The 55541-nt window shown below is 62.1% G+C and carries 56 protein-coding genes, 1 tRNA gene and 1 pseudogene (2 of these 58 only partly in view); 29 read left to right on the forward strand and 29 right to left on the reverse strand.

What is annotated here, in order from left to right; genetic code table 11:
- Both thrC and AC6JBC_RS02625 read left to right on the forward strand, forming a co-directional pair.
- Window positions 1–18 carry the 3' portion of a threonine synthase gene (gene thrC / locus AC6JBC_RS02620; protein WP_464787508.1) on the forward strand. Its footprint begins 1383 nt before the window's first position, so 18 of the gene's 1401 nt are visible here — the last part of the coding sequence; its start codon lies beyond the left edge, outside the window; the stop codon is at window positions 16–18.
- Window positions 15–884, forward strand: a complete 870-nt coding sequence (locus tag AC6JBC_RS02625) for a class I SAM-dependent methyltransferase (protein WP_498025252.1) — start codon at window positions 15–17, stop codon at window positions 882–884. The genes thrC and AC6JBC_RS02625 overlap by 4 nt, the downstream gene beginning before the upstream one ends.
- A gap of 108 nt (window positions 885–992) precedes the next feature.
- Here the strand turns inward: AC6JBC_RS02625 and AC6JBC_RS02630 are convergent, their stop codons facing one another.
- The 10 genes from AC6JBC_RS02630 to AC6JBC_RS02675 all read right to left on the reverse strand — a co-directional run bounded on the left by AC6JBC_RS02630 (window position 993) and on the right by AC6JBC_RS02675 (window position 10231).
- Window positions 993–2228, reverse strand: a complete 1236-nt coding sequence (locus AC6JBC_RS02630) for a murein hydrolase activator EnvC family protein (protein WP_498025253.1) — start codon at window positions 2226–2228, stop codon at window positions 993–995.
- Between the two features lie 82 nt (window positions 2229–2310).
- Window positions 2311–2733: a 23S rRNA (pseudouridine(1915)-N(3))-methyltransferase RlmH gene (locus tag AC6JBC_RS02635; protein ID WP_498025254.1), complete on the reverse strand. Its 423-nt coding sequence runs from the start codon at window positions 2731–2733 to the stop codon at window positions 2311–2313.
- An 81-nt stretch (window positions 2734–2814) separates the two neighbouring features.
- Entirely contained in the window at window positions 2815–3201 is a 387-nt protein-coding gene (gene rsfS, locus AC6JBC_RS02640; RefSeq protein WP_449474303.1) for a ribosome silencing factor, read from the reverse strand.
- Window positions 3202–3213: 12 nt separating this feature from the next.
- Window positions 3214–3843, reverse strand: a complete 630-nt coding sequence (locus AC6JBC_RS02645; RefSeq protein ID WP_498025256.1) for a nicotinate-nucleotide adenylyltransferase — start codon at window positions 3841–3843, stop codon at window positions 3214–3216.
- A gap of 48 nt (window positions 3844–3891) precedes the next feature.
- A complete protein-coding gene (locus AC6JBC_RS02650) occupies window positions 3892–4392 on the reverse strand; it encodes a sterol desaturase family protein (RefSeq protein WP_498025258.1) in 501 nt (166 codons plus the stop codon).
- Between the two features lie 110 nt (window positions 4393–4502).
- Window positions 4503–5249: a TorF family putative porin gene (locus tag AC6JBC_RS02655; protein WP_498025259.1), complete on the reverse strand. Its 747-nt coding sequence runs from the start codon at window positions 5247–5249 to the stop codon at window positions 4503–4505.
- A gap of 170 nt (window positions 5250–5419) precedes the next feature.
- Window positions 5420–6685: a mechanosensitive ion channel family protein gene (locus tag AC6JBC_RS02660; RefSeq protein WP_498025260.1), complete on the reverse strand. Its 1266-nt coding sequence runs from the start codon at window positions 6683–6685 to the stop codon at window positions 5420–5422.
- Window positions 6682–7890: a cystathionine beta-lyase gene (metC, locus tag AC6JBC_RS02665; protein ID WP_498025261.1), complete on the reverse strand. Its 1209-nt coding sequence runs from the start codon at window positions 7888–7890 to the stop codon at window positions 6682–6684. Before metC ends, AC6JBC_RS02660 begins: the two co-directional genes overlap by 4 nt.
- Window positions 7887–8735 (reverse strand): 3-mercaptopyruvate sulfurtransferase, encoded by an 849-nt coding sequence (gene sseA, locus AC6JBC_RS02670; protein WP_498025262.1) that lies wholly within the window; start codon window positions 8733–8735, stop codon window positions 7887–7889. The genes metC and sseA overlap by 4 nt, the downstream gene beginning before the upstream one ends.
- Window positions 8736–8980: 245 nt before the next feature.
- Entirely contained in the window at window positions 8981–10231 is a 1251-nt protein-coding gene (locus tag AC6JBC_RS02675) for a hypothetical protein (protein ID WP_498025264.1), read from the reverse strand.
- 74 nt (window positions 10232–10305) lie between these two features.
- Between AC6JBC_RS02675 and queF the strand changes: the two genes are divergently transcribed.
- The 3 genes from queF to AC6JBC_RS02690 all read left to right on the forward strand — a co-directional run bounded on the left by queF (window position 10306) and on the right by AC6JBC_RS02690 (window position 14122).
- Window positions 10306–10752 (forward strand): preQ(1) synthase, encoded by a 447-nt coding sequence (gene queF, locus AC6JBC_RS02680; protein WP_498025983.1) that lies wholly within the window; start codon window positions 10306–10308, stop codon window positions 10750–10752.
- 280 nt (window positions 10753–11032) lie between these two features.
- Window positions 11033–11401: an endonuclease domain-containing protein gene (locus tag AC6JBC_RS02685; protein ID WP_498025265.1), complete on the forward strand. Its 369-nt coding sequence runs from the start codon at window positions 11033–11035 to the stop codon at window positions 11399–11401.
- A 90-nt stretch (window positions 11402–11491) separates the two neighbouring features.
- A complete protein-coding gene (locus AC6JBC_RS02690) occupies window positions 11492–14122 on the forward strand; it encodes a M1 family metallopeptidase (RefSeq protein ID WP_498025266.1) in 2631 nt (876 codons plus the stop codon).
- A gap of 246 nt (window positions 14123–14368) precedes the next feature.
- Here the strand turns inward: AC6JBC_RS02690 and AC6JBC_RS02695 are convergent, their stop codons facing one another.
- The 3 genes from AC6JBC_RS02695 to hspQ all read right to left on the reverse strand — a co-directional run bounded on the left by AC6JBC_RS02695 (window position 14369) and on the right by hspQ (window position 17549).
- Window positions 14369–16306, reverse strand: coding sequence for an OPT family oligopeptide transporter (locus tag AC6JBC_RS02695; protein ID WP_498025984.1), 1938 nt, complete (start codon window positions 16304–16306; stop codon window positions 14369–14371).
- Window positions 16307–16411: 105 nt separating this feature from the next.
- The gene (locus AC6JBC_RS02700) at window positions 16412–17221 is read right to left on the reverse strand and encodes a GDSL-type esterase/lipase family protein (protein WP_498025267.1); all 810 of its coding nucleotides are present in this window, start codon (window positions 17219–17221) and stop codon (window positions 16412–16414) included.
- On the reverse strand, window positions 17178–17549 hold the full coding sequence (gene hspQ, locus AC6JBC_RS02705) for a heat shock protein HspQ (protein WP_196224676.1): 372 nt from the start codon (window positions 17547–17549) through the stop codon (window positions 17178–17180). The genes AC6JBC_RS02700 and hspQ overlap by 44 nt, the downstream gene beginning before the upstream one ends.
- Before the next feature lie 124 nt (window positions 17550–17673).
- Here hspQ and AC6JBC_RS02710 point away from each other — a divergent pair.
- The 3 genes from AC6JBC_RS02710 (at window position 17674) to AC6JBC_RS02720 (ending at window position 20098) form a co-directional block, all read left to right on the forward strand.
- Window positions 17674–17763 (forward strand) — tRNA-Ser (locus AC6JBC_RS02710).
- A 144-nt stretch (window positions 17764–17907) separates the two neighbouring features.
- Window positions 17908–19050 carry a tyrosine-type recombinase/integrase gene (locus AC6JBC_RS02715; protein ID WP_196224675.1) on the forward strand — a complete coding sequence of 381 codons (1143 nt, stop codon included), beginning with the start codon at window positions 17908–17910 and terminating at the stop codon, window positions 19048–19050.
- A gap of 178 nt (window positions 19051–19228) precedes the next feature.
- Window positions 19229–20098 carry an EAL domain-containing protein gene (locus AC6JBC_RS02720; protein WP_196224674.1) on the forward strand — a complete coding sequence of 290 codons (870 nt, stop codon included), beginning with the start codon at window positions 19229–19231 and terminating at the stop codon, window positions 20096–20098.
- A 358-nt stretch (window positions 20099–20456) separates the two neighbouring features.
- On the opposite strand, the gene AC6JBC_RS02725 is transcribed toward AC6JBC_RS02720, so the two are convergent.
- On the reverse strand, window positions 20457–20660 hold the full coding sequence (locus AC6JBC_RS02725; RefSeq protein WP_196224673.1) for a hypothetical protein: 204 nt from the start codon (window positions 20658–20660) through the stop codon (window positions 20457–20459).
- A gap of 786 nt (window positions 20661–21446) precedes the next feature.
- Between AC6JBC_RS02725 and rlxS the strand changes: the two genes are divergently transcribed.
- The 11 genes and pseudogenes from rlxS to AC6JBC_RS02780 all read left to right on the forward strand — a co-directional run bounded on the left by rlxS (window position 21447) and on the right by AC6JBC_RS02780 (window position 33070).
- Window positions 21447–23384, forward strand: a complete 1938-nt coding sequence (gene rlxS / locus AC6JBC_RS02730; RefSeq protein WP_196224672.1) for a relaxase/mobilization nuclease RlxS — start codon at window positions 21447–21449, stop codon at window positions 23382–23384.
- Between the two features lie 33 nt (window positions 23385–23417).
- A complete protein-coding gene (locus tag AC6JBC_RS02735) occupies window positions 23418–23879 on the forward strand; it encodes a CopG family transcriptional regulator (protein WP_230463185.1) in 462 nt (153 codons plus the stop codon).
- Window positions 23876–24070, forward strand: a complete 195-nt coding sequence (locus tag AC6JBC_RS02740; protein ID WP_196224671.1) for a helix-turn-helix domain-containing protein — start codon at window positions 23876–23878, stop codon at window positions 24068–24070. Before AC6JBC_RS02735 ends, AC6JBC_RS02740 begins: the two co-directional genes overlap by 4 nt.
- A gap of 53 nt (window positions 24071–24123) precedes the next feature.
- Entirely contained in the window at window positions 24124–24429 is a 306-nt protein-coding gene (locus AC6JBC_RS02745) for a hypothetical protein (protein ID WP_196224670.1), read from the forward strand.
- A 151-nt stretch (window positions 24430–24580) separates the two neighbouring features.
- Window positions 24581–27040, forward strand: a complete 2460-nt coding sequence (locus AC6JBC_RS02750) for a TonB-dependent receptor (protein WP_498025269.1) — start codon at window positions 24581–24583, stop codon at window positions 27038–27040.
- 331 nt (window positions 27041–27371) lie between these two features.
- Window positions 27372–27633, forward strand: a pseudogene (locus tag AC6JBC_RS02755) (hypothetical protein); the annotation flags it as partial.
- Between the two features lie 273 nt (window positions 27634–27906).
- Window positions 27907–28638, forward strand: coding sequence for a TetR/AcrR family transcriptional regulator (locus AC6JBC_RS02760; RefSeq protein ID WP_230463184.1), 732 nt, complete (start codon window positions 27907–27909; stop codon window positions 28636–28638).
- Window positions 28639–28972: 334 nt separating this feature from the next.
- A complete protein-coding gene (locus tag AC6JBC_RS02765) occupies window positions 28973–29773 on the forward strand; it encodes a phytanoyl-CoA dioxygenase family protein (RefSeq protein ID WP_196224668.1) in 801 nt (266 codons plus the stop codon).
- A gap of 95 nt (window positions 29774–29868) precedes the next feature.
- The gene (locus AC6JBC_RS02770) at window positions 29869–30798 is read left to right on the forward strand and encodes a phytanoyl-CoA dioxygenase family protein (protein ID WP_196224667.1); all 930 of its coding nucleotides are present in this window, start codon (window positions 29869–29871) and stop codon (window positions 30796–30798) included.
- A gap of 155 nt (window positions 30799–30953) precedes the next feature.
- Window positions 30954–31712 carry a hypothetical protein gene (locus AC6JBC_RS02775; protein WP_196224666.1) on the forward strand — a complete coding sequence of 253 codons (759 nt, stop codon included), beginning with the start codon at window positions 30954–30956 and terminating at the stop codon, window positions 31710–31712.
- Between the two features lie 53 nt (window positions 31713–31765).
- The gene (locus AC6JBC_RS02780) at window positions 31766–33070 is read left to right on the forward strand and encodes an NtaA/DmoA family FMN-dependent monooxygenase (protein WP_196224665.1); all 1305 of its coding nucleotides are present in this window, start codon (window positions 31766–31768) and stop codon (window positions 33068–33070) included.
- A gap of 679 nt (window positions 33071–33749) precedes the next feature.
- Here the strand turns inward: AC6JBC_RS02780 and AC6JBC_RS02785 are convergent.
- From AC6JBC_RS02785 to AC6JBC_RS02795, 3 genes are read right to left on the reverse strand one after another with little or no spacing between them, the layout of a single operon-like run.
- Window positions 33750–34472: an anti-sigma factor family protein gene (locus AC6JBC_RS02785; RefSeq protein ID WP_498025271.1), complete on the reverse strand. Its 723-nt coding sequence runs from the start codon at window positions 34470–34472 to the stop codon at window positions 33750–33752.
- A complete protein-coding gene (locus tag AC6JBC_RS02790) occupies window positions 34465–34998 on the reverse strand; it encodes a sigma-70 family RNA polymerase sigma factor (RefSeq protein WP_498025273.1) in 534 nt (177 codons plus the stop codon). The genes AC6JBC_RS02785 and AC6JBC_RS02790 overlap by 8 nt, the downstream gene beginning before the upstream one ends.
- Window positions 34986–36227 (reverse strand): glycosyltransferase family 4 protein, encoded by a 1242-nt coding sequence (locus AC6JBC_RS02795; RefSeq protein ID WP_498025275.1) that lies wholly within the window; start codon window positions 36225–36227, stop codon window positions 34986–34988. The genes AC6JBC_RS02790 and AC6JBC_RS02795 overlap by 13 nt, the downstream gene beginning before the upstream one ends.
- A 231-nt stretch (window positions 36228–36458) precedes the next feature.
- Between AC6JBC_RS02795 and AC6JBC_RS02800 the strand changes: the two genes are divergently transcribed.
- From AC6JBC_RS02800 to AC6JBC_RS02815, 4 genes are all read left to right on the forward strand, one after another.
- On the forward strand, window positions 36459–37091 hold the full coding sequence (locus tag AC6JBC_RS02800) for a peptidylprolyl isomerase (RefSeq protein ID WP_498025985.1): 633 nt from the start codon (window positions 36459–36461) through the stop codon (window positions 37089–37091).
- A gap of 59 nt (window positions 37092–37150) precedes the next feature.
- The gene (locus AC6JBC_RS02805) at window positions 37151–37894 is read left to right on the forward strand and encodes a DUF72 domain-containing protein (RefSeq protein WP_498025276.1); all 744 of its coding nucleotides are present in this window, start codon (window positions 37151–37153) and stop codon (window positions 37892–37894) included.
- 306 nt (window positions 37895–38200) lie between these two features.
- Window positions 38201–38587: a gamma-glutamylcyclotransferase family protein gene (locus AC6JBC_RS02810; RefSeq protein ID WP_498025277.1), complete on the forward strand. Its 387-nt coding sequence runs from the start codon at window positions 38201–38203 to the stop codon at window positions 38585–38587.
- 88 nt (window positions 38588–38675) lie between these two features.
- Window positions 38676–39596, forward strand: a complete 921-nt coding sequence (locus tag AC6JBC_RS02815) for a dienelactone hydrolase family protein (RefSeq protein WP_498025278.1) — start codon at window positions 38676–38678, stop codon at window positions 39594–39596.
- Between the two features lie 103 nt (window positions 39597–39699).
- On the opposite strand, the gene AC6JBC_RS02820 is transcribed toward AC6JBC_RS02815, so the two are convergent.
- Window positions 39700–40233, reverse strand: a complete 534-nt coding sequence (locus AC6JBC_RS02820; RefSeq protein WP_498025986.1) for a peroxiredoxin — start codon at window positions 40231–40233, stop codon at window positions 39700–39702.
- Window positions 40234–40340: 107 nt separating this feature from the next.
- Between AC6JBC_RS02820 and AC6JBC_RS02825 the strand changes: the two genes are divergently transcribed.
- From AC6JBC_RS02825 to AC6JBC_RS02840, 4 genes are all read left to right on the forward strand, one after another.
- Window positions 40341–40865, forward strand: coding sequence for a hypothetical protein (locus AC6JBC_RS02825; protein ID WP_498025280.1), 525 nt, complete (start codon window positions 40341–40343; stop codon window positions 40863–40865).
- A 40-nt stretch (window positions 40866–40905) separates the two neighbouring features.
- The gene (recF, locus tag AC6JBC_RS02830; RefSeq protein WP_498025281.1) at window positions 40906–41976 is read left to right on the forward strand and encodes a DNA replication/repair protein RecF; all 1071 of its coding nucleotides are present in this window, start codon (window positions 40906–40908) and stop codon (window positions 41974–41976) included.
- A 108-nt stretch (window positions 41977–42084) separates the two neighbouring features.
- Entirely contained in the window at window positions 42085–42618 is a 534-nt protein-coding gene (locus tag AC6JBC_RS02835) for a CHAP domain-containing protein (protein WP_498025282.1), read from the forward strand.
- Between the two features lie 79 nt (window positions 42619–42697).
- Window positions 42698–43423: a CHAP domain-containing protein gene (locus AC6JBC_RS02840; protein WP_498025284.1), complete on the forward strand. Its 726-nt coding sequence runs from the start codon at window positions 42698–42700 to the stop codon at window positions 43421–43423.
- Window positions 43424–43658: 235 nt separating this feature from the next.
- Here the strand turns inward: AC6JBC_RS02840 and AC6JBC_RS02845 are convergent, their stop codons facing one another.
- From AC6JBC_RS02845 to AC6JBC_RS02875, 7 genes are all read right to left on the reverse strand, one after another.
- A complete protein-coding gene (locus tag AC6JBC_RS02845; RefSeq protein ID WP_464787475.1) occupies window positions 43659–43934 on the reverse strand; it encodes a DUF3297 family protein in 276 nt (91 codons plus the stop codon).
- Window positions 43935–43964: 30 nt separating this feature from the next.
- Window positions 43965–44819: a S1 family peptidase gene (locus tag AC6JBC_RS02850; protein WP_498025285.1), complete on the reverse strand. Its 855-nt coding sequence runs from the start codon at window positions 44817–44819 to the stop codon at window positions 43965–43967.
- Window positions 44820–44822: 3 nt separating this feature from the next.
- The gene (locus tag AC6JBC_RS02855) at window positions 44823–45245 is read right to left on the reverse strand and encodes a DUF350 domain-containing protein (RefSeq protein ID WP_498025286.1); all 423 of its coding nucleotides are present in this window, start codon (window positions 45243–45245) and stop codon (window positions 44823–44825) included.
- A gap of 88 nt (window positions 45246–45333) precedes the next feature.
- The gene (locus AC6JBC_RS02860; protein ID WP_464787473.1) at window positions 45334–45633 is read right to left on the reverse strand and encodes a hypothetical protein; all 300 of its coding nucleotides are present in this window, start codon (window positions 45631–45633) and stop codon (window positions 45334–45336) included.
- A gap of 119 nt (window positions 45634–45752) precedes the next feature.
- Window positions 45753–46994 (reverse strand): class I SAM-dependent methyltransferase, encoded by a 1242-nt coding sequence (locus AC6JBC_RS02865; RefSeq protein WP_498025287.1) that lies wholly within the window; start codon window positions 46992–46994, stop codon window positions 45753–45755.
- A 32-nt stretch (window positions 46995–47026) separates the two neighbouring features.
- Window positions 47027–47779: a molybdopterin-binding protein gene (locus tag AC6JBC_RS02870; protein WP_498025288.1), complete on the reverse strand. Its 753-nt coding sequence runs from the start codon at window positions 47777–47779 to the stop codon at window positions 47027–47029.
- Window positions 47776–48504, reverse strand: coding sequence for a cytochrome b/b6 domain-containing protein (locus AC6JBC_RS02875; protein ID WP_498025289.1), 729 nt, complete (start codon window positions 48502–48504; stop codon window positions 47776–47778). Before AC6JBC_RS02875 ends, AC6JBC_RS02870 begins: the two co-directional genes overlap by 4 nt.
- A gap of 412 nt (window positions 48505–48916) precedes the next feature.
- Here AC6JBC_RS02875 and AC6JBC_RS02880 point away from each other — a divergent pair, with 412 nt between their 5' ends.
- Window positions 48917–49426: an outer membrane protein gene (locus tag AC6JBC_RS02880; protein ID WP_464787470.1), complete on the forward strand. Its 510-nt coding sequence runs from the start codon at window positions 48917–48919 to the stop codon at window positions 49424–49426.
- Between the two features lie 204 nt (window positions 49427–49630).
- On the opposite strand, the gene AC6JBC_RS02885 is transcribed toward AC6JBC_RS02880, so the two are convergent.
- The 4 genes from AC6JBC_RS02885 to AC6JBC_RS02900 form a co-directional block, all read right to left on the reverse strand.
- Entirely contained in the window at window positions 49631–50548 is a 918-nt protein-coding gene (locus AC6JBC_RS02885) for an EamA family transporter (protein ID WP_498025291.1), read from the reverse strand.
- Entirely contained in the window at window positions 50545–50952 is a 408-nt protein-coding gene (locus AC6JBC_RS02890) for an endonuclease domain-containing protein (protein WP_498025293.1), read from the reverse strand. Before AC6JBC_RS02890 ends, AC6JBC_RS02885 begins: the two co-directional genes overlap by 4 nt.
- Window positions 50953–51035: 83 nt before the next feature.
- Window positions 51036–52556 (reverse strand): fumarate hydratase, encoded by a 1521-nt coding sequence (locus AC6JBC_RS02895; RefSeq protein ID WP_498025295.1) that lies wholly within the window; start codon window positions 52554–52556, stop codon window positions 51036–51038.
- A gap of 94 nt (window positions 52557–52650) precedes the next feature.
- Window positions 52651–53295 carry a glutathione S-transferase family protein gene (locus tag AC6JBC_RS02900; protein ID WP_498025296.1) on the reverse strand — a complete coding sequence of 215 codons (645 nt, stop codon included), beginning with the start codon at window positions 53293–53295 and terminating at the stop codon, window positions 52651–52653.
- 547 nt (window positions 53296–53842) lie between these two features.
- Here AC6JBC_RS02900 and AC6JBC_RS02905 point away from each other — a divergent pair.
- Window positions 53843–55541, forward strand: the 5' portion of a protein-coding gene (locus tag AC6JBC_RS02905) for a ribonucleoside-diphosphate reductase subunit alpha (protein WP_498025298.1). It continues 233 nt past the right edge of the window; the window shows 1699 of its 1932 coding nt (coding positions 1–1699); the start codon lies at window positions 53843–53845; its stop codon lies beyond the right edge, outside the window.

Consider the following 55541-nt stretch of genomic DNA (forward strand, 5'->3'; position numbering starts at 1 on the left):
GCTACGCCGCGAGCATGAAGCTCGATACGCTCATCGGGGAGCCGTGGGCCGACTATGGCCTGCTCGATTCGGGTCATGGCCGCAAGCTGGAACGCTATGGCCGTTATCGTTTCATCCGGCCCGAGCCACAGGCGATGTGGGCGCCTGCGAGTGCCGATTGGCAGGCCGATGGCGAATTCGTACCGGGATCGGACGAAGAGGGCGGCGGGCGCTGGTTCTATGATCGCCCGGTGCCTGCTGAAGGTTGGCCGCTTAGTTGGAACGATGTGACGTTTCACGCGAGTTGCACGCCTTTCCGGCATCTCGGCTTCTTTCCCGACATGGCGCCGGTGTGGAACTGGATGCGCGAGCAGACGGCCGGGCTGGAGCAGCCGCAGATCATGAACCTGTTCGGCTATACCGGCGTCGGCACATTGGCGATGTCGGCGGCTGGCGCGCAGATGGTGCATGTCGATGCGTCGAAGAAGTCGGTGGCGCAGGCGCGGGCCAATGCCGCCGCATCGGGGATGGAAGACCGCCCCGTGCGCTGGATCGTTGACGATGCCGCGAAATTCGTCGCTCGCGAGGTTCGGCGAGAGCGGCGCTATGACGGCATATTGCTTGACCCGCCTAAATATGGCCGTGGGCCGGACGGTGAAATCTGGAGACTGGAAGAGGATCTGCCTCGGCTGATCGCGGATTGCCGCCGTCTGCTGGATGCCGACAGCCGGTTCTTGTTCTTGACCGTATACGCTGTGCGCATGTCCGCGCTGGCGATTGGGGAATTGCTGAAGCAGGCCTTCGCCGACCTTCCGGGCACGGTCGAAGCGGGTGAATTGGCCGTGCGCGAGGAAGCAAGAGGGCTGGAGTTGCCGACGGCCATCTGGGCGCGTTGGCGGCGCTAGAGCGCGCTGCGTTAAATCGGACGCAGGTCGCGCGCTCTAGTTTTTTGTTATCGCATCCTTTTAAGCGCAAAACCGGTTCCCACTTTTGCGCACGATGCTCTAGCGCTTTCAGCCTAGCCCGACCAACGGCACGATATCGACCGGACGGCCATTGCGACGTAGTTCGATCGTGATGGTCGGACGCCCGCTTCCGGCGTTGCCCAGCGGATCACCCTGTCGCACATCATCGCCCACGGCGGCGGAAAGCCGATGCAATCCGGTGATCAACGTGGTCCAGCCGCCGCCATGATCCAGGATCATGATCTGGCCGTAGCCGCGATAAGGCCCCGCGAAGACGACGCGCCCCGCCGTAGGTGCGACGGCGAGCGCGCCCGACTGGGTGACGATGGTGAGGCCCCGCGATCGGACGCCGCTTTCCGACAATTCACCCATGCCGGTGACCAGCTGGCCCATCACCGGCAAGCGATAGGGTGGAGGTCCGCCCGTACTGCGCTGCCTTGCCTGTGCAGGCGCCATGGCGAGGTCGGGGCGTGCTGGCCTGAGCAGCGGGCCGGGGAGCGCTGCGAGTTCCTTTTGCAGATCACCTGCCGCCTGGAGGCGGTCCATCAGGTCGACGATGTCGCGGGCTCTTTCGCCCAGGGCGAGAGCCCGGTCACTTTCCAGATTGGCGTTGGAGCGATAATCCCTCGCCGCCAGCCGCTTTTGCGTTTCCAACGTGCGTAAAGCGGCTTGGCTATTGCGGAGGTCGGCCTGGCTTTGTGCGAGTGAAGCGGCGGCCTGCTCGGCGGTTTCACGCAAGGCGCGGCTGCGCTCCAGTTCAGCGCGCAAGCCGGCTGTGCGCTCTTGAATGACGGGCAATATCTGTCCCAGCACGGCGCGCATGTGGACGGCATCGCTCAGCGACCCCGGCTGCACCAGCGCCAGAGCCAGAGGCCGCCGCACCATCATCTGAAGGGCGGCGGTCAAACGGACAACCGGCTCCTGCTTGGCCGCCAGCCGTGCCGCCTGCGAACGCTGCATGCGGGCTATGATCGCGATCCGTGCTTGGGCCGCTTGAATGTCGGCCTCGGCCTGCTGGATACGGGCAGCCATGGCGGCGGCGCGGCGGCGCGCCTGTTCGGCTTCGTCGCGCGCGGCCGTTGCCTGCTGTTCCAACCGCTGGGAGCGCTCGCGTGCTTGTTCGGACTGGATGCGGGCCGCCTTCAGCGCGGCCTGTTCCTGACGCAGGCTGGTCTCGCCCGTGCCGCCCAGGATGATGCCCGCTTGAGGCGCCGCCGTCAGGCGCGCGGCGGCGAGCACAGCTGCGCTGCCGATTATTGCCGCGAAGGTCTTTGACCTTTTCACCCCTTGCCCCCTGCAGGTCCTGTTTGCGACCGGCGATATCTGACTAGGCGCAAACGCCCATCCATGTCGAGCGGCGGCGGCATCAGCCTTCGCGATGATAGGGGTGGCCCGAAAGGATGGAACAGGCGCGCCACAATTGTTCGGCCAGCATGGCGCGGGCTATCATGTGGGGCCAGGTCATCGCGCCAAAAGCGATCAGCAGGTCAGCCCCCGCGCGGGCTTCGTCGTCGAAGCCATCGGCCGCGCCGATCAGGAAACGGCATTCGCGCGCGCCCTGGTCTCGCCAGCCTTCGAGCCTTTTGGCGAAGTCCATGGAGCTGAGCTGGCGGCCTTTCTCGTCGAGCATCACGGTGATCGTGCCAGTCGGAGCGGGCGGCAGCTTGCCGCCACGGTCGGGCAGTTCGGTGATCCTGTGCGGCATGGTCAGCCGCTTCACATAACGTTCGACCAGTTCCGCTTCGGCCGAACGTCCGATCTTGCCGCGCGCGATGATGTGAAGGAGCATGGATCACGCTCCTAACGAGTCAGTGCGCGCTTGTCGAAGGTCTGCATGCATCGGCTAGCGAGGCCGATGCGGTAAGAGCCTTCAGGCTGTGCCCGCCACCGGCGCATCGACAAAGCCCCACATCCGTTCCAGATTGTAGAAGCTGCGCACTTCGGGCCGGAACAGGTGGACGATCACATCGCCTGCATCGATCAGCACCCAGTCAGCGACCGGCAGTCCCTCCACGCGCGCGGAGCGGCCGGTGGCCTGCTTGATACGCTCGGCAAGCTTCTGCGCCATCGACGCGACCTGACGCGATGACCGCCCGCTGGCGATCACCATATGGTCGGCAATGCTGCTCTTGCCTTCAAGCGGGATGGAGATGGTTTCCTGCGCCTGGTCATCGTCGAGCGATTTCAGGACAAGGTCGTGCAGGGCGGCAACGCTGTCGGCATCAGCCGGGTCGTTGGCAGGATGTGGTCTGGTCAAAAATGCTCCATTCTAGACAATCAACCGGCGCGTGAGCGAATCGCGCACGCGTGCATGTTCATATTCGCGATGCCAGAGGGGTTTCGCCTGCCGCAGCAGGGTCGCCGATCTTGGATCAGGGCGAAAGCGCAAAAGCACAAGCGCCGGCGGTCTCCAATCCGTCCAGTCTGCACTCTGGCGCGCGGGCCGGACGAAACGCCGCAGCCAGGCCATGGCCCCAGAGCCACGGGCAACTCCATCATAGCCGGGCCGGGCGATTACGGCAATGGGCATCTGTCGCGCGATGCCGCGCCAATCTTTCCACTGGCCGAACTGGGCGAGATTGTCCGCGCCCATCAGCCAGATGAACTGATTGCGGGGGAAGCGGTGCCTAATCACCTTCAGCGAATCGGTGGTGTATCGGGTGCCTAGCGCTTGCTCGATCGCGGTGGGCCGAATCGCCGCGCGTCGAGCGATATGGCGGGCGTGGGCTAGCCGCGCGGGGAGGGACGCCATGCCAGCACGTGGCTTGAGCGGATTGCCCGGCGAGACCAGCCACCAGACTTCGTCCAGCCGCAGCGTCTTCGCAGCGAACAGCGAGATTGCGCGATGGCCGCCATGCGCTGGATTGAAGGAGCCGCCCAGAAGGCCGATGCGTGCCATTTCAGCTTGCCGCCGTCGCTGCCAGTGGGCCGTAAATGAACCGATTGCTCAAAGCCCGCGTGCCTTCCGCACGCCCTTCCGCCGATTCCCCTGCGCCAGTTGCCTTTTGAGCTCCTCCGGCCGCGGAGCGACCAGGAAGCCGAAGCTGACGCAGCCCTCGCGCGTCTCGACCGCATGATGCAGCCGGTGCGCCTGAACGATCCGCTTCATATAGGGAGAGCGGGAAACATGGCGGTGGGTGATCCGCTGATGGACGAGGATGTCGTGAAAGCCGAGATAGATGAGGCCATAAGCCGCGATCCCCGTGCCGCAGGCCGTCGCCCAGTCGCCCCAGCCCAGTTGCACGCCGCCCAGCAGCAGCAGGATCGAGGGCAGCGCGAAGATGACGAAATAGAGGTCGTTCGCTTCCCACATTCCGTTGCGGGGACGATGATGGCTGGCATGCAGGAACCAGCCCGGCCCATGCATCACCCAGCGGTGCATGACATAGGCAAAGCCCTCCATCGCGGTGACAGTGGCGAAGATCAGGAACAATAGGAACGCGGACATGTCGCCCTATATAAGCGCGCGGATGAAGGTGCGCGAGCCTGTAAAACTCAGGACATGGAAAAGGCCGCGATCGCCAGGATCGCGGCCTTCCCATTCAATAACCGAAGAAATCAGAAGGAGGCGGTGATCGAACCCACTACGCCAGCCTTGCTGATGTTACGGCCGCTGGGGCTGTAGAGCGACTTGTCGGTGTCCACATAGCTGACGCCGAAGGTCAGGTGGCTCCAGGTGTAGGTCGCACCGATGTTCCAGTCGGTATATTCCTTGCCGATGGTCAGGTAGCTGGGGCCGAAGCTGTGGCCCAGATGCGCCGAAACGCCCAGCGGCGTGTTGGGAATGCTGGCCGACAGGTCGCCCGCGACATAGAGATTGTCTTCGCGGGTCAGGCCGCCATCGACGGAAAGGGCGCGCGACTTGGGCGCGTAGGCAGCGCTGAGCTTAGCTGTTGCCGGGCCGAAGGTGCCCTTGACCGAAGCATAGGGCTCAACGAAGTCGGTGTTTGCACCGCCCGAACCGGGATAGTAATAATAGAGTACGCCGACATCGACGGTCGCGGCGCCAATGGTCTTGGAATAGCCTGCGATCAGGTCGAGTTCCTGGTCGCTGCCAGCGGCCACATAATCGTCGATCGACGAACCCCAGGTCGAAACATAGAAGCCCGATTCATGGGTGACGGTGATGCCGCCCTGCAGCGCGAAACGCTTGTCGGTCTGCGAAATGCCACGGAAGCGATAGTCGCTGACTACAGCAGCGTTGCCGGTGACCGTGATTGCGGAAGTGGGTTCGTCCTGGGCGAGCGCCGGGACGGACAGAGCAGCGAGAGCAACGGCCGAGAGGCCGAGAATGGACTTACGCATTGGATTCCCCTTGATGGTTTTCTGCGATGGTCCCGCCTGCGTCAGGATCCCGAATTCTCTGTTCCCACGAAGGGCCGGATCGGATGACCTGAACAGGCACGGCATGCCGACGCATGCCGCGCTGCACAAGAAATTATTGCTATTGGTTGTCTTTTACGTCCATAATGTTGCTACTCTGCAACAAAAGGCCGAGTGCTCGGCGCAGCCTGATGCACCACCCGCTGTGGATAGGGGATCGTGATCCCATGCTCGCGAAACAACAGCCAGAGGCGGTTCAGCACGTCCGATTTGACATTTCCCACACCGCCTTCCGGGTCGCTGATCCACACCAATATGTCATGTTCGACGCGATTTTCGCCAAAGCCCGTCAACCAGACATTGGGCTTGGGATTGCGCAGGACGCGTGGGCTTTCCTGCGCGGCACGTAGCATCAGCTCCTGAGCGAGCTTAAGGTCGCTGTCGTAACCAATGCCCACTGGAATGCGGACGCGGACATTGCGGTCGGAATAGGACCAGTTCTCGACCTCCTGCGTCATCAGATTTTCGTTCGGGATCAGATGCTCCTTGCCGTCGCGGGTCAGGACGGAGACGGCGCGAACACCGATCTTGTTCACCCAGCCAAAGCTGTCGCCGACAACGATGACGTCGCCCGGCTTGATCGAGCGGTCCATGAGCAGGATGATCCCGGCGAACAGATTGCCGAAGGTTTTTTGCAGGCCGAAGCCGACTGCCAGGCCCAGCGCGCCGGAAAAGACGGCAAAAGCAGTGAGGTCGATGCCGAGCAGATCGACGCCGATGAAAAAGGCGGCGACTACTGCGGCGATGGCGGCAAGCTTTTGGGCTAGCAGCTTTTGCGTGGGATCGAGCCCTTTGGCACGGTCGATGCTGCGGGCGAACAGGCGATTGGCGAGCCGCACCAGCGCAAAAAGCAGGACGCAGATCGCGGCGGTGCTGACAAGGCCAAGCAGCGTGATCCGCCGTTTGCCAAGGTCTATGCCAATGCCATCAAGCATGTCCGCAACGGGCGCGAAGCCGCCGCTGCTGCCGGAAAGGATCATGACGAACAGCAACAGGGCGAGCGGAACGACAGCCCAGCGCGGAATGGCGAGGCTGCGCAGGATATGGACCGCGAGTAAGGCGACGGAGAGCGCGAAGGCTCCGCCAAGGATGAGGTGGGCGAGCGCGCCGACCGGCCATAGCATGACAGCCAGGCCGAAAAGACCGCTTCCAAGGCTGTGGCGTAGGATGGGGCGGAAATGTCCGGCCAACGCTTCCCCTAATGGTCGTGCCCGGCGGCGCAGGCGCGGGGCAGCGATATGGGCGATCCCATCGGCGATCAGGAACAGAAGCGCCGCTATTGTGAGCGCAACAAGGGGGTGAATGATCGCCGGATTTCCGGGCAGCAAGGCCAGCAGGTTGGGGAGGCCCCGGCTCATCCCCGAACCTTGCGGAAACGGGCGAGGCCAGCGGCGAGCTCGGTAATGAGGTCGGCAGGATCTTCAAGCCCGATCTGTAGCCGGACGAGCGGTCCTTCCGCCTGCCATATGGTGGCGGTGCGGTAGCGTGCTGGATCGACGGGCAAGGCCAGGCTTTCGAAACCGCCCCAGCTATAGCCTATGCCGAAATGTTCTAGGCCGTCGATGAGGGCTGCGCGGGCTTCTTCGCCGCGGCCCTTGAGGACAAAGCTGAACAGGCCGCTGGAACCGGAAAAGTCGCGCGCCCACTTTTCATGGCCGGGGCAGCTTGGCAGCGCGGGGTGGAGGACGCGGGCGACGTCGGGCTGTTCGGCGAGCCAGCGGGCGATCTGGAGCGCACTGTCCTGATGCTGGTTCAGGCGGACGCCGAGGGTGCGCAGGCCGCGGCTGGCGAGCCAGGCGTCATCGGGGCTGACCATCTGACCGAGGAGATAAGCGGTTTGACGAAGCTTCTGGAAATGCTCCGGTGTCGCAGTCACGGAGCCGAGCATGACGTCGCTGTGGCCGACTATATATTTGGTGCAGGCGAGGATGGTGATGTCGATGCCGTGGGCGAGGGCGGGGAAGAAGAAGGGCGTGGCCCAGGTATTGTCGAGGAGGGTGACGATGCCCTTTTCCCTTGCGAGGGCGGTGATGGCGGGGATGTCCTGTACTTCGAAAGTCAGGCTGCCGGGGCTTTCGAGGAAAATGGCGCGGGTGTTTTCATTAAGGAGTTGGCGAATTGAAACGGAATCGGCGAGGGGATCATAGTATACCGTTTCGATACCGTAACTTTTTAGCATCTGTTCGCAGAAGTTGCGGGTGGGGTCGTAGGCGCTATCGACCATGAGCAGCTGGTCGCCGGGTTTCAGGACCGACAGCAACGCGCAGGCGATCGCGGCGACGCCGGAGGGGAAGAGCATCGTCCCTTCCGCGCCGGGTTCCATTTCCGTCAGCGCGTCGGCGAGGCTCCAGGCTGTGGGCGTGCCCTTGCGGCCGTAGAAGAGCCGTTCATGCGTGCTGCTGCGCGCGGCGCTGCGCAGATGGGCGACATCGTCATAGAGGATGGTCGAGGCGCGCCAGACCGGCGGGTTGACGATGGCGCCGGGCTGGCCGGGCATGCCGGTCCATTCAGGCTTGCGCCCTGCCTGCGCCAATTGGGTGAGCGGCTTGCGGTCCTTGCTCATGCGGCTGGCCCCGTGGCCTTTGGCGTCGAGGGATCGAGCCCCCATTCCGACCAGCTGCCGTCATAGAGGGTGACGTCCCTCTTGCCGAGCAGTTCAAGCCCCGCGAGCAGGATCGCCGCCGTCACGCCGCTGCCGCAGCTTGTGATGATGGGGCGGGCGAAGTCCGTGCCCGCGTCGAGGAACAGCTGCCGCAGTTCCTCGCCCTTCTTCATGCTGTTGTCGGCGTTGAAGAGGGAGGCGGAAGGGATGTTGCGGGAGTCGGGGATATGGCCCGATGCCATGCCGGGGCGGGGTTCCTTTTCCTCGCCGGTGAAGCGGGCCGCGCCGCGCGCGTCGATGACCTGCGCGGCATGGCTGTTGAGATTGGCGAGCAGGTCGTCCTTGGTGCGGACTCGGCCCTGCGCGCGTCGGGCGGTGGCGTCTCCGCGCGGGATGACGGGCCAGCCGCTTTCCGTCGGGCGGCCTTCGGCGATCCACTTTGGCAGGCCGCCGTCCAGGATCGCGGCGGATTTGCCCACGCCATAGAGGCGCATCATCCACCATGCACGGGCAGCGCTGTGCGTGGGGCTGTTGTCGTAGAGGATGACGCGGCTGTCGGCGTTGATGCCAAGCGCGCGGCAGCGTTCGGTCATGAAGGCGTCGCTCGGCAACATGCCGGGGCGCGGGTCGTCTGCATCGGAAAGGCTGGGGAGGTCGAGATAGGCGGCGCCGGGGATGTGGGCGGCTTCGAACTCGGCGCGGGGGTCGCGCGGCGTGCCGGGCAGGAAGAGGCTGGCGTCGAGTATCTTGAGGTCGTCCTGGCCCAGTTCTGCTGCGAGCCAATCTGTGGAGATGAGGATGTCCATGCCGCCTCTTTTGTTGGTGCGTGGCGACCTTTTTAGGCGGGTGATGAGGGTGTGGGAAGGGTGTTGGGGTTTTAGCCTCGCCTATTGTTCGGGCGTCATTCCAGCGGAAGCTGGAATCTCGGGAGAGGTGGCGTGACGGGGCCGGAGATCCCAGCGTTCGCTGGGATGACGAGCTATGTGGGGTGGGGGTGGCGTGGCCGGGCCTGAGATTCCAGCCCGCGCTGGGATGACCACTTGGGCGGAACTTAGCTCGCCAGTTCGAGGGCGGTGGCGCGGCTGCCGGGGGTGCGGAACTGGCGTGGTCCCTGATCGACGCGGAAGGGGGCGAGGCGGTCGGCGGGCGGGGTTTTTTCCTGGCCGATGATGAAGGCGCGGCCGGTGCGGCCTGATCCAACGGGCGCAGCGTCCGGTTCGTCGGACCAGCGATATTGGGCGTCGAAAGCGACGAGCGGGATGAGCAGCGCGCGATCGCCCATCTGCACGGGCGCGATCTGGTCGGGCAGGAGGCGTAGCTCGCCCGTCAGGCTGTGGCTTTGCCCAGGTGCGAGCGAGACGGCGGAATGAGCCGGTAGTCCGCTGGCTCCGGCGAAGAACTGCTGTAGCTGCGCCTGCTGGTTGGCGTCCGCATTGGCCATGAAGGTGCGGATCAGAATGTCGTCCGCGCTGCGTTCGCCGCGATTATGGAGCGTCAGAGTGTAGCCGATGGTGGCGCCCATCAGCGACAGGCGGGCGCTGCGGACTTCAAGAGTGAGGTCTATCCATGGCCGCTCGGCCGTTGCGGCGGCGGGTGCGGCAGGTGGCGCCTTGGGCTGGGGCGTGGGGGGCAGGGGTGTCGGAGCGGACTTCTGCTCTTCGATGAAGTGTTGCTGTTCTTCTTCGGGACGGCGGCGCAGGAAAAGCCAGGCGGCGGCCACGATCGCCCCGAGCAAGGCGATGCTTCCTGCGATCCAGCCCCAGGAAGGGGCATCGGCAGGCGCGCTGAGCGGCGGCTCGCTGGCGGGAGCGGCGGGCGTCGGGGCGGGTGCGGCTTGCGGTGCGGCGGGTTCCGCTGGCGCGGGCTGCGGTGCCAGAGATTGGGGTGCCGGGGATTGCGGCGTCGAAGGCTGGGGCGCGGGGCTGTTGCTTTCGGGCTCGCGGGCGGGAGCTGTGGGTTCAGCGGGGGCCGGGCGTGGCGTTGTGGTGACAGGGCGCTGCGGCGGGGCTGGAGCTGCTGGCTGCGGTTGCGCGACGACTGGCGGAGGCGGGGTGATGACAGGCGTGCTGGCTGGCGGCGTCACCGGCGCGCCGCGGAATACATCCAGCTCTGGGCCTTGTCTGCTGGGATCAGCAGGCGGCTGAGACGTGCGCGGCAGGTTGAAGACGGGATCATTGCCGCCCTGCTCCTGCGCGAGCGAAGGCGTGGCCAGCAGCAGCGGCAAGGCGATCAAGATGGCAGGACGTATCCCCATGGCAAGCAGCCAAGGCAATGATGACGCTGAACGGGAGGTGAATGGCATGGCGGGATCAGGTTGCGGTGACATTAGGCGTGCAATGGCGTAGATGGCCGGTCATGACTGATATACCCCAAAGCATGGCACCGATCCATCTGGGCCAGAGCAGTGCGCTGCCTGCGGGCCCGGAGGAGGCGGTTCTCGATTATGTGCCCAATCCCCGGCCGGGGAAGCCCTATCTGGTGCGCTTTACGGCGCCGGAGTTTACGTCGCTGTGCCCGGTGACGGGGCAGCCGGACTTTGCCCATCTGGTGATCGATTATGCGCCCGCCGCGACGATCGTCGAATCGAAGTCGTTGAAGCTGTTCCTGGGGGCGTTTCGTAATCACGCGGCTTTCCATGAGGATTGCACGGTGGGGATTGGCGAGCGGCTGTTTGCCGAGATGCAGCCGCTTTGGCTGCGGATTGGGGGATATTGGTATCCGCGCGGGGGGATTCCGATCGATGTGTTCTGGCAGTCGGGCGAGCCGCCTGCCGGCCTGTGGCTGCCTGCGCAGGATGTGCCGGGGTATCGCGGGCGGGGTTGAGGCCACCCTCATCCAACTTCGCCTAGGGTGTGTGGGGATTCAGCCCATGGCGGCCTGCAAATGGCGACTTTCTGCGCTTCCGGTGCTCACGTACTGAAGTACGCTGCGCGCCGGTTCTCGAAATTCACCATTTTCGCCTCGCCCTGAACTGAATCCCCACACACCCTAGCCCGCCTTGCGGGCAAGGCTGCGTATCCTTCTCCCGCCAGCGGGAGAAGGAAAGAGGTCTGAAAGCCCTCTCCCGCTGGCGGGAGAGGGTTGGGTGAGGGTGGGGCGAGCTATGGTGGTACGGCGCACCAATCCTAACGCGGCGAAGTTGCGGCAGAACGCGACGGAGTGTGAGAAGCAACTTTGGGCCGCGTTGCGCAATCGGCAGCTGGATGGATTCAAGTTTCGGCGGCAAGCAACGATAGGTCCGTACGTCGTTGATCTGCTTTGCGCTGAACATCGCCTGATCGTGGAAGTCGATGGAGGCCAGCACAGCGATGAGGCTGACCTTTCGCGTACGCGCTTTCTGGAGGGGCAGGGTTATTCAGTGATCCGCTTCTGGAACCATGAGGTCATTGAGAATCTCGATGGGGTGCTAGTCAGCATTCGCCAAGCCCTCCCTGTTAAACAAGCGAACAACAAAATTCCGACAACCGCTTGACCGCAGGCGAGAAAGGTTCGATCCCGCAACTATCATGGCACATGGCCGCCCGGGCCGTGCCGTTCTCAACGTGTCGGAGTTGCGAACCTGATGTCTCTATCCAGAATTTCGTCCCTGTTGCTGGCCGCCGCGCCGCTGGCTCTTGTTCAGCCTGCTATCGCTCAAACGCCCGCCGGGCCTGCGCCGGGGATCACGACGCAGTTGCCGCGTGGGGCGGCGCCCAGTCATTATGCCATCGAGGTGGTGCCGGATGCGGCGAACCTCAAATTCACGGGCAAGGTGACGGTGGACCTGAATGTCGTCCAGGCGATTCCGGTGCTGGTGTTGAATGCGGCTGATCTGAGTATTGGCAGTGTCGCGCTGACCCCTGCTAAGGGCCAGGCGGTGACGGGCTCGGCGAAGGTTGATGCCAATGCGCAGACGGTGACGCTGGATTTTGGCAAGCCTGTGCAGCCGGGCGCCTACAAGCTCGACATCGCCTATGGCGGCGTCATCAACACGCAGGCGAACGGGATGTTCGCGCTGGATTATAAGGACAATGCGGGCGCGCAGAAGCGTGCGCTGTTCACCCAGTTCGAGGCGCCCGATGCGCGGCGGTTCGTGCCGAGCTTTGACGAACCGAGCTACAAGGCGACGTTCGATCTTTCCGCGATCGTGCCGACCGGGCAGCTGGCGGTCAGCAACATGCCGGTCAAGGCGTCGCAGGATCTGGGCGGCGGCAGGACGCGGGTGACGTTTGGGACTTCGCCCAAGATGTCATCCTATCTGCTGTTCTTCGGGCTGGGCGATCTGGAGCGCGCCACCAAAATGGCGGGCGCGACCGAGGTGGGTGTGATCACCGGCAAGGGCAATACGGGCAAGGCGCAGCTGGCGCTGGATGCTTCGGCGGCGATCCTGCCCTGGTATAATGATTATTTCGGCGTGCCTTTTCCGCTGCCCAAGCTGGATAATGTCGCGGGGCCGGGGCAGAGCCAGTTCTTTTCCGCCATGGAGAATTGGGGGGCGATCTTCACCTTTGAGCGGGCTTTGCTGGTCGATCCGAAATTCACGTCGGAAGGGACCAAGCGGACCATTTACTCGATCGTGGCGCATGAAATGGCGCATCAGTGGTTCGGCGATCTGGTCACCATGGCCTGGTGGGACGATCTGTGGCTGAATGAGGGCTTTGCCAGCTGGATGGCGACCAAGGTCACGGACAAGTTGCAGCCCGATTGGGAAATGCTGCTGACCCGCGTGGGCGGGCGGGAGCGGGCGATGGCGCTTGATGCGCTGGTGACCACTCATCCGGTGGTGCAGAAAATCCATACCGTCGATGAGGTGAACCAGGCCTTTGACGACATCACCTATGAAAAGGGTGAGGCGGTCATCACCATGCTGGAAGGCTATGCGGGCGAGGATGTGTGGCGCGAGGGCATTCGCGGCTACATGAAGGCGCATGCCTATGGGAATACGGTGACGGATGACCTGTGGAAGGCGGTTGAAGGTGCGGGGGCCAAGGGGCTGGTGGCAATCGCGCATGACTTTACCAGCCAGCCGGGCATTCCACTGGTGAAGGTGGACAGCGCGCAGTGCCGGGGTGGGTCGACTCTGCTGTCGCTGTCGCAGGGCGAGTTCAGCCGGGATCGGAAGGACAAGGCGCCGCTCCGCTGGAATGTGCCGGTGATGGCGCAGGTGATGGGCGGGGCGCCGCAACGGCTGATCCTGAATGGGACGGCTTCGGTGACGCTGCCCGGTTGCGGGGCCTATGTGATCAATGCGGGGCAGACGGGCTATTATCGGTCGCTCTATCCGGAGGCGAATGTGAAGGCGCTGGCGGCGGGTTTCACCCGGCTGTCGTCGATGGACCAGATCGGGCTGATGGCGGATAATTTCCAGCTGGGGCTGGGGGGATATCAGCCGATCGGGCTGGCGCTGGACATGGTGGACGCGGTGCCCGCGAGCGCAAGCCCGGCCGTGCTGGCCGAGGTGCCGGACTATTTGGACAGCGCTTACACGATGCTGGAGGGCGACAAGGTGGCGCAGGCGCGAGTGGCTGCCTATGCCTCACGCAAGTTGGGGCCGGTGCTGAAGGGCGTCGGCTATGATGCGAAGCCGGGCGAAGGCGCGCAGGTGCCGGTGCTGCGGTCGGCGCTGATCGCGACGCTGGGAAGCATGGGTGACAAGGGCGTGGTGACCGAGGCGCGGCGGCGCTTTGCCGAGCCTGCGTTGATGGAAGGGCCGCTGCGCAATGTGTGGCTGCGCATCATCGCCCACAATGCCGGTGCCGCGACATGGGACAAGCTGCGCGCGATGGCCAATGGCGCGAAGAGCGACCTCGACAAGAGCACGCTCTTTGCGCTGCTCGGTTCGGCGAAGGATGAGGGCCTGGCGCGCAAGGCGCTCGACCTTGCCATGACGGATGAGCCGGGCAAGACGACCAGCGCGGCGATCATCTCGTCGGTGGGTGGGGAGCATCCGATGCTGGCGGTGGATTATGTGCTGGCGCACCGGCAGCAATATGAAGCGCTGATCGATGTGTCGGCGCGGTCCCAGGCGATCGCGCGGCTGGGCGGCGGGTCGGCTGATCCGGCGATGGCGGCGAAGCTGGACGCCTATGCGAGCCGGTATCTGACGCCGGAATCGCGCAAGGTGGTGGATCGGTCGATCTCCGCCATCAAGACGCGGATCGAAACGCGGGCGCGGTTGAAGCCTGCGCTGACAGCGTGGTTTGCCAAGAGGTGATTGGAGGGGCGGTGAAGTGATTTGCCGCCCTTTTCATTGGTTGGGGCCTGGAGGGATGGGGTTTTGGGTGGTGAGCGGACGTTCCCCCTCCCGCAGGCGGGAGGGGGCTAGGGGGTGGGTTGGCGCGACATTAGCGGCGGTTCCAACGGCTAAGCTGAAGGCTCGCTCTGCTCGCGCCCACCCCTAACCCCTCCCGCCAGCGGGAGGGGAATGTCTCACTTTGGTCGAAATTGGTCGCTGTCACCTTCAACCAAGCGGTGCGCTCGCCCAGCGCCGCAGTCGTGCATAGAGTGCCGCGATCACCGCCGCGAAGATGAGCAGCGCCGCGGGCACGGCCCACTCATTTTCCGCCACCAGCGCGAGCGGGGCGTCGCTGTTCGTCGCCGCCACGATGCCGGCGAAGGCGACGCCGAACAGGCTTTCGCCCACGATGAAGCCGGTCGCCATCAGCACGCCCATGCGCTCGGCGAAGTCGGGGTTGGATTGGCGGCGCGCCCAGCGATTGTAGAGATGGCCGATGACCGCGCCGACCGGGATGAGCAGGGTTAGCGCCATCGGCAGATAAATGCCCATGCCGACCGCGAGCGGGGGCAGGCGGAGCTTGCCTGCCTTGCCGAGCAGTTCGTCGATGGCGACGACCACGGCGCCGATCAGCGCGCCGGTGCCGATCAGGCCCCAATCGAGATCGCCCCCCAGCACGCCCTTTGCCAGCGCGGAGATGAGCGCGGCCTGGGGTGCGGGCAGGGCGGTTGCCTTGGCTCCCGGCGCGCCTGCGAAGCCGAAGGCGCTGTTGAGGAGATCGAGCACGGGCGGAATGACGAGGGCGCCGAAGATGACGCCCAGCACCAGTGCCACCTGCTGCTTCCAGGGGGTCGCGCCGACCAGCTGGCCGGTCTTCAGGTCCTGAAGATTGTCGTTGGAGATGGTGGCGATGCCGAACACGATGGCGGTGACGAACAGGGCATAGGCGATGAGGGCTTGGGCTTGTTTCGGATCGCCGCCCGAACCGTAGATGGCGGCGAGGATCAGGGAGGCGCCCAGTACGGCGAGGATGCCGACGCCGGAGATCGGGCTGTTCGACGCGCCGATCAGGCCCGCCATATAGCCGCAGACCGACGCGATCACGATGCCCGCGACCAATATGTAGGCCAGCGTCAGGATGAGGATCGGCACCGGATTGGCCGCGATCGGCCCACCTTGCGCAAAATACCAGAGCAGCACCGCGATCGGCGCGAGCGAGGCCAGGATGGTGCCGCCGACGATGCCGATGGGCAGGTCACGCTCGGTGAGTTCGAGCAGGGCGCCGTCGCCAGCTTTGCGCCGCTGCGCTGCCGCGATGGCGGAGCGGATGCCGCTGATGATCGGCCCCAATATCTTGAGCAGGGTCCAGATCGCCGCGACGCCGATCGTGCCCGCGCCAATGAAGCGCGCCTTCATGCGGAAGGTAGTGCCGACGACTTCGGCGATGTCGGCTCCGGCTGGCAGGGGCGCGGTGAGCCAGGGGACAAGGCCCACCCAGCTGATCAGCAGGCCGACGAACATCGCGACGCCTACGGAGAGGCCGACCAGATGGCCGACGCCGATCAGCGCCATGGAAAAGCTGGTCGAGACAGACGTCGCGCCTGCGCCGAATTTGAAGAAGGTGGCGGCTTCTTCGGCGATTAGCTTCGTCTTTGCGGTGATGGAGAAGGCGGCGGCGGCGAGGGCGCTTATGAGGATGGCAGAGAGGCCGCGCTTATTTTCTTCGAGGCCCTCGCGCGAGCCTGCGCCGACTTTCAACACTTCGGCCGCGGCGACCCCTTCGGGATAGGGGAGGTCTGACCCGGTGACGAGCGCACGGCGGAGCGGCACGGAATACATGACGCCCAATATGCCGCCGAGCGCGATGGTGAAGGCGGACAGCCAATAGGGAAAGCCGTGCCACCAGCCGATGATGACGAGGCCGGGCAGGACGAAGATGATCGCCGACAGCGTGCCTGCCGCCGACGCGATCGTCTGAACGATGTTGTTTTCCAGGATGGTGCCGGTCGCGAACAGGCGCAGCACCGCCATGGAGATGACGGCGGCGGGGATGGAGGTTGCGAAGGTCAGGCCGATCTTCAGCCCCAGATAGACGTTGGCCGCCGTGAAAAGCAGCGTGATGAGCGCACCCAAAATGACGCCGCGAAACGTCAGTTCCGCCATGGGAGCGGGCATGGGCAGGGCCTTGGCCGAATCAGTGGTCACCAGCATCGTCCCCCTTTGGGTGTGTTTTACAGCTGTATGGTAATAATGTTGCTTGGCCGTGGATCAATTGGAAAGTGATGCCGAACGCGATGCGGGTGCTGCCGCCATCTCCGTCCGGTCGAGCCAGCTATCGACCAAACTGTTCCAGCGGCTGTATCCGCGGGGGTTCATGTGCAGCCCGTCCGGGCCGAACAGCGATGCGTCGGGCAGGCCGTCATGGGCAAGCAGGCTGCTGCCGACGTCGAGATATTCAAAGCCGCTGACCCGGCTACGCGCCGCCACGGTCATGTTGACCGCTGCCATTTTCGGCCAGAGCGTCCATCGGATGGGCGAGGGTTTCAGCGACAGATAAGCGATGCGCGCCTTGGGATAATCGGCGCGCAACTTCTTCAGCAGCGTGAGTATGTTGTGCGCGACGGTGTCCGGGCTGGCGCCGGCTGCGAGGTCGTTCTCGCCGATATAGACGAGTACCGATCGGGGCGCGGCTTTGGGGAAGAGCCGGGTATAGTGGCGCAGGACGTCGGGCGTCGTCGCTCCGCCGAAACCGCGATTGACGGTGCTTCTGTCGGGAAAGCCCGAGCTCGTGTCCCACAGCCTGATGCTGGAGCTGCCGAGGAAGAGGATGGCGCCGGGCGCGCCGCTATCCCTCTCATTCGCCTTGGCAAAGGCGGCGACTTCATTGGCGAAGGGGAAGGTCGGATCGGCATTGATCCGAGGTTCCTGCGCGGGGCGCTCGGTCGGTGCTTGCGCAGCCGCGATTCCGGCGAGGCCGGGCAGCAACGCGAGGGCGGCGGCGACCCGCCACCACGCCCGTGCGCGGGACGGCGCCTTAATGGCGATGGAGCGGGCGCAGCTGATATTTGCCGTTGGCATAGGTCCCGAACATCCCCGCGATCGCCGGATGATCCACCGGCTCCCCGCTGTCGTCGGCCATCAGATTCTGCTGGCTTACATAAGCGACATAGCTGGTTTCGCCATTTTCGGCGAGCAGATGGTAGAAGGGCTGGTGCTTGTCCGGCCGGGATTGTTCGGGAATCGCCTGATACCATTCCTCGCTGTTGGCGAAGACGGGATCGATGTCGAACACCACGCCCCGGAAGGCGAAAAGGCGGTGCTTTACGACATCGCCGATGCTGAAATGCGCGTGGACAACAGGTGGCGCGCTGACATCGGCGCCGAAGATTGCAGTGGTGTCGGTCATGAAAAGCAATTTAGGGTGCTTGCTGAGTGTTACAAGAAAAATACGGTCCGGGCCGCTTGGCAAGCCGGTCATCATTCGCTAATGGCCGCCGCTCGACCGGGACGGCACATGCTGGACCTTCTGCGGAGAGGTGGCAGAGTGGTCGAATGCACCGCACTCGAAATGCGGCGTGCCGGAAACGGTACCGAGGGTTCGAATCCCTCCCTCTCCGCCACCATCCTGTCCTTTCACATCCGTTCCGAATCACTAAAGCCCAGCTTTTCTGCGGCTTTCAGCGGGATTCGCATCCACGTCCATCCCTGCCAGTCCACCGGTGACCGATTGGAAATGTGGGAAAGAATGTGGGAGATTTGGTGGCATGGGAAGGCTCTCCGCTACCGCTGTGAAGGCAGCAACACGTCCCGGGCGGCTCGGGGATGGCGACGGCCTGTTTCTTGTGATTCAGCCCGGCGGTGCCAAGAGCTGGGTGTGCCGGGTGCAGAAGAATGGCAACCGGCGCGACTTCGGCTTGGGCAGCGCATCCAAAGTCTCGCTGGCGACAGCCCGAGAGCGGGCGCGAGAAATCCGCACCTGGGTCGAACTCGGGCTGGATCCGAAATTCGAGCGGCGCAAGGCGCAGGGCATTCCCACATTCCGGCAGGCGGCAGCCAGAGTGATTGCCGCCCACAGCAAGACATGGCGGAATGAGAAGCACGAGAAGCAATGGCTCCAGACGCTGGAGGCCTATGTGTTTCCCCAGATCGGTCATGTGCAGGTTCATGAGATTACAGGACCCATGATCCGGAACGTGCTGTCGGATATCTGGCTCGCCAAGCCAGAGACAGCGCGACGAGTCCGGCAGCGGATCGGCACCGTTCTCGATTGGGCTTACGCTTCGGGCTATCGCGAGACGGAGGCGCCGATGCGCGCAATTACCAAGGGGCTTCCACGACAGCCCAAGAAGGACGGGCACTTCGCGGCCATGGCCTATGCAAAGGTGCCCGCTTTCATGGTGAGGCTCGCGGAGCGGGAATCCTTCAGTAGGTTAGCGCTGCGCTTTGCTATCCTGACTGCCGTCCGATCAGGCGAGGTTCGAGGTGCGGCATGGGAAGAATTCGATCTGGACGAGAAGCTGTGGACCATACCGGCCGCGCGCATGAAGGCGTCGCGCGAGCATGTCATTCCCCTGTCGATACCGGCGCTGGCGATTCTGGAACGGTGCCGGGAATTGCGGATCGGATCGCGCTCGCTTGTATTTCCTGGGGCCAGAGGTGACGCGTCGATGAGTGACATGACGCTCACGAAATTGCTCCGCGAGATGAAGGAGGACGCGACCGCCCACGGATTTCGCTCGGCTTTCCGGGACTGGGTCAGCGAGGAGACCAATCATCCCGGTGAAATCGCAGAAGCCGCTCTGGCTCACCGGGTCAAGGACAAGACGGAAGCTGCATACCGGCGCGGGAACCTCCTCGAGAAGAGGCGAAAGCTGATGGACGAATGGGGAGCATATTGTTTGAAGTAGTGACTGGACACCTTCTTCAATGCCTACGGAGCATCTTGCCGTCTGATAGCGGCCGTCTCACGACTTCAGCCGGAATGGCCTTCATGTTCGCTTCGTTCGTCTCTGTTGGTCGAACGCTGGAGGAAATTAACTTTGCAGCGGAACGGCGACAGCTGACCAGGAGGCTCTGCAAGCCCGCATGTCGGAACTGTCGCTGGCCCGCCAGGCGCTCGACCTTGATCAGATCCTCCCCTTCTATCAACCCAAAGTCGATTTGGAATCGGGTGCCATCGCAGGATTTGAGGCACTATTGCATTGGCGCGACGGAATGCCTGGCGCATATCACGGACCCGGAACAATCTCCGCCGCTTTCGAGGATGCCGAACTCGCCATCGCTCTTGACCAGCGCATATTCAAGCTGATCGCGGCCGACATCCTTCGGTGGAGAAGGCGGGGACTCCCGATCGGTCGTATCGCCTTTAACGTGTCAGCCGCATCCTTTCGACAGGAGCATTATGTCGCGGGCTTGATGGAACGCATCGATCGCGCAGGCATCTCCGCATCTTGTCTGGAACTGGAAGTCACTGAAACGGTGCTGCTTGAGGGGGCTTCTCACAACGTAACGAAGACATTTGAACAGCTTCGGCGCGCCGGGATGACAATCGCACTTGACGACTTCGGCACAGGCTATGCCTCTCTCATCCACCTAAAGCAGTTTCCGGTTGATGTACTCAAGATTGATTGTTCTTTTGTTCAATCCCTCGACGATCCGATCAACGCGGCGATCGTCCGCGCGATCGTCAACCTCGGAAGGGATCTGGGAGTCACGACGGTCGCCGAAGGGATCGAAACAGGAGGCCAGGCAGATCGCCTGCACAGGAGCGGGTGCGATCAGGCGCAGGGTTATCTCTTCAGTCCAGCCGTAGCAGCAGATCAGATCCCTGCGCTTCTTGCCGATCAAACTGCAAGACGGAGCCGACGCGAGAGGCGTAGTGCCAGAGAACGGCGCATGCATCGGCCCTCGAGCAGCATCTCAAAAAGAGCGATTGAATGCGATCGCACGCCTTGAAAGAGCGGTATTTGAATCCACCGCCTGATGGCGGAATGCGATCAAGAGCTTTATAGGCTTCCAGTATGGCCGCTACTTTCTGAGTACCGGCCTTCACTCCCGGAGACGGTCCCGCGAGGGCAATGCCGTCGCCGGGAGACTAAAGATCGCCGACAACAACCGCTAGGCCGCATCACATTCCAGCAGTATTTGGGAAGTGTGGCCTCCCACGGTTCGTGCCATCCGTCGCGAAGATCCTACTTCCGGTCGAAGGCGACCGCCAATCTGCCGAACAAGGGCCGCGAGGATCCCGTCTACCGACTCCATCTTGACCGAAGGCTGGATCGATATGAGGTCGAAACATTCGTCAGGCTTGCAATTATTGAGGGGCAAGAATGTCGGCCCAGAAGGTGATTTCCTCATAAAGCTGCATGCCTTCCGGGTCCTCCCAGTCTCGCCGGTTGGGATCCCATCGGCCCACGACGGGCTGATCCTCCTCCCACAGCAGCATCCGTCGACCATCTTTTCGGTCAGATGGCAGATCAGAAATAGGGTTCCAGCCTGAACTGCTCGGCAACGTCATACGCGTCCCTCGGGTGAGCGACGCCCTGAGCCTTGGCCTTCATCGTCGCGCCTATGTCCACTCGGGGCGACGGCCAAAGCCGGATGTTCGAAACCTGACCAAAGGAACAGGCGCATGCGCCTTTACCGTTGCCGGCTGGACATGCGCGCATGCCACCCGGCCCCAGTAAACTGTGACCGAGCATCCTTTGGTTCGGGGTTTCGACGCCCCGCTCCCACGTATCTTGGGAGCCGGGCCAGATTGCTGGGTTTGGCGAAGTTATCAAGCCAAATTTCGCGCTTAATGACGTGGAGGAGATGCAGCCTGCATCAGAAATTCACATGCTTCCTCAAGTCGGCATCAGGACCGCCGCCGACCGCAGGACGCCTGAAATCAGGTGCTCGATGACTTCGTTTTGAAGTGAAAACCAGCGAGGATAGCTACAACCAAGGCCACGTCCGCAACCATCATTCAGGCAATGAGGATGGTGAAAAGCCGCCGAGCAGGAGGGCGGTTTGCCCATCCTCGCCGCGGGATCAAAGGCCGGAATTTGTGAGCGTCGTTGTTGAAATCTGAGACGCTGAAAAGGCAGATGTGAGGGGATTTAAGGTACGGCAAGATTAAAGCCCTGCCTCCTGATGCGGCCGGGAATGGCGCCTGCACAGGGTTTTTGATGGAGGCATGCCGACGGCCATGCCTCCACAGGGCCGGAGAATGCAGCACCTTCGGTCTTGGCGATGGAGGCCCTTGCACGGCGGGCCGACCGCTTCCCATCCTTTCCCGCATTCCTAGGGAAAGGACCACGACATGGCCGACGGCGACGATTTCGATCTCTGGCTCGGACGCATCGGCCGCGACACGCCGACCGTCGGCAAGAGCCTCGCCCGGGCTCGCCGTGTCGGCGGTGGCGGCAGTGCTGGCCGCCGCTTCACCGGCGCCCGTCTGGGGCGCGGCAATGGCGTCGGGCGGGTGCTCGGCCGGGGCTCACCCCGATCCGTCGCCAGCGCCCGTCGCGTGGTGGTGAAGAGCCGCATCGTGAAGCTGGGCAAGGGCATGGCAGCCGCTGCCCATCTCCGCTATCTCCAGCGCGACGGCACGACCCGAGAAGGGGAACGCGGATCGCTCTATGGCCGCGACACCGATCGGTTCGACGACAAGCCCTTCCTCGAACGCTCGGCTGGTGACCGCCACCAGTTCCGCTTCATCGTCGCGCCGGAGGATGGCGCACAATATGATGACCTTAAGTCCGTGATCCGTCAGCTGATGGAGCAGGCCGAGAAGGATTTGGGCACGAAGCTCGACTGGGTGGCGGTCGATCATTTCAACACCGGCCATCCCCACAGCCATGTCATCGTGCGGGGTAAGGACGAGACCGGCAAGGATCTCGTCATCGCCCGGGATTATATGACCCAGGGCCTTCGCGCCCGCGCTGCCGGGATCGTGTCCCTGGACCTTGGTCCCCGCACGCAACAGGAGATCGCTGCCAGCATGGCAAGAGAGATCGAGCAGGAGCGCTTCACCGGCATCGACCGAACCTTGATGCGGCAAGCCGATGAAGAGGGTGTCATCACCGTCACCAAGACCCATCCGGGCCAACATGCTTCGCTCATTGGGCGGCTACGCACGCTGTCCCGTCTCGGCCTTGCCGAGGAAGGCAGGAACGGACGCTGGACGCTCGATCGTGAACTGGAACCGACGCTGCGCCGCATGGGCGAGCGTGGCGACATCATCCGGACGTTGAACCGCGAACTGCGGGAAGCAGGGATCCATCGCCCGCCCCACAACCATAGCCTGTACGATCCCGCCCACGGAGAGGCGATCATAGGCAGGGTCGTCGCCACGGGCCTGTCCGACGAGCATCGCGACCGGCGCTACCTCATCATCGATGCCCTCAATGGCCACAGCCATTATGCCGACATCGGCGAGGACCAGCAGGCCTTCCCGACTGCAAGTATCGTCCGCCTCTCGCCCGCACCGATCGAGGTACGCGATGTCGATCGCACGGTGGCTAACATCGCTGCCCAACATCAGGGGCGCTACAGTGTCGATCTCCATCTCGCGCAAGACAGGACGATAACGGAGAGCACAGCGGAGATGCATGTCCGCCGACTCGAGGCCATGCGGCGGCTGATCGGCGTGCCTGAACGGCAATCTGACGGCAGCTGGGTCATCGGTGAGGATCATCTGATTGACACCGAACGCTATGAACGGGAGAAAAGTCGGCGCCTGCCGGTCCGCATCGAAACGCTGTCCGTCAGGCCGCTCGAACATCTCGCCGCCCATGATGGCGTGACATGGCTGGACCGCGAGATGGCGAGCGATCAGCCGCAGCCGCTTTCCGGCGGGTTCGGGGCGGATGTCAGGAAGAGCCTTGCCCAGCGGCAGGCATGGCTTGTGGAGCAGGGACTTGCAGAGCAGCAAGGACAAGGTGTTCGCCTACGCCGCAATCTGCTTCTCCTCCTCCAGCAGCGCGAGCTCAGCCGGACCAGCCAGCAGATCGAACGGGAAACGGGGCTGCGGCACATCACGTTGCGGCCCAGGGAGCCGATTGAGGGCATCTATCGCCGCGCCATAAACGTCGGGGACCAGCGCTATGCCGTGATCGAGAGGGCGCATGAGTTCAGCCTCGTGCCCTGGCGCCCGGTCCTCGATCGGGCCGTTGGCAAGCCTGTGTCGGGCGTCATGCGTGACGGTCCAATCAGCTGGACCATTGGCGGCAGGAATAGGGGATTGGGCATCGGCTGACCGGCCGCCCTCCGATAGACACCTGACGGCACCATGGAGGCACTGTCGCCCCATAGCGGCTTGGCGGATGTTGCGGGCATGAAGACGTTCAAGACCCGCCATCAATTCTACCTCCCCGATAGCCTGTCGGCGAAGCTGAATGCGCTGACCGCCGATCCCGGCACGTCGAAGACGCAGATATTGACCGACGCGCTCAACGCATGGCTCGACCGCAAGGGCGCGCAGGAATTGGACCAGCGGTTCGGGCCGCGGCTTGACCGGCAGAACCGGACGGCCGATCGGCTGGAGCGCAAGGTCGATGCGCTGACCGAGATGCTGGGCCTGTTCATCCGGCACCAGCTGACGCTGGTTGCCGACCAGCCGCCATTCGACAGTGACACCGCCCGCCTCGGAAGGACGCGCTATGTCAGCTTCATGAAGCTGGTCGAGCAGCGCCTGGTGAGGGCCGACAGCGGCGAAATAACCGCCCTTGCGAAATCGGAGGAACAGCCATGAGCCTCGAGCCATCACCCGCGCCGATCACGGTCCGCATCAAGGATGCCTGTCGCATGACCGGTATCGGCCGATCCAAGCTCTATCTGCTCATTGCCGATGGAGAGATCGAGACCCTCAAGGTCGGTAGCATGACGCTCATACCGGTCGCCTCGATCGAGGCCTTCCTCCGCAGTCGGCGAAAGGGCAGCTAAGCGCCAGTCTCGGTCATAACGCTCCGCTGCCGATCGCCTGAAAGCGGACATAGTTGCGGCTGGTCGGCAATGGAAAGCTTGCTGAAAGCGGCCTTGCCGAGCAAGATCAAAGGATGATCGTCACAGTAGCGTTCGATGTAAAGAATCACGTTGAAGTGATGGAGGGCTGGCCCATCGAATTGGGTAATACGAGCTTCTTCCTGGAACGTGAAGCCAATGTACTAAAGCGCGTTTGCGGCATCTCAGCCAGCATCGCCATTCATTCAACAAGTTCGCAACCAACTTCCTTGGTGCCATCTACCTCGCCGCCGCTGCCGCCGCCGTGGCGTGGTGAGTATGAGTCGGCCCTTGTTGCTTAGTTGAAAAATTTCAACTATTGAGCTCAGAAGCTCCGATATGCTGGCAGCACCCGGCCATCGTATCCGGCACTGCTCGTTGCACTGATGTCAGGCGGCGCAATAACGCCGCTGCGCATGACTGAAGCTGATGATACAAAAGGGAGGGAATACATTGAAAAAATATTTGAAGCGCAACCTGATGCTGTGTTGCGCTGCTAGCGCATTGGCGTTGCCAACCGTGGCGCATGCCCAGGATCAGGGCGCCTCTCCAACGACGCCAAGCCAGACGCGGACAGAAGGCCTGGGCGCAGTGACAACTACGGACCTCGTTGTGACCGCGACCCGTGTCGCGCGTAACCTGTCCGACGTTCCGATGTCGGTTAACGTCGCTACTGGCGAACAGCTTGAAAAACTTCAGCTGTTCGACACTAAGGACGTCCAACAACTGGCTCCGGGCTTAGAGTTGACCAACACTTCGGGCCGTAACAACACAACCACCCTTCGCGGCCTTTCGTTTGATCCCGATTCAGGCGTCACCCCCACTGTTCAGACTTACGTCAACGAAGTTCCCGCTGACGCTCAAACTGTATTCACTGCCTTGTACGATATCGGGCAGATCGAAATTCTTCGCGGGCCTCAGGGTCTTGAACGTGGTCTCCCGTCGCCGGCTGGTGCCATCACCATCACGACGCGTCGTCCTGTCTTCGATGAAATAACCGGCTATGCGCAAGCAAGCGCGACAGACGACAAAGGTTATAACTTCCAGGGCGGTGTGAACCTGCCGTTTTCCGACAAGTTCGCGATCCGCGTTGCTGGTCTGGTTGATCACAACCAGGTTAACCAGGTGAGAAATATCAGCAATGGCGACCGTTCCCGCGCGACTACGATGAGCGGTCGTATAACGCTTGGTTTCAAACCGAGCGACGCGTTCACCGCTTATCTGACCTATCAATATCTTGAAGCCGATACCCGGCAATATACCCAGGTTGTTGGCACAGGATCGACTGGTCTGGCAGGTACATCAGGTCCAGCCTTGGGCGTTGATGACTATGCATCGGTCATGGAAGGTCCGGCACGTTTCAAGAATCGATCACACCAGATTACGTTCAATGGCCACTGGGATATGGGGCCAGTCTCACTGGATGGACTGGCTGCGTATCAGTATTCCAAGCTGGGTCAGGCGCGCGATCAGGACACCACCAACGCCATTCCGGGCTATGTGGCCGTCCAACGTATCGAGACACCGTTCAAGATTCCTACCTTTGAGCTTCGGCTTTCGACGAATGATGACGGCTCGCTCGGCGGTGGTATCGGTGCGTTCTACACCAAGCAGACTGGTACTACGCGGGTAGATCAGCCGGCAGACAACTTCTTCACGGCTTTTGCACCTGCGTCGCTGGGCCTGTTCCTGCCGATTGGGGTCAATGTCATTATTCCCGCAGACGTTGAAACATTGTCTTTCAACGCGTTCGGACATGCGCGTCTGGGTAATCTCAAGATTGAAGGCGGTTTGCGCTACACCAAATATCATAACATACTCGTCAGCGACACGTTTGTCAGTTCGCCTGGCTATCCGGGCTTTGCCCCCTTTGGCATTGATCCGATTGATCCGTTCACTGTCAATCAGGACGGTATTCCAGCAGCCCTGCGCGACCAGGGTACGCATGCGTTCACTGGCGGCGTGAACCTGACCTATGAGGTCAACGACGCCCTGAACATCTATGCCTCCTATAATCGGTCATTCCGCGCCCCCACGGCAGGCGCGTCAGTGCCTGTGGGCTTGTCGAACGACCTGATCGTCACAGATGACGAAAAGACCGATGCTTTTGAAGTCGGCGTGAAGGGTTCGGCGTTCGACCGGAAACTGAACTTTGCTTTCGCCGCCTTCTATCAGAAGATCGACGGCTTCGTGTCGCGCTTTACAGGTGTCACCTATGACTGCCCCAACCTGCCAGCGGCATTTGGCGGGGGCTGCGACAACGTTCCGCCGGCATCGCCGGTGGGCACGCCTGGCGATCGCGTCAACGACGGTGGGTTCGATTTCAACTATAATGGCGACGCAACGGTCAAAGGCGTAGAATTGACCCTTGATGCACATCCGACGACTTTCTGGGATTTTTCGGTCAGCACCGCTTATGTCAAGGCGCGGTATTCCAAGGGTGCCCGGCTGCCGTGCAACGATTATAACGGCGATGGGGCGCCGGATTCGGAGGGAACTCCAGCAATTACCGGACCGGGCAATGTTAGTTTCTGCAAGCTTGGCAGGTTGTCGGATACACCGAATTTCAGTCTTTCGGCCAACAGTGAGTTGCGTTTCCCGATGGGTGGATCGTTCACACCCTTCGTGCGCGGGCTGATCAACTATCGTCCCGCGGTATTTTCGCAGCTAAGGAACTTCAACTATCAAAGCCGTACCATTCTCAATGTCTATGCGGGTGTCCGCAGCGATGACAGCAAGTGGGAACTGACCGGATTCATCAAAAACCTCATTAATCAAAAGCGGATCACGGACATTTCGGCCGCCATCGGCCAGACCGCGGCAGCGGATGGCAGCGTGTTCGACTCGGGTTACCGGACGATCAACGCGACCGCGCCACGCGAGTTTGGCGCATCGCTTGCCTTCCGGTGGTAAGCTGCGCGGCAGCAACGAAGTAAATTGAAGGGACTGGCCGTCGCGGGTTCGCAACGGCCAGATCTCTTTTAGCGGACGCTGGGAAACGGGGTTGAACTTCTGCCGATCACTTCGATCGGCACTGTCAGATCAAATGCACTGCTCGTTAGGCGCTGGTAAGCAGATTCCATGCCGTGGCCCGCACCTGCCAGCCCAATCCGCTACGTCAACTCTTCGCGAGAAATCATCCGCCTGGTGGTGATGATGCATGTGCGATTTCCCCTGAGCCTGCGGAACGTTGAATAGATGGCCTTCGCTGATATGTCGCTGCGGTGGACCGGCTGGGTATACAAACAGGATGGAGAACAGCCGCCGTTTGCCTTTCGGCGACGGGAAAGAGCGACGCTCCGCTTCAGGCAGATGAAGGCACTACAGAAATTCGCCTCTGTTCACGCCAGCATCCACAACCATCTTTCCCTGGAGCGCCACCTCATCGACGGCAGACCTTTAAGGAGAGACGCTCAGCCGCACTGGCGGAGTGGCGGTTCCGCGGCCTGAGTCCCTGCCTCTTCATCCCTTGGTGCATGCAGCGAAGAGCGATTCGGTTTGTCTGACAGCACTACCTCGAATCTCCGGTTGGCCCGCTCCCGTTCGGCCGTCAAGTCGTTCGCGAGATCGACATCACCCGGTAGCCTCAGGTATCCAGCGCCAATTTCGGCGGGGCACGGCAGTAAAGGGAGTCGTTCCCGCCTAAATTTGGGGCAGGTGACGGCGCCCAAATGTGGGGTCACCGCTCGTGTCGCGGGGTTCGAGCCTCGCGGTGTAGAGAAGGCCAACCTACACTGGCACCCTTGATCGACTGATCCTTCAATGCTTAGGACAGTGCCATGATGGAAGCCGATAGCAATGAACAATCGATGGACCTTGGCATGGTGCGCCCCGGGAAATCTTCCCGAGGCTCTAAAACGGTCGACATGATACTTCGATCTGCCGTTCAAGTGTTGATTGAAGAGGGATCGGCGGCGTTCACATTGAAACGGATCGCAGAAAAATGCGGTTTGCAGATAGGCAACGTCACGCGCCATTTCCCTCGAAAGGAAATGCTTGTCCAGTTACTTCTTCATGAAATCCTCGATTCCAGTGAAGAACTCCTAAGACATCGCGTGTATGAAACTAATATGCCTGCCGAAGACGCGCTGACTCTTGTGATAACCGGCACGTTGGAAGGCGCCAAGGCGAAAGGAACAACGCATTTAATGACAGAACTTTGGGCCATGAGTAATCACAATGAATTTGTGGCGGAGCGCGTGGAGGCCTTATACCAATATAGTCACACATTGATTGGTTCGTTCGTAAAGCAGCTGAATCCCTCGCTTAACGACGAGGAAGTTGAAGCAGTCTCGATCTTCATCAATGCCGCAATGGAAGGCATGACAGTCATCGCAGGTCATGGTAAGCCATGGTCGAAAAAAATGCCGCTTATGCAAATGATCGGAGCGAATTCGCTCGTCAAAATGGCGAAAACCATCACTCCGGCCGAAATACGCATACTGAAGGCCCGGCCAGACGAAATGGCTGCGGAAAAACGGGGTGCGACGCAAAAGCGGGCGCCGAAATAGGTTAAACTCAGAGCGTGCGGCCAAGCGCGCGGCCCACGCCGGGTGGCCCCATCGCTAAATCATGCTTCGATAACGAACTTGGACGACGAGTCTTGCGCTCGGCCCATCGCTGGCGCTCGCGATGGCGCGGTAACCCCACATAAACCTGTTGACAGGAAGTTGAAAATATTCAACATAAGAAATGTTGATAAATATTAACGTAAGAAGGAAGGCGCGGTGCTTGGCTCAGCGACGGTCCGCTGCCCTATGCGATTTGGTTTAACCGACAAGGTGGCACTGGTAATTTCTTTGAGCTTAGCGCGCGACGAGACGACCTGCTTCAAGGAGTATCACGATGAAGCTTCAGCATCTTCCTAACGACGCCACCGTCGAGGAAGCGATAAAGGTGATCCGTGAGCATGGCCATGTGATCATAGATGAGCTGGTTCCAGGTTCCGTTATCCATCAAATCCTGACGGATATGCGGCCATATACCGATGCTGCGCCGTTCAGCGAAAATGAGTGGTTCGGTAATGGAAGTCAACGCGTCGGCAATTTGATCGCACGCTCGGAAACCGGTCGCGACCTCGTGATGAACCCTTTGGTACTTGGCGTCGTGAAGGACGTACTTAGCCATTCACCGATCGTTCAGCTCGGCGCAACCGAGATGATCTCATTGAAGCCAGGTTGTCCCGCGCAATTTATTCATCAAGACGAAATGACTTTCGACAGCTTTCCATTTCCTGATGACTATATCGTTTCTTGCAATACCTTGTGGGCATTAACGGACTTCACCGAAGAAAATGGCGCGACCCGGGTTGTTCCAGGAAGCCATGCCTTACCGCGTGCGGAATATAGGTTGGAAGACACGCTGCCAGCCGAGATGAAACGTGGTTCCGTGATGATTTTCACGAGCAAGCTGTGGCATGCCGGGGGCAGCAATCGATCGAAAGACATCCGACGCGCGCAGGCGATCAACTATTGTGTTGGCTGGGTCCGGCAGGAGGAAAACCAGTTTCTGGCCTGCCCGCAAGATATCGCCCGAACCCTGCCTGACGATCTTCTGAAATTGATGGGGTATCAGATCGGCTTTGGCTACGGCCACGCCGGGGCGCAAGCGGACCCCTTGACTGCACTCAGGCAGGCACACCCCTGATACGTGCCGGGATGAAGGACGCGAGATAGCGATCAGGGTGAGATCACGGTCTCACTAGCGATATCATTCCAGATCAAAGACTGAAGGATCGTGAAATGTCAGTTGGAAACACAATTTCGATAGATGACTATCAGACCGAGCAAATGAAAGCGACAGTAGTGGTGCCACTGGATTTTCAGGACGCTCTGCCGCAACCTACGCCGGATCTGGAAACGGCAAAGGCCGACTTTGAACGAGCAGGCTATGCGATCCTGACCGCCGCGATCTTGCCAGACAAGGTCGAACTCGCCCGGCAGGTGCTGGCTTCCGAAATTGCCCACGAAGAGGCGGCGGACATCACTCGGGTAAGCCAGTTCTTTGTCGATCCCGATGCCAAGAATCGGCGTCTGGACCGCTTGCCCGATCGGCATCCGGTGTTTCTCGAACTCCTCGAACAGCCTGTTTTGTTGGACCTCGTCAAACACATCCTCGGACCCACGGTGCTTAACGAAAGCTACCTTGTTCAAAGCCTGGATGCCAATGTCACACGTCCAGGAAGCGGCGCGCAATTCATCCACCTGGACGCTGCCCGCGACACCCATGATCAGGCCGTTCCATACCAGGCTCGCTTCATCTGGTGCCTGGATGCGTTTGACGAGGAGAATGGTGCGACGCGTGTCGTCCCTGGCAGTCATCGCTGGAACGACCGGATCGATATGTCTGGTGCAACATTCTACGAGTCGGTGCCAGCCATCGCCCCTGCTGGCTCGCTGCTCATTTACTCGGATATGCTGCTCCACGGCACAGGGGCAAATGTATCGACTGACCGGCAGCGGGCATCCATCAACTTTGGTTACTGCCCGCCCTGGTGTCGGCCGTTGATCAACTTTCCGCTCGTTCTTGATCCGCGCACGATGGACGGCGCGTCACGTACGCTCCGTCAGTTGCTGGGCTACAGCTCTGTCGTGAATGGCTTCGATTCACCCTGGAACTCGGCTTCGGAAGAGCTGCGTTCCATGACGGTCCCGGCCACCATCGAATACTGACCGTAGGAGCGGCGCAAGGCAGTCGGTACGCGGCGGTGGCGGCATCGCCACTGAACGCAAGTCGGTGCCTGGTGCGGACTCGACGGGGAAGGGGTCGGGAAGGCTGGAAAGACACCGGCGTACCCCGGTCGGCGTACATTTTGCGAGAGCAGCCTATGCACACCGCTTTCTCATTGAAGGGTTCGATGTTCGAGATCGAGATGAACGGTCATGCGGCGGATCGGGAGGAGCTGCTGGACTGGCGGCCCGATGATCGGCTGGCCGTCATTCTCACCTCGCCCCTGAGCGCACTGGGTGCCAGCATGCTGTTACAGCTGGTGACCACGGCCTATTATGATGTGCGCCCCAGCCGCCGAAAGGCGCCGCATTATGCGGAAATCTACCTGCTTCATTCTGGCGGGCGCTATGGCGACTTCTCAAGCTTTGACGTGGTGCCCCGTCGGGAGGTCTTTCTTCCAGCCGATCCCGACGCGCTGATCGAGGCGATCAACGATCGCGCGATTACCCACCTGGCTATTCCCGACGGAACTCCACGGCATTTGACGTTCCCTTGGAAAGAGCCAGAGGTGGCGCGCGATCGCATCCGGCATTGCTTTGCCTATACTGCCCAGGGACGCACCAGTAATGCCGATATTGCGATCATGTCGCGGAACCCTGATCTGCACCAGGATGTCGAACTGGCGCTCGAACCAATCGCGCTTGCGGAGAGTATCGAGCGCTACATCGACGCAGGCGATGCGGATGTTCAGCTTTATTCAAGAGAGCTGGCGCAGCGTGTGCGCAGTCGATTGATTGAAATTAGTGCAGACGAGAAAATAACCGCAAGAAAATATCACGACGCCATTTGGGATGACGGCGTCATGCGGCAGACTTTTCGAAAGATCAGTGTCGACGCCGCGCTCTCGCTGCTCTGACACACGTCTACCGGTCATCAGATCATCAAATTAAAATCAAGGAGACTGACGCTATGGCACACACAAAATTCCACCTCGGCTATTTCACCAAGTTCGGGGCCACGTCATGGCCCGGTGACGGCAAGGAGTTCGGGTCGGACTGGATTGACGGTTCCTATCACAAGCAACTCGCCAAGATGCTGGAAGCAGCGAAGTTCGATTTCATCTTTTTCGAAGACACGTTGATCGTTGGCGACAGATATGCCGGCTCCATGGAGCTCGATCTGAAGAACGCTACGCTGGCCCCCAAACTCGATCCCATCCCGCTGCTGCCAGTCATGGCGCAGGAAACGTCGCACATCGGACTGGTCGCTACCGCGTCCACCACATTCTACCCGCCCTATCTGCTGGCCCGACTACTTTCGACCGTCGATTCCCTTACGGGCGGGCGCGCTGGCTGGAACATGGTCACGTCCAGTGAGAAGAACGCGGCCCTGAATTTCGGCATGGACAAGCTGCTGCCGCCTACGGTCCGCTATGACATAGCGGATGAATATGTCGAACTGGCCAAGAAGCTGTGGGATTCGTGGGAAGAAGGCGCGCTGGTCGCTGACCCTGAAACAGGTGTGTATGTCGACCATAACAAGGTTCACACCATCAATTTTGAAGGTAAGCATTTCCACTCGCGCGGCCCACTGAACACGGTGCGGTCGCCGCAGGGCTATCCTGTCCTGTGTCAGGCCGGTGCATCGGAACGCGGCCGCGAATTTTCGTCGAAGAATGCGGAAGTTGTTCTGGGCATGATGACCGGCGGCGTTCCCGGGATGAAAGCCTATCGCGAGGATATTCGGCGGCGCGCCGAAGCGCAGGGCCGCAACCCGGATGATATCAAGGTCATCTTTCTGACGCCCGTCAACATCCTTCCCGAAGGGGTTGAGAAGCAGGAAATGACCGAAGCTGAAAAGCAGGCGTCGTTCGAGCATAATATCGTCATGGCCTCCTCCTCGCTAGACGTGGACTTTTCGCTCTATGACCTGGACGTGCCCGTGCCGCAGGACATCGTTGCGGGCGGCCATACCAGCGCGCTCGACCATATGAAGAAAGCCGGGCGGGAAGAAGGCAAATCCATCCGTGACCTGTTCTCCATGGGCCAGGGCGCCAGTGGAATGGACTTCAGTGGCACGCCGGAGCAGGTCGCCGAAAAGATGATGGCGGTCATGGATGAAGTCGGCGGCGACGGCTTCCTTATCGAAGGATCGGGCTATAACCGCCAGCTCCCCGATCTGCTCAACGGCGTTATTCCCGCTCTGCAAAAGGCCGGTGCGGTTCGCACCGAATATCGCGGCACCACATTGCGCGAAATTCTGCGGGAGTTTTGACTCTGCAATCGGGCGGTTCGCAGTTAGCCGCCCGGTTTCAAGCCTGCCGCTACCCATGTACTCTGGGTGGTGATTGTAGCGGGGTATCGAAGGTAACAGCTTGCGCCGAGGTAGGCCATTCGCGATACACGAGATAAGTCATACGCTTGGATGGTGCCGCTGATGTCTCCTTATGGCTGCAGTCCGGTAACCGAGCGGCACGGGTCGGCGCGCTGCACCCATCTGTTATCGGGCGAATGGCAGGATGCGTCCTGATCTGACATTTACACCAGAGCAGGGGGAACGCCGATGCTGCGAAGGGTTTCGGGCGCTTGCGTACGAAAGCCTCCAGTGCAGGAACCCGCGGGGTCCTTTGGTCGGAAACTGCCTCTGGGATCAGGTTCGGTGAATGGCGGCTTTCCTGTCTTCGCCTCTCTAAACGCCAAATTCCGCAAACGGCCGGTCGCGCTCGAACACCTGCGTCCACTCATTTCGGCTAGCGTCTGGACAGATCAAGGTTTGTCCGTCATCCTTTCATCAAGCTGGTGATTTCATGGCCAGCAGGGATACCCGTGGTAAGGGGTGTGGGAAAGCTTCAGCTGGTCTGGCAGGAACATAGGAAATTTGCCGCTTTTAGCGCGGGAATACTGATCCCTCCCTCTCCGCCACTTAATATCAAAAGCTTCCGTATCCCGCCGGGTCAGGACCAATATTGGTTCAGCCGTTCCGCCTCCTGGTCGATCGTGCCGGGATCGCCTTCGCCGGTCAGGGCATAGGACATGTCGCCGCGTCGCCAGTAGGCGACGGACTGGTTGCCTTCCCGTACCGTGTCGGGGAGGGCGGGGGCGTCGCTTTTCTGTCGTGTCGCGAAGATGGACAGGCGCTCGCCCGCGCCGGTTCTGATCGCGACGAGAAGGGCGGGACTTTTTCCCGCCGGGAAAAGCTGGACGTCGGTCACGTTCCAGTCTGCGGGCAATGTGGGCAGGAAGATGTGGGTTCGCGTCAGAAGCTCGTGATGGTCGAGCGCCTGCCCTTCGATCTGCGAAGCCATGTGCGCCCGGATCAGCGCGACCCGGTGGGAGGCGACGGCCATATCGACATAATCGGGCGGATTAGGCCCGGTCGTCAGCAGCAATGCCAGCGCGGCCGCTGTCCCGGTCCCGCCGACCGTCGCTGCCCTGCGCCAGAAAGGCCGGGCTTTCGAAGGAGCAAGCGCCGCCCCGTGGTCGAGCAAATGGCTGGAGAGCTGTTCCTTCCTGTGCGCCAGCAGACGGAGTCCCGTCCGGGCGCTAAGGTCGGCCATCACTCGCGCTGCTAGGTCAGGGCGGGCGGCAAGATGCGTTTCCACGGCAAAGCGTCCGGCATCGTCCAGTTCATCGTCGATATAGGCGTGCAATTCGTGATCGGCGGGTTCCTCAGTCATCCTGTCCTCCAACCAGACGCAACGTCGCCCGCCCATCGACGCTGCCAGAGTTCCGCAAGGCCGCACGCGCCCGCGCCAGCCGTGACATGATGGTGCCTACCGGCACGTCCAGCACCTCGGCCGCTTCCTGATAGGTCATGCCTTCGACAGCGATCAGGTGGAGGACCGATCGATGATGGTCCGGCAGCGCGGCGAAGGATTGCCCCAATTGGGCAAGTTGCACCCGATGTTCCTGCCCGGCATCGACATGCGCCATCACCGTTTCTGCAAAGCGCGCGTCGCGCCGCGCCTCGGCGGCTTCTTTCCGTTTGCCCGATATGAAGACATTGTGGACGATGGCGAGCAGCCATTGGCGCCTGCTGCGGCTGGGTTGAAAGCTGTCCTGCCGCTCGATCGCGCGCACCAGCGCATCCTGGACCACATCGTCTGCGTCCTGATCGTCGCGCGCGAGCGAACGGGCATAGCGGCGCATGGCGGTGAGGTCATCGCCGATTGGGCCGCTGGTGCCGCTTTTCAGCCAGCGCATGATATCAGTTCCCGGGCCATGGCGGACGGTGGGGCGTCCGCGAGGCAATCGGCATAGGCTTGATAAACAGGCGCAAGGACATCGTCCCAGTCATAGCGTTCGGCAGCCGCGCTGGCCATCGCGCTCATGCGGCGGCGGCGGCGGGGGTCGCCGATCAAATGTTCGACAGCAGCGGCATAGGCGGCCGCTTCTTTCGGTTCGACCAGCAGGCCCGTGACATCATGGGTGACAAGAGCGGAAGCGCTCGGCACGTCTGCCGATACGACGGGTAGCCCGCTCGCCATGGCTTCGAGATTGACGTTGCCAAAGGCTTCGGTGACGCTGGGATTGATCAATATGTCGGCGCTGGCGATGGCTGTGCCGAGGGCTTCCCCCTCCAGATGCCCGGCAAAGGTCGCATTGGGCAGGCGTTGCGCCAGCCAGCTGCGGGCCGGTCCCTCTCCCACGATCAGTGGACGCAGCCCATGGTGACGCTGACGCAGAAGCGCGATCGTCTCGGCAAAGACGTCCAGCCCCTTTTCCAGGACGAGGCGGCCAAAGAACAGCGGCACGACATCGTCGCGATCATAGCCATAGGCCGCGCGTCCCGCGTCGGATCGGAGTGACGGATGGAAGCGCGCGCGATCCACGCCCCGGCCCCATATCGAAACCTTTGCCTCTCCATAAGCGCGGGCGAACTCATGGGCGATTGGCCGCGTCGGCGCCAATATGCGGTCGCACCGGCCATAAAAGCGGTCGAGATAGCGCTCGATCGGCTTGCGCAGGAAGGACAGGCGATAATAGTCCGCATAGGTTTCAAAGCGCGTGTGCACGCTGGCGATCACGGGCAGATCATTTTGCCGGGCGTAGCCGAGCGCCTGCCATCCAAGCCAGTCGGGCGCCGAAAGGTGGATGATGTCGGGAGCGAAGCTGTCGAGATCCGCGCGCGCGGCGGACGTAAGGCCCATGGCCAGCCGATATTCGGGCCGTCCCGGCAAGCCGAGCGAGCGCACGGCCTGAATATCCCCAACGGCGGCGAATGCTGGCTTTGGCGCGCGCGGCGTGTAGATGCGCACCTGCACGCCATGGCGCGCCTGAAGATAATCCACCAGCCGGTTGAGCGCCTGATTCGCACCGTCCCGGACGCAGTCATAATTGCCGGAAAATAGGGCGACCCGCATTGGCCGCTTTGCATCTCGGGCGGCGATCGGCGGGCGGGGCGAGCGGTCGAGGTGGAGAAGCGTTGCCATGATGCGACGCTTACGCATGCCGTCGCGCTTTTATTCCGGCTCACCTCCTTTTTTCAACAGACAGCGTAAGGCGGACTGATCGGGGACGGGAGACGTCCTGTTGGCCACTGGCGAGCGCACGGTTCGTCCTGTAGCGCGATCATTACCCGCGTGCTTTGGAATGGAGGCGACAGATCCTTGGTTAGACCGCCGATTTCTGCTGCCCTGTTGCGCGCGCTTGTCCTGTTGTTGATGGTGTTTCCGGCGGCGGCGTGGGGAGTGCCGGGCAATCGGCCGACGCCGGGCTACACGCGCGTGGCGATCGAGACGTCGGTTGGCACGATCGTGGTGGCGGTCGACAACAAGCGGGCGCCGCGCACTTCGGCCAATTTCCTTGCCTATGTCGATGATGGCCGGTTCGATGGCGTCACCTTTTACCGGGCGGCGCGGCGCAAGAGCGATGCGAGGCTGGGGCTCATCCAGGGCGGGATCGATACCGATGCGCGCCGGTCCCTGCCGCCGATCCCGCATGAGCCGACCAGCAAGACCGGCATCCGGCATCTCGACGCGACCCTGTCGATGGCGCGACCCAACCGGCCGAATTCGGCGATGGGCAATTTCTTCATCACGGCGGGCGCGACGCCCAATATGGACGCGCGGGGGGATTATATCGGCTATGCCGCTTTCGGCCATGTGGTCGCTGGCATGGATGTCGTGCGCCGCATCCTGGCCATGCCGACCTGCTGCGGGTCGGGGCCGATGCGGGGGCAGATGATCGTGAAGCCGGTGACGATCATTCGCGTAAAGCGGCTGGATGGCACGGCGCGGCCGACACGCGGAGTGAAGCCGTGGCTGATCGGGCTGCGGCGCAAGGCGGCCTCCTGATATTTCTTCTGTTCCGGGCGGCGTTCAGCCGTCAGGATGAGTGCTGAAAGGAGAGTGTCATGGCGTCAGGACGCATCAGGGTAGGCATTGGCGGATGGACGTTCGAGCCATGGCGCGGCACCTTTTATCCCCAAGGGCTGCGGCAGAAGGATGAACTGGTCTATGTCGGGCAGCATCTGACCGCGACGGAGATCAACGCCACCTATTACAGCACGCAAAAGCCCGCGACTTTCGCGAATTGGGCCAAGGCGGTGCCGGATGGGTTCCAGTTCGCGGTGAAGGCGTCGCGATACTGCACCAATCGCCGTGTGCTGGCGGAGGCCGGGGAATCGATCGGCAAGTTCGTGGGGCAAGGGATCGCGGAACTCGGCGATCGGCTGGGTCCGATCCTGTGGCAATTCATGCCGACCAAGAAGTTCGAGCCGCAAGATTTCGGCGCTTTCCTGAAGCTGCTGCCCGACAGCGCCGATGGCGTCCCGCTGCGCCATGCGCTGGAGGTGCGGCATGAAAGTTTCGATAATCCCGCTTTCCTGCAACTGGCGCGCGATGCGGGCGCGTCGGTGGTGCTGGCGGATCATGACGAATATCCTGCCATCGTCGGCCATGATGTGGGCTTTTCCTATTGCCGCCTGATGCGCACGCGGGAGGAGGAAGCGACCGGCTATTCCCTTAAGGAAATCGACGGCTGGAAAAAAAGAGCGAAAAGCATGGCGGATGATGGGGATGTCTTCGTTTTCTTCATCAGCGGTGCGAAAATCCGGGCGCCTGCCGCCGCCCAACGGATGATTGTTGCTTTGAAGTAACAGCGACTGTTGCGTTTGCTGCAACTGCGAACGCGCCCTTTGCGATTGAGGCAAGGGGCGTGGTCCATCATATGCGCTCTTGTCCAAACAGGGCGCAAAACAAAAATTGCAGGAAACGAAACATGCGGCACACTATGCAGGGCGTTGCGTTGATGGTTGCGGTCGGTGCGCAGATGCTGACCTTCTACTCGGTGCTTTTCGCCTGAGCGATTAATCGCTCCCCTTCATTCCTCGTCTACGGGGAATTTCAAAAAGGCCGCCCGGCTATTGCCAGGGCGGCTTTTTTATTGATAGCGATTACGCGCAATGAGCCCGCCCCTGCTATTCGTCTACGGGTCTCTCCGGCCCGGATTTTCAGGGGAGATGGCTCGCTGGCTCGCATCGGTGGCGGAATTTGCGGGTGCTGCCGTTGCGAGCGGCGCGCTTTACCGGATCGATTATTATCCCGGCTTCGTTCCCGGTGCTGACGGAATTGTCACGGGGGAGCTGTACCGGCTGCCTGATCCTGACGGCATCCTTGCCATCCTTGACGAGCATGAGGAGTGCGCGGCGCATTTTTCCGAGCCTCATGAATTTGCGCGGGAGTGGATCGAGGTGCGCAGCGCCGCGGGCGCGGTTTGTGCATGGACCTATGTTTATGCGCGCGATGTCGCGGGGCTGGAGCGAATCGCGAGCGGCGATTTCGTCGCCTGACTGACTTCGCTTGGTTGGACTGACGACTTGCGCCGGGCGGACGGGCCGATAATCTGCGGCGGCCGGGGGGCAGCGGAGAGGAAGCGCGATGAGCAGTGAGAATGCAGAACCCGGCCGCATGGATCGCCTGCCCGAAGACCGCAGCTGGATCGACAGCACAGGGCTCGACCGGCGCAAGCTGCTGATGACCGGCGCCTTCGCGGCTGGTTTCGCCGCCGCATGCCGCCCTGTGTCGAGCAGCGCCGTGCAGACATCGGGCGAGGGGCTGGCCCAGGAGACGGTCTCGATCCCGGCGAGTGATGGCTTTGCCATGCCCGCCTATGTGGCGCGGCCGAAAAAGGCGAAGAAGGCGCCGGTCATCGTCGTGGTGCACGAGGTTTTCGGCGTCCATGAATGGGTCCGCGATATCTGCCGCCGTTTTGCGCGAGAGGGCTATTATGCGATCGCGCCCGATCTGTTCGCGCGGCACGGCGATGCGACCAAGATCGCCGATATCCAGCAGCTTATCAGCAGCATCGTGTCGAAGGCGCCCGATGCGCAGGTGTTGTCCGACATCGACATGACCTATGACTGGGCGGGCAAGCATGGTGGCGACGCGACGCGGCGGGGCATTACAGGCTTTTGCTGGGGCGGGCGGATCGTGTGGCTGTATGCCGCGCACAGTGCGCAACTGGATGCAGGCGTCGCATTCTATGGGAGGCTGGTCAGCGAGAAGGCAGCGTTGCAGTCGTTGAGCGTGGTCGAGCAAGCGGCTGCACTGAAGGCGCCGGTGCTCGGGCAATATGGCGGTTTGGACAAGGGCATACCCGTCGCTGATGTCGAGACGATGCGCGCGGCGCTGAAAAAGGCGGGCAAGTCGCCGCCGGATGCGATCACAGTCTATCCGGAGGCTGATCATGGATTCATGGCGGATTACCGGCCGAGCTATAATGAGGCGGCGGCGAAGGAGGCCTGGGCGGCTACGCTGGAGTGGTTTGGGCGCTATGTGAAGGGTGGAGGAAGGGTATGAGCTTTCCCGTTCGGGCTGAGCGAAAGTCGAGACATATGATGCGCCAGCGCTTCTCGACTTCGCTCGAAGCGAACGGAGATTGGACGAACGGGGTAGGCGTTCCCTATTTCGCCTTCATCGATTGCACGGCAGCGAGGGTGCTCTTTACATGGCCGGTATAATTCATCTCGCTATGGACGAAGACGATCCGGCCATTGGGCGCGATAACGTAAGAGGTGCGGTCGGTTATGCCCGGCGCCATTTTCAGCGCGACGTCATAGCCCGCGATGATGTCTGGCCCGGCCGAGGCGACCGCGAACTTGCCCGCGCACTCCTTGGTCGAGAAGGCGACAAGGTCGTCCACCGGATCGGCGGACATGCCTATCACCGTCGCGCCCGCTTTTTTGAAATCATCGATATGCGTCGCGAACTCGCGCGCTTCGGCCGAGCAGCCGGGAGTGAAAGCCTTGGGAAAAAAGTAGAGGACGACCGGCCCGCGCTTCAACTGGTGGGACAGGGTGAGGGTGAAGGTCTTGCCCGCCCGCGCGCCGCGCGTGGTGAAATCGGGCGCCTTCGCACCGGCAGACAGCGCCGCGTTTGCGCCGGTCGATCCCAACATGGTGGCGGCAAGGGCCATTGCGATCATCGCGCGCTTCATCATCACCCGTCTCCATCCTTTGCGGCAGAGCAAGGGTGATGGCCCCAAGCCGTGCCGCTGGCAAGCCTGTAGCTGGAACCCTTCACCGCCCCGCCGGTTCATTACGGATGCGCCTGCTTTTCGCCATGCCATTGCTGTTGCTGGTTGCCTGCGACGACAAGGGCGGGGAAAAGCCCCGCATGTCGACCAACATCGTCGATGAGCAGGCGACCTATGATGTCAGCAACGAAACGCTCGCGCAGGATGAAACGCTGACGGCGGGCAATGAGACGCAGCCCCAACCGGCCGACAACGCATCTGTTTCCGCCGCTGCTGACAGGGCGGGAACGGCGTCGCGCGTTGGCGCGATCCCTGCGGCGTTGCAGGGGAGCTGGACCGGTCTAAATGACCGTTGCGGCGATCGGTCGGCTGAACTGGAATTGAAGGTCACGCCGGACAGCCTGATCTTCCATGAAAGCGTCGGGACGGTGAAGGGGGTTGCGACCGGAACCGGCGGCAAGGTGAAGGTCGATGCCGCCTTTACCGGAGAAGGCGACAGCTGGACCAAGAAGCTGGAACTGCGCCCGTCGGCTAATGGTCGGGAACTCACCATCATCAATGACGGGGCGGCGGTGACGCGCAAGCGCTGCTGAAGCGCTTTCCGTTTCGTGCAGGTCTCGCTAGAGCGGGGCGATGATCGGCCGCCTGACCTTGAGCGATTTCCGCAATCATGCGGATGCGCTGATCCTGCCCGATCATGCTTTCATCGTGCTGACCGGCGAAAATGGTGCGGGGAAGACCAACATATTGGAAGCGGTGTCGATGCTGGCGCCCGGACGCGGCCTGCGTGGCGCGGCGTTGCGCGACATGGCGCGGCAGGGTGGGCCGGGCAGCTTCGGCATTGCGGCGGAGGTGGACGGGGTGGTGCTGGGGACCGGCACTTCGGCTCAGGCGCCAGACCGGCGGCAGGTGCGGATCGGCGGCGTCGCGTCCTCGGCCAATGCGCTGGCGGATCATCTGGCGATCGTGTGGCTGACCCCGGCGATGGATCGGCTGTTCATGGACAGCCCTGGCAGTCGGCGGCGGTTTCTGGACCGGCTGACGCTGGCGCTGCATCCGGGACATGCGGTGCATAGCGCCCGTTATGAGGCGGCGATGCGGGCGCGCAATCGGCTGCTGTCGGACTTGCCCCGCGCGGACCCGTCGTGGCTGGCGGCGCTGGAGGCGCAGATGGAGGAGCATGGCGCGCTATTGTCCGCCGCGCGTGCCGATCTGGTTGCCCGGCTGGGCGTGGAACTTGTTGGCCAGCCCGATGAGCCTTTTGCCCGTCCGCTGCTGGCGGTTGACGGAGAGGAGGAGGGCGAGGGGCCGCTTGCGCAGCGGCTGGCGCGGGAGCGGCGGCGGGATGCGGCGGCGGGGCGCACCCTGTCCGGGCCGCACCGGCAGGACCTGGCAGTCGCCCATGCGGCCAAGGGGCAGGCGGCGGCGCTTTGCTCCACGGGCGAGCAGAAGGCGCTGCTGCTGTCGATCCTGCTTGCCCATGCTGCACTGGTCGCCGCCCATCGCGGCCAGCCGCCGGTCTTGCTACTCGATGAAGTGGCGGCTCACCTCGACCCGTCGCGGCGAGCTGCGTTGTTCGGCCGGTTAAGGGAAACCGGCGGGCAGGTGTGGATGACGGGAACGGAAGATAGTCTTTTCAACGAGTTGGGCGTAGCAACACGGTTAACGGTAACGGCGGGCCAGCTTTTTCGTTCCGCAGGTTAACCCGCCTCCGCAACAATTCACCGCTTGGCGCTTCTCAACTCATCCTGGCTCTGCGCTAAAGACGCCACGGGGTTGATAACGCACAACAAGTCGGGGGTCGTTTCACACATGGTCGGTGCTTTTCGCGCATTTATCGCGACTGCCGTGCTTGCGCTCGGCGCCCTGATCGTGACCCCTGCCGCCGCTGGCGTTCTCCAGTGCGCACCCTATGCGCGTCAGGTTTCCGGTATCGCACTTTATGGCAACGCCAATACCTGGTGGGGTCAGGCCGAGGGTCGCTATGACCGTGGTCATGAGCCGCGCGAAGGCGCTGTCCTGGCCTTCGCTGCCAGCCGTTCCATGCCCGTCGGTCATGTCGCCATGGTGAGCAAGGTGGTCAGCGATCGCGAAGTGCTGCTGACCCACGCAAACTGGTCCTATCGCGGCGGCATCGAGCGCAATGTGCGCGCCATCGACGTTTCGCCCAACAACGACTGGACCGACGTGCGCGTATGGTATGGCCCGATCGGCGGCCTTGGCCTGCGCTCGAACGCCGTCAAGGGCTTCATCTATCCCGGCCATGCCAGTGAGGCCGCGCCGGTGCAGATCGCCATGGCCGATCGCGTGAACCCGGCCGCTGCCGCCGCTGGCGCTGCTTTCTGACAGTTTAACCAGTTCATAAGAGCCGCCGGATAATCTTAGCGGCGGTGGGGCGATTCTCAGTGGTTTGAGGTCGCAAATAATGTTTCGATATGTTCGCGGGGCGGCTTGGCTGCTGGCGGCGCTGGTCGCCACGCCGGTATTCGGCGCAACCGCTTTGCAATGCGTGCCCTATGCGCGGATCGTGTCCGGCGTGAATATCCGGGGCGATGCGCTGACATGGTGGGATCAGGCGCAGGACCGCTATGCACGTGGGCACGTGCCCCGGCGCGGCGCCGTCATGACCTTTCGTCCCTATGGGCCGATGACGCTTGGCCATGTCGCGGTGGTCAGCAAGGTGCTGGACGACCGGCGCGTGCTGATTCGCCATGCCAACTGGTCGGTGCCCGGCGCGATCGAGGAAGATGTGTTGGCGCTGGATGTTTCCGATGCTGGCGACTGGAGCCAGGTGCGTGTGTGGCACAGCCCGACCGGGCAGATGGGCGCACGGACCAACCCGACCTTTGGCTTCATCTATCCGGACAAGCCGCAACTGCATGCGTTCGAGCCTGATCCAGTGCTTGGCACCAGCGTGCGGCTTGCGAAGGCGGATGCCGAGGATTGGAAGCCGACAAAGGCGGTGATCAAGGCTGACGGAGATGCACCGTCTCTGCGCCTTGCGAGCCTTGGCCGATCCTTGCGCAAGGCGGCGCATGAGCCGAAGCTGGAAATGGATATGCGGGCGATCCAGTTCGCGGATGCCGCGCCTTCGGGACGATCGCTGCGCGACATCATCGCCGATGTGAAGCGGGATGCGCGGCTGCGCTAGAGCATTTTCGAAGCAGATGGCATCATCTGCTGGCTCGGAAAATGCGGAAACAAAAGACAAATAGAGCATGATCCGATTCAGTCTGATCGGATCATGCTCTAGATACATATTCCGTTCGGGCTGTTTGGATGAGCCACTTGTCTCATCCAAATGTCGAAGCCCTTCACTTCTCTTCAAAAGAAGGAAGCCGTTGGCTTCGTCGGCCTTCGGCTCGACAAGCTCAGGGCGAACGGTCTTATGATTCCGGCTGTGACGAATTTTCTTCGCCCTCGGCTCCACGCTCGAACCAGGCTTCCACCGGGCCGGTGAGCTTGATCGTCAGCGGCTGGCCGTGGCGGTCCTTGGTCTTGCCGGCGGCGACGCGGATCCAGCCTTCGGAAATGCAATATTCCTCGACATCGTTGCGGACGCGGTCCTTGAAGCGAATGCCGATGCCCCGTTGCAGCACGTCCATGTCGAAATGGGGGCTGCGCGGGTTGGTGGAGAGGCGGTCGGGAGGCGTGTCGCTCATGGCTGTTTCAGATCCTTCGTTTCGCGCCGCCTAGCCTTTTGGCCGCGCCGCCGTCAACCGGGGCGCGTCGTCCACGTCACAGAAGATGCGGCGGATCACTCCCTGTTCCAGCCAGGAGGCAAAGCGTGTTTCTGCATCGGCCAGCCCTGCGAAGGGGTAGGCGACCGGCTGGTCATTGACGGCGCGGCTGGCGTGCACCAGCCGGATCATCGCATCGGGTGCGGTGGTCAGAATGCGGCCGCGCCGGTCGGTCGCCGCGCTGTTGACGCCGATGACATGGCCATCCTCGGCAAAGACGGGGCCACCACTGATCCCGGACAATGTGTCGTCGCTTTCGGGGAGGCGCGCGACTTCTGCCCAGGCGAGGACCGGCTGGGTTTCCTGCGTCCGTCCGCGCCGGGCGCTGGCCGCGCCGATCAGTTCCGATACGACAAGCGCCGCGTGGCCCGCTGGAAAGCCCATGTGGAAACCGAGCGATCCCGGCGCGGGTACGCGATCCGACAGTGGCAGCGCGTGATCGCTGGGCAGGCCGTCGCGCACCAGCGCGGCGTCGGCTTCCCGGCTCTCCACGATGCGGGACACGGCCCGGGCGACGCCGCCTTCCTCCAGCCCGATGCGGGAACAGTCATGGGTGACATGTTCGGCGGTCAACCAGGCGCCGTCCCGATCGACGGCAAAGGCAGTGCCCATGCTGTCGGATGGCGCGCCCGCCCGATCCTCGATCACGAAGGCTTCGTCGCTCCATTGCGGCATCGGGCGCCGGGGCGATCGGGGATCGAAGCTTTCGACCCGGAGCGGCGTCGGTTGCGTCACCTCGCCGATCCAGGCGATCGTCAATATGACGCCCAGCATCAGCGGGAGGCAGCCGATGCTCCGCCGTGCCATGGCTTAGCCCGCCACGGCCGCCGCCGTCAGGCAGGCGATCGCGACTTTCATCGTGGCCAGGAAGATGGCGGCCGACCGCTCATTCGCCTCGATCCGTGCGGACAGGGAACCGAGCAGGAAATCCACGAAGCGGAAGGCGATGAGTTGCAGGATCAGCGTGACGCTGCCCCAGATGATCACGTCCCAGACATTGACCGACCCGGCGAGGCACAGCGCCAGAGGAATGGTCAGCCCGATGGCGGCGCCGCCAAGCGATATCGCCGCCGCCTCATTCCCCGCGCGGATCAGGGCGAATTCGTCGTGCGGCGTAATCCACATATAAAGCGCCAGCGCCGCCAGCCAGGCCAGCGTTGCGGAGGCGAGGTGCAGCAGGAAGATGGGGAGCCCGGACAGCAGGCTCTGGATGACGGGCATGGGATCGCTCATGCCACCAAGGATGCCGCAACCTGATCCCCGCTTCAATCAGGGATCGGGTTGCGGAAGTGTTTCTGTGCCTGATTCAGGCAGTTATCTTTTATCGGCAGATGCGTACGCGGACATCCCGGTCGCGATAATAGTCATAGCGCCATTCGGTCCAGCAGCGCTGGCGATAGCGGAAATGATGCCGCCGTCCATCGCGCCAATAGCGTCGGTCGTTGTGCCAGCGGCGGTCGTCGCGACGGTCCCAATCGCGGTCATGGCGCCCGTCACGCCAGTCCCGGTCGCCATAGCCATAATAGCCGCCGCGATATTGCGCCTGGGCGGGCGCGGCAGTTGCGCCCAGCGCGGTAATCGCCAATCCCAGCGCGGTCGCGCCCTTCACGAAGATGTTCATTTCCTCTCTCCTCACTAGCACCCCCGGACGCATGGCGTTCAGCGGGGCTACGGATGAGAAGATGCACTTGGCTGACTGAACAGTCCGGGAACGGCGCTGTCAGCCAGCGTTCAGGGGGACTATTTGCCGCGCAGTTCGTCCTCGGCAGACACCATATAGTCGCGCGTGATCGGCAGGGATCGGCGATTGCGCGTATATTGTACCTGGTAGTTCACCATGCTGCCATGTTCGAACACCGTGGCCGCGCCCGCCAGATAGAAGGTCCACAGGCGGAAGAAGCGCTCGTCATACAGAGCGATGATGTCCGCCCGGTGCGCCATGGTGCGGGCATACCATTGGCGGATGGTCAGGCCGTAATGCAGGCGCAGCACCTCCACGTCCGTGACCATCAGCCGCGTACCCTCGCTGCCCTGGATCATTTCGGACAGCGCCGGGATATAGCCGCCGGGGAAGATATATTTCTGGGTGAAGGCATCGGTGATGCCCGGCCCATCGACGCGGCCGATCGTATGGATCAGCATCACGCCATCGGGCGTCAGAAGATCGCGGCACTTGTCGAAGAAGGTGCGGTAATGCGCCGTGCCGACATGTTCGAACATGCCGACCGATACGATCCGGTCGAATGGCCCGTCTATATCGCGATAGTCGATCAGCTCGAAACGGACATGATCGGCGACGCCTGCTTCCTCCGCCCGTTGCCGCGCGACCTTAAGCTGTTCCTCCGACAGGGTGATGCCGGTCACATCGACGCCGCAGGTGCGGTGCAGATAGAGGGCCATGCCGCCCCAGCCGCAGCCAATGTCCAGCACCTTCATGCCGGGCTTCAGATGCAGCTTGGCCGCGATATGCGCTTTCTTGTCCTCTTGCGCCTGTTCCAGGCTGATCCCCGCATCATTGTCCGCGTCCGGGAAATAGGCGCAGCTATATTGACGGTCGCGATCGAGGAAGAGGGCGTAGAGGGCGCCGGACAGATCATAATGATGGGCGACATTCGCCTTTGACCGCGCGCGGTGATTGGCGCGCCAGAGCGTATGGCGGATCGATTTGAACCCGCGTTTCAGCCGCCCCTTGTCGCTGATCGACTTGCCGCTTTCCCAACTGTTGTTGGCGCGGATCAGCGAGATCAGTTCCATGATCCCGCCCCCTTCGATCGTGACGCGCCCGTCGATATAGGCCTCCGCCATGCCGAGGCGCGGGTCCTTGATAATGTCGAAGGGCACGCGCGCGTCGCGGAATTTCAGCGCGAGCGAGGGGAAGGCCGGATCGGGCGTGCCCGCCGTCACCTTCCTGCCGTCATGATAGATGATGGTCAGCTGTCCTCGTGTGACCAGCCGCTTGATGACGCGATCGAATAATTTCATGGGCGGCAAATTGTCAGGTCATGCAGCGCCCGTCAAATGCCTGCATACCAATCATAATTGGCGCGATCTTCCCAATAGCCGCCCTTGCCGTCGCCGATGCCGGATAGGCTGTTGACGGCCTTAATCTCCATCAAATATTTGGCCTGCTTATAGCCAAGCTGCCGCTCCACACGCAGGCGCAGCGGCGCGCCATTGGCTACCCTCAGCGGCTGGTCATTGAGCGCGAAGGCGAGGATCGTCTGCGGGTGAAAGGCGTCGACCATGTCGATGCTTTCATAATAGGGCCGCCCGTCGCCCATGAAGTCAGCGCATTTGAAGACGAGATAGCGCGCGCTGTCGCTCATTCGTGCACCGTCGAGGAGGAGGCGGAGCGGCACGCCGCGCCATTTGCCGATGGCGCTCCATCCTTCGACGCAGTCATGGCGGGTGATCTGCTCGCGGTGCGGAAGGCTGTGCAGCTGGGCAAGGGACAGCGAAAGAGGGCGGCCGACCAGCCCGGTGACCTTTAGCCGCCAATCGGCAAAGCCCGTCCGCCACAGGGCGCGATATTCGGGCGTGTCGGGATTGGCGGTTCCGTTGGGCCGGAAGAAGGGAGAAATCTGGTCGGGCCTGAACTCCCGCGCCAGCGCGTCGCGCGCCATCAGGCTGCGCTGCGCCCATTTGTGGAAATTCTCGGCGGAGAACAGCGCGTCCCGCACATGTTCGTTGCGTGCCAGCCAGTCGCAGCCCGACAGCGAAGCCGCCGCGCCGAGCATCAGCGTGCGGCGATTGAGGATCAGGCTCATGGCCTCTCCTCCGGCAAGCGGTAGCGCCCGATGATGATCGATCGCACTTCGTTCGCCGGGCCTGCCAGCAGCACCATGGTCAAGTGGACAAGGAAGAAGGCGACGAGCGCGAAGGCGGTGATGAAGTGGATCGATCGCGCCGATTGCCGCCCACCGAACAGATCGACCAGCCACGGCCAGGCCGCGTTCATGCCCGGCGACATGGTGAGGCCGGTGAGAATGATAAGTGGCAGGGCGACGAAGATGACCGCGATATAGCTCGCCTTCTGCAGGACATTATAGCGCAGTGCCGCCTGACCCGTCGGGAAGCGCAGCCGCGCATGATCGAGCATGTCCTGCCAGATATGACGCGGCGCCAGCTCGCCTTTCCGGAAAGCAAGGTCGCGGCCAATATGGTGGCTCAGCAACGCCCAGAGCATATAGGCAAGCAGCGCGAAGGCGAAGACGGGCGCAGCCGCGAGATGCCAGTGCCGCGACATCGCCAGATCATAATGGGCGGGCAGGGTGATCCATTTGCCAAAACGCTCCAGCTTCAGCCACGGCTGATCGAAATTCGCGCCATAATGGCCCCAATAGAGGCGCGGATGGGCATTGAAGATGCCAAGTCCGCTGGTGAAGAGGATGTAGAGCAGCCCGGCATTGATCCAGTGCCACAGCCGCACCGGCCAGCGGTGGCGCAGTACCGGCGGCGCCTTGTCGCCTGAGGGGGAGGGGCCGCTGTCCATCGCCCGCTGTTACCCTTTTGCATCAATCGCGTCAAAAATCGCCAGCCATATCGGAACGTATCCGAAATGAGGTGCCGGTTCATCTTCTGGCCACATTCTCTGTGGATAGGAGCGCTCGGCCTTGCCTCAGGGTCTTGCTGTGGCGGAAAATGCGGGAATAAGATGGTGAAGAAAAGATGACTGTTGCGAAATAGCATCATCCATCGACAATCTTCATATCGATATTGCAACATTGATCAAAGACAGCCATATGCGCCATCGCTTACGACGCAAGATCGGGGCAAGCAGGGATGGGGTAAAGGGGTCACTTCATAGCGACGCTCGAAGCTGAATGCTTCGATACCATGCCTGTTATATATCAAGAGTGCGATCCGCTTCCTGGATGATGCACGTCTTACCGCATGAGGACATTATGAAGACTGTGATTTTCGCAGCTGTTGCTGCTGCTGCCGCTTTCTCGGCTCCCGCTTTCGCGCAGGACGCTGCGCCCTTCACCGGCCCCCGCGCTGGCGTGACCGTTGGCTATGACAGCCTGGGTGACGAAGAAGGCGTCAGCTACGGCGTGACCGCTGGCTACGACCTGCCGGTTGCCCAGAACATCACCTTCGGCCCGGAAGTTTCGCTCGGCGACACCACCACCGACGCTCCTGGCGTTGACGTGAGCCGCGATCTGGCCGCTTCGGTTCGTCTGGGTTACGTCGTGAACCCGCAGTTCCTGGCGTTCGCCAAGGTTGGCTATGCTGACACCCGTTTCGAAGTGCTCGGCACCAACGTGAATTTCGAAGGCGTCCGCTTCGGTGGTGGTCTGGAATTCGCTCTGACCAGCAACGCTTACATCTCGGCTGAATATCAGCGCACCGAGTATGAAGACAATTTCGGCGGCCGTGACGCTGGCGTTGTCGGCATCGGTTTCCGTTTCTAATCCCTCTCGGATCTGAAACACAGGAGGGCGGTCCCATCGGGGCCGCCCTTTTTGTTTGTCGGTCTTTGGCTTCGCAGGCAGCTTCGCGAAGCTGGCGCCATAGTTTCAGAGTAGCCCCGCATGGGGCGAAGCGGCAAGCAATGCTATGGTGATCGAGCGAGGTCTTGCGTGGGTGCCGGGCTGCTGCCCTCCATCCCCACGAAGCTACAGCGACCCGGCCAGCGCCAGCACCACGCCGCTCACGACCAGCAACAGGCCCATCACCTCGCTGCGGGTCATCCGCTCTCCAAGGTAGAAGTGGCCAAAGCCCAGGGTGAAGGCTACCTCCACCTGGCCCACGATGCGCACCAGCGCCACGGGCGCGGTCGCAAATCCGGTGAACCAGCAGGCCGATCCCAGGGCCGAGAGCAAGCCGACCTGCCCCGAAATACGCCAGCTCGCGAACACCTTCCGCATCTCCGCCGGTTCGCGCAGCAGCAGATAACCGCCCTGCATCAGCGTCTGGAGTGACACGGTGGCCACCAGTACGATCAGGGCGGCCAGGATCGGGTCGCTGCCGCCGACTTCCTGCGTCGCGCGCCTGATGCCGATGGCGGTGAGGGCGAAGAAAAAGCCTGACGCGATTCCGGTCAGCGCGGCGGGCTGACCAAGCGCCTTGAGGAAATCGGCTGGTCCCATGCGCTTGCCGCCGGTCGATAGCAGCATGACTCCGGCAACGCCGCAGCCGATGCCCGCCCAGGCGAGGGGGCTGAGCCGCTCCCCCATCAACAGGAAGGACAGTGCCGCGCCCTGCACCGCTTCCGTCTTGGAATAGGCTGTGCCGACCACGAAATTGCGGTGGGCGAAGGCCATGATCAGCAGGTTGGTGGCGATGATCTGCGCCAGGCCACCGCCGATGCAGAACAGCAGGAAGGATGGGTCGGGGTGAGGCAGGGGCACCTTGCCTATCGAAACATATCCGGTCAGCAGCAACAGCGCGAAGGGCAGGCCGTAAAGATAGCGGACGAGCCCCGCCGCATTGATCGACAGGCTATGGCTGACCCGCCGCTGCACCGCCGTGCGCCATGCCTGAAGCGCGCCTGCGAACAGGGTGGCTGGGAGCCAGATGGGCGAGGTGATCACTTAATCCTCCCCATCATGAGATGGGGAGGGGGACCAGCCGCAGGATGGTGGAGGGGAAAGGCGCGGCAGTTGTTCAGGATATGCGACGTCACATTTTCGAGGTTGCGCAAAACATCGGTGGCTTTGATCCTCAAAACCTTGATCCCCTGTGCTCGCAACCACTCATCTCGTCGCCGATCATGCGCGATCTGTTCGATGTGATCGTGCCCGCTGCCATCCACCTCAACCGCCAGCGCCACCGAAGCGCAGTAAAAATCCAACACATAAGGCCCAACCGGATGCTGGCGGCGGAATTTCAGCCCCTCTGGTCGCTGCCTGAGCCATTGCCACAGAGCGACTTCTGGTGGCGACATAATCCGCCGCAAGTCGCGCGCATTATCGACTGTCTTTCTTCTCGGCGGCATCGTGCTATTCCCCTCCACCACTCGCTATGCGAGCGGTCCCCCTCCCCATCTCTCGATGGGGAGGATTTGGAGCCGCCATATCTTCACGCGCCTTCGAGAAGGCCTTCCTTCTTGATCTTTTCCTGCCACACCAGCGGGGCGAGGCGGTGGACGTTTTGGCCTTCGCTGTCCACGGCGACGGTGACGGGCATGTCAGCCACGTCAAATTCATAGATGGCTTCCATGCCGAGGTCTTCAAAGCCGACCACCTTCGCGCCCTTGATCGCGCGGGCGACGAGATAAGCCGCGCCGCCGACCGCCATCAGATAGGCGCTCTTATGCTTGGCAATCGAATCCGTCGCCGCCGGGCCGCGCTCGGCCTTGCCGACGCAGGCGGCGAGGCCCTGTTCCAGCATCATGTCCATGAACTTGTCCATGCGGGTCGCGGTGGTGGGACCGGCCGGGCCGACCACTTCGTCGCGCACCGGATCGACCGGGCCGACATAATAGATGACGCGGCCCTTGAAATCGACCGGCAGTTCCTCGCCAGCGGCCAGCATGTCGGCGATCCGCTTGTGCGCGGCGTCGCGGCCGGTCAGCATCTTGCCGTTCAGCAGCAGGCGGTCGCCATGCTTCCAGCTCTGCACGACGTCGGGCGTCAGCGTATCGAGATCGACGCGGATCGCTTCCTTGCTCGGCTTCCAGTCGACCTGCGGCCATTCGGACAGCTTGGGCGCCTCCAGATAGGCTGGGCCGGAGCCGTCGAGCGTGAAATGCGCGTGACGGGTGGCGGCGCAGTTGGGGATCATCGCCACCGGCTTGCCCGCCGCATGGCAGGGATAGTCGTAGATCTTGACGTCGAGGATGGTCGAAAGCCCGCCCAGACCCTGCGCGCCGATGCCCAGCGCATTGACCTTGTCGAAAATCTCGATGCGCAGCTTCTCGATGTCATTCTGCGGCCCGCGCGCCTTCAGTTCGCCCATGTCGATGGGCTCCATCAGCGATTCCTTGGCCAGCGCCACGGCCTTTTCCGCCGTGCCGCCGATGCCGATGCCCAGCATGCCGGGCGGGCACCAGCCAGCGCCCATTTGCGGGATCATCTCCAGCACCCAATCGACGATCGAATCGCTGGGGTTCATCATCTTGAACTTGGTCTTGTTTTCCGAGCCGCCGCCCTTGGCTGCGACGTCCACCGTCACCTTGTTGCCCGGCACCATCTCGACATTCAGCACGCAAGGCGTGTTGTCCTTGGTGTTCTGGCGCGAAAAGGCCGGGTCGCGCAGGATGGAGGCGCGCAGGCGGTTTTCGGGGTTGAGGTAAGCGCGGCGCACGCCTTCATCGACGACGTCCTGCATCGACCGGCTATTGTCGTCGAAGCGGCAGTCCATGCCCCATTTGATGAAGACATTGACGATGCCGGTATCCTGGCAGATCGGGCGGTGCCCTTCGGCGCACATGCGGCTGTTGGTCAGGATCTGGGCGATGGCGTCCTTGGCCGCCGGGTTGGCCTCCGCTTCATAGGCTTTGCCCAGCGCGCGGATATAATCCATCGGATGATAATAGCTGATGAACTGGAGCGCGTCGGCGACGCTCTCGATCAGGTCGGCGGTCTTGATGACGGTCATCTACCCAAAGTCCCTATTTTGCGCCCGGCCCTGCACGGCGGGTCTTCGCAGGCGCGGCTAATAGGGATTGGGCCGAGAGTCCAGATATCCCGAGCTATCCGTTGGCATAGGGGAACATGTGCCACCAGGGCTCCTTCTCCTCCAGCACCCGTGCAAAGCTCGGCCGCGCCTCCAGCCGGTCGAGATAGGCGGCCAGCGCGGGAAAGCCGCCGCGCATCGGCTCCACCTTGTCGGCATAGAAGAGGGCGGGGGCAGCCGCACAATCCGCCAGGGTGAATTCATCCCCGGCCGCCCACTGCCGCGCGCCGATCCGATCCTCCAGCATCGCATAAGCCTTGCCCAGCAGGATGCGCGCCTCGCCAACCCCATGCGGATCGCGCGCATCGTCGGGCCGCAGCCGGTCGGCGACGATCTTCTGCATCGGCGTCATCACAAAATTGTCGAACAGCCGGTCCATCAGCCGCACCTCCAGCGCTTGGGCGGGATCGGTGGGGATCGGGCGGAAGGGGCCGGGGCACTGCTGCCCCAGATATTCGATGATGATGCTCGCCTCGGCGACCGTCTGGTCGCGCGCCTCGTCGCGCAGCACCGGGAATTTGCCGAGCGGCCACAGCGCGAGCCACGCTTCCGCCACGCCGGGCTCCTCCATCATCGCCCGTTCGAACGATGTGTCATTCTCATAAAGGGCGATCAGCACCTTCCAACAATAGGAGGAAAGGGGGTGATAATAGAGAATCATCGGCTCTGCCTCGTTGCATGGTCCGGGCGGTAGGATCGTGCCTCTTACCATGGTTTCCGGGTGGTTTCTCGACTACTCCTCATCCACAGTTGATCCACATCAGCTTGTGGATAAGTTGTGGATGAACCACCATCCTTAGCGGAACAGGGCAGGGGTGCTGACCTGATCCCGGCAATTTCGGTGCCAAGCGAAAATTATTTTCGTTCTCAAATTGTTTCCCTTGCCTTTTGCAAGAGCGCCGGAAGTTGGCGCGTCGCTGCAATGCAGGATGACCGCCATGCCATGCAGATGGGATCTCCTGCGCCGTCCGGAGTCTTCATACCGTCATTTACCCTCTTGCAAGCATATGAAGCTGTGGCACTATCCCTTGTATCGGGTTAACGGGGGTTACCCAACAGATTGTGATTGTACCGACCGGACCATTTCCGGGCGAGAGGCGTTTTGTCTCATGCGATCCGCTGCTGGCGCACCCCGCTGCCGTTCCGGGCGGCCTTACAAGATGAGGCTTGACCGAATCGAACGAAACAGGAACATTCGGGGGCTCGGAATGGATTTTCGTGACAGCGAACAGACAGGTGCAAGTGACGTGGCGACGGTAATCGACGAAGTGGTGGAAGCAGCGGCGGAAAAGAAGGCTGCGCCAGCCAAGGAGGCCGTGCGTTCTTCTTCGTCCATCCAGGCGCGCCGGTTCGACGTGGTCACGGACGAAAGCCGTGATGCGCTGCTGACGGAATTCGGCAAGGATACGCTGAAGGACCGCTATCTGCTGCCCGGTGAAAATTATCAGGACCTGTTTGCTCGCGTCGCTGCGGCCTATGCCGATGACCAGGCGCATGCCCAGCGTGTCTATGACTATATCTCGCGCCTGTGGTTCATGCCCGCGACGCCCGTGCTGTCGAACGGCGGCACCGGACGCGGCTTGCCGATCAGCTGCTACCTCAACAGCGTGGACGACAGCCTGGAAGGCATCGTCAACACCTGGAACGAGAATGTCTGGCTCGCATCGCGCGGCGGCGGCATCGGCACCTATTGGGGCAGCGTACGCGGCATTGGCGAGCCGGTCGGCCTCAACGGCAAGACCAGCGGCATCATCCCCTTCGTCCGCGTGATGGATTCGCTCACCCTCGCCATCAGCCAGGGTTCGCTGCGCCGTGGTTCGGCCGCCTGCTACCTCGACGTCTCTCATCCGGAGATCGAGGAGTTTCTGGAAATCCGCAAGCCAAGCGGCGATTTCAACCGCAAGGCGCTCAACCTCCACCATGGCGTGCTGCTGACCGACGAGTTCATGGAAGCGGTCCGCACCGGCGCCGAGTTTTCGCTCAAATCGCCAAAGGACGGCTCCGTCCGTGGCACGGTCGATGCGCGCAGCCTGTTCCAGAAGCTGGTGGAAACCCGCCTGGCGACGGGTGAACCCTATATCGTTTTCTCCGACACCGTGAACAGCATGATGCCCAAGCATCATCGCGATCTCGGCCTGAAAGTTTCGACTTCCAATCTTTGTTCAGAAATCACACTGCCGACGGGTCGCGACCATCTCGGCAATGACCGGACGGCGGTTTGCTGCCTTTCGTCCCTGAATCTGGAAACCTGGGACGAATGGAACAAGGACCCCGTCTTTGTTGAGGACGTCATGCGCTTCCTCGACAATGTGCTGCAGGACTATATCGACCGTGCGCCGGACGAAATGGCGCGGGCGAAATATTCGGCGGCGCGTGAACGGTCAGTGGGCCTGGGGGTGATGGGGTTCCACTCCTTCCTCCAGGCCCGTGGCCTTCCTTTCGAAGGGGCGATGGCCAAGAGCTGGAACCTGCGCATCTTCAAGCATATCAGCGAGAAGGTGAACGACGCCTCGATGCAGCTCGCGGTCGAGCGTGGGCCGTGCCCTGACGCCGCCGACATGGGCGTGATGGAACGGTTCAGCTGCAAGATGGCGATCGCGCCCACCGCGTCGATCAGTATCATCTGCGGCGGCACCAGCGCCTGTATCGAGCCGATCCCGGCCAACATCTACACGCACAAGACGCTGTCCGGCAGCTTCGTGGTGAAGAACCCCTATCTCGAAAAGATCCTGCGGGACAAATCGAAGGATTCGACCAACGTCTGGAACACGATCCTGGAACGCGGCGGGTCCGTCCAGCATCTCGATTTCCTCAGCCAGGAAGAAAAGGACACGTTCAAGACCAGCTTTGAGATCGACCAGCGCTGGCTGCTCGAACTGGCAGCCGACCGCACGCCCTTCATCGATC

It is taken from the genome of Sphingobium sp. RC1, from assembly GCF_059738765.1.

What these genes read in the sequence shown, in the direction of transcription:
- AC6JBC_RS02625 (WP_498025252.1), top strand. Translation starts at nt 15, where the DNA reads ATGAAGCTCGATACGCTCATCGGGGAGCCGTGGGCCGACTATGGCCTG.
- AC6JBC_RS02635 (WP_498025254.1), bottom strand. Translation starts at nt 2,733, where the DNA reads ATGCTCCTTCACATCATCGCGCGCGGCAAGATCGGACGTTCGGCCGAA.
- AC6JBC_RS02645 (WP_498025256.1), bottom strand. Translation starts at nt 3,843, where the DNA reads ATGGCACGCATCGGCCTTCTGGGCGGCTCCTTCAATCCAGCGCATGGC.
- AC6JBC_RS02650 (WP_498025258.1), bottom strand. Translation starts at nt 4,392, where the DNA reads ATGTCCGCGTTCCTATTGTTCCTGATCTTCGCCACTGTCACCGCGATG.
- AC6JBC_RS02655 (WP_498025259.1), bottom strand. Translation starts at nt 5,249, where the DNA reads ATGCGTAAGTCCATTCTCGGCCTCTCGGCCGTTGCTCTCGCTGCTCTG.
- AC6JBC_RS02660 (WP_498025260.1), bottom strand. Translation starts at nt 6,685, where the DNA reads ATGAGCCGGGGCCTCCCCAACCTGCTGGCCTTGCTGCCCGGAAATCCG.
- metC (WP_498025261.1), bottom strand. Translation starts at nt 7,890, where the DNA reads ATGAGCAAGGACCGCAAGCCGCTCACCCAATTGGCGCAGGCAGGGCGC.
- sseA (WP_498025262.1), bottom strand. Translation starts at nt 8,735, where the DNA reads ATGGACATCCTCATCTCCACAGATTGGCTCGCAGCAGAACTGGGCCAG.
- AC6JBC_RS02675 (WP_498025264.1), bottom strand. Translation starts at nt 10,231, where the DNA reads ATGCCATTCACCTCCCGTTCAGCGTCATCATTGCCTTGGCTGCTTGCC.
- queF (WP_498025983.1), top strand. Translation starts at nt 10,306, where the DNA reads ATGGCACCGATCCATCTGGGCCAGAGCAGTGCGCTGCCTGCGGGCCCG.
- AC6JBC_RS02685 (WP_498025265.1), top strand. Translation starts at nt 11,033, where the DNA reads ATGGTGGTACGGCGCACCAATCCTAACGCGGCGAAGTTGCGGCAGAAC.
- AC6JBC_RS02690 (WP_498025266.1), top strand. Translation starts at nt 11,492, where the DNA reads ATGTCTCTATCCAGAATTTCGTCCCTGTTGCTGGCCGCCGCGCCGCTG.
- AC6JBC_RS02695 (WP_498025984.1), bottom strand. Translation starts at nt 16,306, where the DNA reads ATGGCGGAACTGACGTTTCGCGGCGTCATTTTGGGTGCGCTCATCACG.
- AC6JBC_RS02700 (WP_498025267.1), bottom strand. Translation starts at nt 17,221, where the DNA reads ATGCCAACGGCAAATATCAGCTGCGCCCGCTCCATCGCCATTAAGGCG.
- hspQ (WP_196224676.1), bottom strand. Translation starts at nt 17,549, where the DNA reads ATGACCGACACCACTGCAATCTTCGGCGCCGATGTCAGCGCGCCACCT.
- AC6JBC_RS02715 (WP_196224675.1), top strand. Translation starts at nt 17,908, where the DNA reads ATGGGAAGGCTCTCCGCTACCGCTGTGAAGGCAGCAACACGTCCCGGG.
- AC6JBC_RS02720 (WP_196224674.1), top strand. Translation starts at nt 19,229, where the DNA reads ATGTCGGAACTGTCGCTGGCCCGCCAGGCGCTCGACCTTGATCAGATC.
- AC6JBC_RS02725 (WP_196224673.1), bottom strand. Translation starts at nt 20,660, where the DNA reads ATGACGTTGCCGAGCAGTTCAGGCTGGAACCCTATTTCTGATCTGCCA.
- rlxS (WP_196224672.1), top strand. Translation starts at nt 21,447, where the DNA reads ATGGCCGACGGCGACGATTTCGATCTCTGGCTCGGACGCATCGGCCGC.
- AC6JBC_RS02735 (WP_230463185.1), top strand. Translation starts at nt 23,418, where the DNA reads ATGGAGGCACTGTCGCCCCATAGCGGCTTGGCGGATGTTGCGGGCATG.
- AC6JBC_RS02740 (WP_196224671.1), top strand. Translation starts at nt 23,876, where the DNA reads ATGAGCCTCGAGCCATCACCCGCGCCGATCACGGTCCGCATCAAGGAT.
- AC6JBC_RS02760 (WP_230463184.1), top strand. Translation starts at nt 27,907, where the DNA reads ATGATGGAAGCCGATAGCAATGAACAATCGATGGACCTTGGCATGGTG.
- AC6JBC_RS02765 (WP_196224668.1), top strand. Translation starts at nt 28,973, where the DNA reads ATGAAGCTTCAGCATCTTCCTAACGACGCCACCGTCGAGGAAGCGATA.
- AC6JBC_RS02770 (WP_196224667.1), top strand. Translation starts at nt 29,869, where the DNA reads ATGTCAGTTGGAAACACAATTTCGATAGATGACTATCAGACCGAGCAA.
- AC6JBC_RS02775 (WP_196224666.1), top strand. Translation starts at nt 30,954, where the DNA reads ATGCACACCGCTTTCTCATTGAAGGGTTCGATGTTCGAGATCGAGATG.
- AC6JBC_RS02780 (WP_196224665.1), top strand. Translation starts at nt 31,766, where the DNA reads ATGGCACACACAAAATTCCACCTCGGCTATTTCACCAAGTTCGGGGCC.
- AC6JBC_RS02785 (WP_498025271.1), bottom strand. Translation starts at nt 34,472, where the DNA reads ATGACTGAGGAACCCGCCGATCACGAATTGCACGCCTATATCGACGAT.
- AC6JBC_RS02790 (WP_498025273.1), bottom strand. Translation starts at nt 34,998, where the DNA reads ATGCGCTGGCTGAAAAGCGGCACCAGCGGCCCAATCGGCGATGACCTC.
- AC6JBC_RS02795 (WP_498025275.1), bottom strand. Translation starts at nt 36,227, where the DNA reads ATGGCAACGCTTCTCCACCTCGACCGCTCGCCCCGCCCGCCGATCGCC.
- AC6JBC_RS02800 (WP_498025985.1), top strand. Translation starts at nt 36,459, where the DNA reads ATGGTGTTTCCGGCGGCGGCGTGGGGAGTGCCGGGCAATCGGCCGACG.
- AC6JBC_RS02805 (WP_498025276.1), top strand. Translation starts at nt 37,151, where the DNA reads ATGGCGTCAGGACGCATCAGGGTAGGCATTGGCGGATGGACGTTCGAG.
- AC6JBC_RS02810 (WP_498025277.1), top strand. Translation starts at nt 38,201, where the DNA reads ATGAGCCCGCCCCTGCTATTCGTCTACGGGTCTCTCCGGCCCGGATTT.
- AC6JBC_RS02815 (WP_498025278.1), top strand. Translation starts at nt 38,676, where the DNA reads ATGAGCAGTGAGAATGCAGAACCCGGCCGCATGGATCGCCTGCCCGAA.
- AC6JBC_RS02820 (WP_498025986.1), bottom strand. Translation starts at nt 40,233, where the DNA reads ATGAAGCGCGCGATGATCGCAATGGCCCTTGCCGCCACCATGTTGGGA.
- AC6JBC_RS02825 (WP_498025280.1), top strand. Translation starts at nt 40,341, where the DNA reads ATGCGCCTGCTTTTCGCCATGCCATTGCTGTTGCTGGTTGCCTGCGAC.
- recF (WP_498025281.1), top strand. Translation starts at nt 40,906, where the DNA reads ATGATCGGCCGCCTGACCTTGAGCGATTTCCGCAATCATGCGGATGCG.
- AC6JBC_RS02835 (WP_498025282.1), top strand. Translation starts at nt 42,085, where the DNA reads ATGGTCGGTGCTTTTCGCGCATTTATCGCGACTGCCGTGCTTGCGCTC.
- AC6JBC_RS02840 (WP_498025284.1), top strand. Translation starts at nt 42,698, where the DNA reads ATGTTTCGATATGTTCGCGGGGCGGCTTGGCTGCTGGCGGCGCTGGTC.
- AC6JBC_RS02845 (WP_464787475.1), bottom strand. Translation starts at nt 43,934, where the DNA reads ATGAGCGACACGCCTCCCGACCGCCTCTCCACCAACCCGCGCAGCCCC.
- AC6JBC_RS02850 (WP_498025285.1), bottom strand. Translation starts at nt 44,819, where the DNA reads ATGGCACGGCGGAGCATCGGCTGCCTCCCGCTGATGCTGGGCGTCATA.
- AC6JBC_RS02855 (WP_498025286.1), bottom strand. Translation starts at nt 45,245, where the DNA reads ATGAGCGATCCCATGCCCGTCATCCAGAGCCTGCTGTCCGGGCTCCCC.
- AC6JBC_RS02860 (WP_464787473.1), bottom strand. Translation starts at nt 45,633, where the DNA reads ATGAACATCTTCGTGAAGGGCGCGACCGCGCTGGGATTGGCGATTACC.
- AC6JBC_RS02865 (WP_498025287.1), bottom strand. Translation starts at nt 46,994, where the DNA reads ATGAAATTATTCGATCGCGTCATCAAGCGGCTGGTCACACGAGGACAG.
- AC6JBC_RS02870 (WP_498025288.1), bottom strand. Translation starts at nt 47,779, where the DNA reads ATGAGCCTGATCCTCAATCGCCGCACGCTGATGCTCGGCGCGGCGGCT.
- AC6JBC_RS02875 (WP_498025289.1), bottom strand. Translation starts at nt 48,504, where the DNA reads ATGGACAGCGGCCCCTCCCCCTCAGGCGACAAGGCGCCGCCGGTACTG.
- AC6JBC_RS02880 (WP_464787470.1), top strand. Translation starts at nt 48,917, where the DNA reads ATGAAGACTGTGATTTTCGCAGCTGTTGCTGCTGCTGCCGCTTTCTCG.
- AC6JBC_RS02890 (WP_498025293.1), bottom strand. Translation starts at nt 50,952, where the DNA reads ATGCCGCCGAGAAGAAAGACAGTCGATAATGCGCGCGACTTGCGGCGG.
- AC6JBC_RS02895 (WP_498025295.1), bottom strand. Translation starts at nt 52,556, where the DNA reads ATGACCGTCATCAAGACCGCCGACCTGATCGAGAGCGTCGCCGACGCG.
- AC6JBC_RS02900 (WP_498025296.1), bottom strand. Translation starts at nt 53,295, where the DNA reads ATGATTCTCTATTATCACCCCCTTTCCTCCTATTGTTGGAAGGTGCTG.